The sequence below is a fragment of the Micromonospora sp. CPCC 205561 genome, from assembly GCF_036906775.1.
Taxonomy (GTDB): domain Bacteria; phylum Actinomycetota; class Actinomycetes; order Mycobacteriales; family Micromonosporaceae; genus Micromonospora.
On sequence record NZ_JBAKHV010000033.1, the window covers coordinates 1 to 57,459 of the forward strand.

General features: G+C 75.0%; 51 protein-coding genes and 1 pseudogene (1 of these 52 only partly in view). 24 read left to right on the forward strand and 28 right to left on the reverse strand.

All coding sequences use genetic code 11. The annotated features are described in order from the left end of the window. Positions 1–230 (reverse strand): annotated as a pseudogene (locus V6V16_RS17970) (S1C family serine protease); the annotation flags it as partial. A gap of 208 nt (positions 231–438) precedes the next feature. Here V6V16_RS17970 and V6V16_RS17975 point away from each other — a divergent pair. From V6V16_RS17975 to V6V16_RS17990, 4 genes are all read left to right on the forward strand, one after another. Then, on the forward strand, positions 439–1,767 hold the full coding sequence (locus V6V16_RS17975; protein ID WP_334563511.1) for a ribonuclease D: 1,329 nt from the start codon (positions 439–441) through the stop codon (positions 1,765–1,767). Positions 1,768–1,922: 155 nt separating this feature from the next. Then, positions 1,923–3,119: a thiolase family protein gene (locus tag V6V16_RS17980; protein WP_334563513.1), complete on the forward strand. Its 1,197-nt coding sequence runs from the start codon at positions 1,923–1,925 to the stop codon at positions 3,117–3,119. 114 nt (positions 3,120–3,233) lie between these two features. Then, positions 3,234–5,336 (forward strand): 3-hydroxyacyl-CoA dehydrogenase NAD-binding domain-containing protein, encoded by a 2,103-nt coding sequence (locus V6V16_RS17985; RefSeq protein WP_334563516.1) that lies wholly within the window; start codon positions 3,234–3,236, stop codon positions 5,334–5,336. A gap of 159 nt (positions 5,337–5,495) precedes the next feature. Further along, entirely contained in the window at positions 5,496–6,461 is a 966-nt protein-coding gene (locus V6V16_RS17990) for a hypothetical protein (RefSeq protein WP_334563518.1), read from the forward strand. 52 nt (positions 6,462–6,513) lie between these two features. Here the strand turns inward: V6V16_RS17990 and V6V16_RS17995 are convergent, their stop codons facing one another. From V6V16_RS17995 to V6V16_RS18010, 4 genes are all read right to left on the reverse strand, one after another. Next, on the reverse strand, positions 6,514–6,900 hold the full coding sequence (locus tag V6V16_RS17995; protein ID WP_334563520.1) for a VOC family protein: 387 nt from the start codon (positions 6,898–6,900) through the stop codon (positions 6,514–6,516). Next, positions 6,897–7,178, reverse strand: coding sequence for a hypothetical protein (locus V6V16_RS18000; RefSeq protein WP_334563522.1), 282 nt, complete (start codon positions 7,176–7,178; stop codon positions 6,897–6,899). Before V6V16_RS18000 ends, V6V16_RS17995 begins: the two co-directional genes overlap by 4 nt. A 165-nt stretch (positions 7,179–7,343) precedes the next feature. Then, entirely contained in the window at positions 7,344–8,552 is a 1,209-nt protein-coding gene (locus V6V16_RS18005; protein ID WP_334563597.1) for a sensor histidine kinase, read from the reverse strand. 383 nt (positions 8,553–8,935) lie between these two features. After that, complete coding sequence (locus V6V16_RS18010; RefSeq protein ID WP_334563524.1) at positions 8,936–9,604, reverse strand: response regulator transcription factor; 669 nt, start codon at positions 9,602–9,604, stop codon at positions 8,936–8,938. Positions 9,605–9,754: 150 nt separating this feature from the next. Between V6V16_RS18010 and V6V16_RS18015 the strand changes: the two genes are divergently transcribed. Next, entirely contained in the window at positions 9,755–10,957 is a 1,203-nt protein-coding gene (locus V6V16_RS18015) for a C39 family peptidase (RefSeq protein ID WP_334563527.1), read from the forward strand. Positions 10,958–10,997: 40 nt separating this feature from the next. Here the strand turns inward: V6V16_RS18015 and V6V16_RS18020 are convergent, their stop codons facing one another. Continuing rightward, positions 10,998–12,293 carry an outer membrane protein assembly factor BamB family protein gene (locus V6V16_RS18020; RefSeq protein ID WP_334563529.1) on the reverse strand — a complete coding sequence of 432 codons (1,296 nt, stop codon included), beginning with the start codon at positions 12,291–12,293 and terminating at the stop codon, positions 10,998–11,000. After that, a complete protein-coding gene (locus V6V16_RS18025) occupies positions 12,284–13,588 on the reverse strand; it encodes an outer membrane protein assembly factor BamB family protein (protein ID WP_334563531.1) in 1,305 nt (434 codons plus the stop codon). Before V6V16_RS18025 ends, V6V16_RS18020 begins: the two co-directional genes overlap by 10 nt. Before the next feature lie 104 nt (positions 13,589–13,692). Between V6V16_RS18025 and V6V16_RS18030 the strand changes: the two genes are divergently transcribed. Then, positions 13,693–15,546 (forward strand): hypothetical protein, encoded by a 1,854-nt coding sequence (locus V6V16_RS18030; protein WP_442934104.1) that lies wholly within the window; start codon positions 13,693–13,695, stop codon positions 15,544–15,546. Between the two features lie 76 nt (positions 15,547–15,622). On the opposite strand, the gene V6V16_RS18035 is transcribed toward V6V16_RS18030, so the two are convergent. Beyond that, entirely contained in the window at positions 15,623–17,440 is a 1,818-nt protein-coding gene (locus V6V16_RS18035; RefSeq protein ID WP_334563532.1) for a hypothetical protein, read from the reverse strand. Then, positions 17,440–19,404, reverse strand: coding sequence for a hypothetical protein (locus tag V6V16_RS18040; RefSeq protein ID WP_334563533.1), 1,965 nt, complete (start codon positions 19,402–19,404; stop codon positions 17,440–17,442). The genes V6V16_RS18035 and V6V16_RS18040 overlap by 1 nt, the downstream gene beginning before the upstream one ends. 189 nt (positions 19,405–19,593) lie before the next feature. Here V6V16_RS18040 and V6V16_RS18045 point away from each other — a divergent pair, with 189 nt between their 5' ends. Continuing rightward, the gene (locus V6V16_RS18045; RefSeq protein WP_334563535.1) at positions 19,594–20,787 is read left to right on the forward strand and encodes a hypothetical protein; all 1,194 of its coding nucleotides are present in this window, start codon (positions 19,594–19,596) and stop codon (positions 20,785–20,787) included. Between the two features lie 99 nt (positions 20,788–20,886). On the opposite strand, the gene dxs is transcribed toward V6V16_RS18045, so the two are convergent. From dxs to V6V16_RS18065, 4 genes are all read right to left on the reverse strand, one after another. Further along, positions 20,887–22,839, reverse strand: coding sequence for a 1-deoxy-D-xylulose-5-phosphate synthase (dxs, locus tag V6V16_RS18050; RefSeq protein ID WP_334563536.1), 1,953 nt, complete (start codon positions 22,837–22,839; stop codon positions 20,887–20,889). Between the two features lie 182 nt (positions 22,840–23,021). Further along, positions 23,022–24,191, reverse strand: a complete 1,170-nt coding sequence (locus V6V16_RS18055; protein WP_334563538.1) for an anhydro-N-acetylmuramic acid kinase — start codon at positions 24,189–24,191, stop codon at positions 23,022–23,024. Positions 24,192–24,200: 9 nt separating this feature from the next. Then, complete coding sequence (locus V6V16_RS18060; protein ID WP_334563540.1) at positions 24,201–25,454, reverse strand: class I SAM-dependent RNA methyltransferase; 1,254 nt, start codon at positions 25,452–25,454, stop codon at positions 24,201–24,203. After that, complete coding sequence (locus V6V16_RS18065; RefSeq protein ID WP_334563542.1) at positions 25,451–27,550, reverse strand: APC family permease; 2,100 nt, start codon at positions 27,548–27,550, stop codon at positions 25,451–25,453. The genes V6V16_RS18060 and V6V16_RS18065 overlap by 4 nt, the downstream gene beginning before the upstream one ends. A 163-nt stretch (positions 27,551–27,713) precedes the next feature. Here V6V16_RS18065 and V6V16_RS18070 point away from each other — a divergent pair, with 163 nt between their 5' ends. Both V6V16_RS18070 and V6V16_RS18075 read left to right on the forward strand, forming a co-directional pair. Continuing rightward, a complete protein-coding gene (locus tag V6V16_RS18070; protein WP_334563544.1) occupies positions 27,714–28,379 on the forward strand; it encodes a potassium channel family protein in 666 nt (221 codons plus the stop codon). Between the two features lie 2 nt (positions 28,380–28,381). Next, positions 28,382–29,071 (forward strand): potassium channel family protein, encoded by a 690-nt coding sequence (locus V6V16_RS18075; RefSeq protein WP_334563545.1) that lies wholly within the window; start codon positions 28,382–28,384, stop codon positions 29,069–29,071. A 23-nt stretch (positions 29,072–29,094) separates the two neighbouring features. On the opposite strand, the gene V6V16_RS18080 is transcribed toward V6V16_RS18075, so the two are convergent. From V6V16_RS18080 to dut, 4 genes are all read right to left on the reverse strand, one after another. Next, positions 29,095–29,778, reverse strand: coding sequence for a DUF3159 domain-containing protein (locus tag V6V16_RS18080; protein WP_334563546.1), 684 nt, complete (start codon positions 29,776–29,778; stop codon positions 29,095–29,097). Positions 29,779–29,809: 31 nt separating this feature from the next. Then, positions 29,810–30,190 carry an OB-fold nucleic acid binding domain-containing protein gene (locus tag V6V16_RS18085; protein ID WP_132233037.1) on the reverse strand — a complete coding sequence of 127 codons (381 nt, stop codon included), beginning with the start codon at positions 30,188–30,190 and terminating at the stop codon, positions 29,810–29,812. A 128-nt stretch (positions 30,191–30,318) separates the two neighbouring features. Beyond that, the gene (locus V6V16_RS18090) at positions 30,319–30,987 is read right to left on the reverse strand and encodes a DUF3710 domain-containing protein (RefSeq protein ID WP_334563549.1); all 669 of its coding nucleotides are present in this window, start codon (positions 30,985–30,987) and stop codon (positions 30,319–30,321) included. A 25-nt stretch (positions 30,988–31,012) separates the two neighbouring features. Next, a complete protein-coding gene (dut, locus tag V6V16_RS18095; RefSeq protein ID WP_334563551.1) occupies positions 31,013–31,561 on the reverse strand; it encodes a dUTP diphosphatase in 549 nt (182 codons plus the stop codon). 88 nt (positions 31,562–31,649) lie between these two features. Here dut and V6V16_RS18100 point away from each other — a divergent pair, with 88 nt between their 5' ends. Further along, entirely contained in the window at positions 31,650–32,174 is a 525-nt protein-coding gene (locus tag V6V16_RS18100) for a DUF3093 domain-containing protein (RefSeq protein ID WP_334563600.1), read from the forward strand. Between the two features lie 66 nt (positions 32,175–32,240). On the opposite strand, the gene V6V16_RS18105 is transcribed toward V6V16_RS18100, so the two are convergent. Both V6V16_RS18105 and V6V16_RS18110 read right to left on the reverse strand, forming a co-directional pair. After that, a complete protein-coding gene (locus V6V16_RS18105; protein WP_334563603.1) occupies positions 32,241–32,987 on the reverse strand; it encodes a hypothetical protein in 747 nt (248 codons plus the stop codon). 261 nt (positions 32,988–33,248) lie between these two features. Further along, entirely contained in the window at positions 33,249–33,545 is a 297-nt protein-coding gene (locus V6V16_RS18110; protein ID WP_013284790.1) for a DUF4193 domain-containing protein, read from the reverse strand. 434 nt (positions 33,546–33,979) lie between these two features. On the opposite strand from V6V16_RS18110, the gene V6V16_RS18115 reads away from it, so the two are divergent. Then, complete coding sequence (locus tag V6V16_RS18115; protein WP_334563552.1) at positions 33,980–34,498, forward strand: LytR C-terminal domain-containing protein; 519 nt, start codon at positions 33,980–33,982, stop codon at positions 34,496–34,498. Positions 34,499–34,602: 104 nt separating this feature from the next. Here V6V16_RS18115 and V6V16_RS18120 read toward each other — a convergent pair whose 3' ends face one another. Then, positions 34,603–35,418: an inositol monophosphatase family protein gene (locus V6V16_RS18120; protein WP_334563553.1), complete on the reverse strand. Its 816-nt coding sequence runs from the start codon at positions 35,416–35,418 to the stop codon at positions 34,603–34,605. 287 nt (positions 35,419–35,705) lie between these two features. Between V6V16_RS18120 and V6V16_RS18125 the strand changes: the two genes are divergently transcribed. After that, positions 35,706–37,304 (forward strand): RNA polymerase sigma factor, encoded by a 1,599-nt coding sequence (locus V6V16_RS18125; protein WP_334563554.1) that lies wholly within the window; start codon positions 35,706–35,708, stop codon positions 37,302–37,304. A 244-nt stretch (positions 37,305–37,548) separates the two neighbouring features. Beyond that, positions 37,549–37,782 carry a DUF7455 domain-containing protein gene (locus V6V16_RS18130; protein ID WP_334563555.1) on the forward strand — a complete coding sequence of 78 codons (234 nt, stop codon included), beginning with the start codon at positions 37,549–37,551 and terminating at the stop codon, positions 37,780–37,782. 276 nt (positions 37,783–38,058) lie between these two features. Here the strand turns inward: V6V16_RS18130 and V6V16_RS18135 are convergent, their stop codons facing one another. From V6V16_RS18135 to V6V16_RS18145, 3 genes are all read right to left on the reverse strand, one after another. Then, entirely contained in the window at positions 38,059–39,789 is a 1,731-nt protein-coding gene (locus V6V16_RS18135; RefSeq protein WP_334563556.1) for a DEAD/DEAH box helicase, read from the reverse strand. A 214-nt stretch (positions 39,790–40,003) separates the two neighbouring features. Next, positions 40,004–40,642, reverse strand: a complete 639-nt coding sequence (locus V6V16_RS18140) for a trimeric intracellular cation channel family protein (protein WP_334563558.1) — start codon at positions 40,640–40,642, stop codon at positions 40,004–40,006. Positions 40,643–40,682: 40 nt separating this feature from the next. Next, the gene (locus V6V16_RS18145; protein ID WP_089001394.1) at positions 40,683–40,901 is read right to left on the reverse strand and encodes a DUF3039 domain-containing protein; all 219 of its coding nucleotides are present in this window, start codon (positions 40,899–40,901) and stop codon (positions 40,683–40,685) included. Positions 40,902–40,988: 87 nt separating this feature from the next. Between V6V16_RS18145 and V6V16_RS18150 the strand changes: the two genes are divergently transcribed. Together V6V16_RS18150 and V6V16_RS18155 are read left to right on the forward strand one after the other, a co-directional pair. Next, positions 40,989–41,918: a pseudouridine-5'-phosphate glycosidase gene (locus V6V16_RS18150; RefSeq protein WP_334563561.1), complete on the forward strand. Its 930-nt coding sequence runs from the start codon at positions 40,989–40,991 to the stop codon at positions 41,916–41,918. After that, complete coding sequence (locus tag V6V16_RS18155; protein ID WP_334563562.1) at positions 41,915–42,811, forward strand: carbohydrate kinase family protein; 897 nt, start codon at positions 41,915–41,917, stop codon at positions 42,809–42,811. Before V6V16_RS18150 ends, V6V16_RS18155 begins: the two co-directional genes overlap by 4 nt. Before the next feature lie 31 nt (positions 42,812–42,842). Here the strand turns inward: V6V16_RS18155 and V6V16_RS18160 are convergent, their stop codons facing one another. Beyond that, positions 42,843–43,199, reverse strand: a complete 357-nt coding sequence (locus V6V16_RS18160) for a DUF3099 domain-containing protein (RefSeq protein WP_334563564.1) — start codon at positions 43,197–43,199, stop codon at positions 42,843–42,845. A 106-nt stretch (positions 43,200–43,305) separates the two neighbouring features. Between V6V16_RS18160 and V6V16_RS18165 the strand changes: the two genes are divergently transcribed. Continuing rightward, the gene (locus V6V16_RS18165; RefSeq protein ID WP_225851882.1) at positions 43,306–43,593 is read left to right on the forward strand and encodes a hypothetical protein; all 288 of its coding nucleotides are present in this window, start codon (positions 43,306–43,308) and stop codon (positions 43,591–43,593) included. Between the two features lie 13 nt (positions 43,594–43,606). Continuing rightward, the gene (locus V6V16_RS18170; RefSeq protein ID WP_334563565.1) at positions 43,607–43,918 is read left to right on the forward strand and encodes a hypothetical protein; all 312 of its coding nucleotides are present in this window, start codon (positions 43,607–43,609) and stop codon (positions 43,916–43,918) included. A 9-nt stretch (positions 43,919–43,927) separates the two neighbouring features. Here V6V16_RS18170 and V6V16_RS18175 read toward each other — a convergent pair whose 3' ends face one another. After that, positions 43,928–45,175 carry a low temperature requirement protein A gene (locus V6V16_RS18175; RefSeq protein ID WP_334563566.1) on the reverse strand — a complete coding sequence of 416 codons (1,248 nt, stop codon included), beginning with the start codon at positions 45,173–45,175 and terminating at the stop codon, positions 43,928–43,930. A gap of 55 nt (positions 45,176–45,230) precedes the next feature. Then, positions 45,231–45,815, reverse strand: a complete 585-nt coding sequence (locus V6V16_RS18180) for an HhH-GPD-type base excision DNA repair protein (protein WP_334563568.1) — start codon at positions 45,813–45,815, stop codon at positions 45,231–45,233. A 146-nt stretch (positions 45,816–45,961) separates the two neighbouring features. Between V6V16_RS18180 and V6V16_RS18185 the strand changes: the two genes are divergently transcribed. From V6V16_RS18185 to V6V16_RS18205, 5 genes are all read left to right on the forward strand, one after another. Next, positions 45,962–46,153: a hypothetical protein gene (locus tag V6V16_RS18185; RefSeq protein ID WP_334563570.1), complete on the forward strand. Its 192-nt coding sequence runs from the start codon at positions 45,962–45,964 to the stop codon at positions 46,151–46,153. A 133-nt stretch (positions 46,154–46,286) separates the two neighbouring features. Beyond that, the gene (locus tag V6V16_RS18190; RefSeq protein ID WP_334563571.1) at positions 46,287–47,771 is read left to right on the forward strand and encodes a DUF7782 domain-containing protein; all 1,485 of its coding nucleotides are present in this window, start codon (positions 46,287–46,289) and stop codon (positions 47,769–47,771) included. Continuing rightward, on the forward strand, positions 47,771–48,193 hold the full coding sequence (dtd, locus tag V6V16_RS18195; RefSeq protein ID WP_334563572.1) for a D-aminoacyl-tRNA deacylase: 423 nt from the start codon (positions 47,771–47,773) through the stop codon (positions 48,191–48,193). The genes V6V16_RS18190 and dtd overlap by 1 nt, the downstream gene beginning before the upstream one ends. Before the next feature lie 95 nt (positions 48,194–48,288). Beyond that, entirely contained in the window at positions 48,289–51,987 is a 3,699-nt protein-coding gene (locus V6V16_RS18200; protein WP_334563574.1) for a S8 family serine peptidase, read from the forward strand. Positions 51,988–52,124: 137 nt separating this feature from the next. After that, positions 52,125–53,108, forward strand: a complete 984-nt coding sequence (locus V6V16_RS18205; protein WP_334563576.1) for a TrmB family transcriptional regulator — start codon at positions 52,125–52,127, stop codon at positions 53,106–53,108. Between the two features lie 60 nt (positions 53,109–53,168). Here V6V16_RS18205 and V6V16_RS18210 read toward each other — a convergent pair whose 3' ends face one another. Continuing rightward, positions 53,169–53,957 carry a sporulation protein gene (locus tag V6V16_RS18210; RefSeq protein ID WP_334563605.1) on the reverse strand — a complete coding sequence of 263 codons (789 nt, stop codon included), beginning with the start codon at positions 53,955–53,957 and terminating at the stop codon, positions 53,169–53,171. 259 nt (positions 53,958–54,216) lie between these two features. On the opposite strand from V6V16_RS18210, the gene sigB reads away from it, so the two are divergent. After that, complete coding sequence (sigB, locus tag V6V16_RS18215) at positions 54,217–55,233, forward strand: RNA polymerase sigma factor SigB (RefSeq protein ID WP_442934105.1); 1,017 nt, start codon at positions 54,217–54,219, stop codon at positions 55,231–55,233. Positions 55,234–55,333: 100 nt separating this feature from the next. Continuing rightward, positions 55,334–55,741: a VOC family protein gene (locus V6V16_RS18220; RefSeq protein WP_334563578.1), complete on the forward strand. Its 408-nt coding sequence runs from the start codon at positions 55,334–55,336 to the stop codon at positions 55,739–55,741. Positions 55,742–55,852: 111 nt separating this feature from the next. Here V6V16_RS18220 and V6V16_RS18225 read toward each other — a convergent pair whose 3' ends face one another. Next, positions 55,853–57,459, reverse strand: partial view of a bifunctional acetate--CoA ligase family protein/GNAT family N-acetyltransferase gene (locus V6V16_RS18225; RefSeq protein ID WP_334563579.1) — the 3' portion only. 949 nt of this gene lie beyond the right edge of the window; 1,607 of the gene's 2,556 nt are visible here — the last part of the coding sequence; its start codon lies off the right edge, out of view; the stop codon is at positions 55,853–55,855.

Below are 57,459 nucleotides of genomic sequence, written 5' to 3' on the forward strand. Positions count from 1 at the left end.
GGCCTCCGACTTGGTGCGGCCGGGGCGGCGCCGCAGCCGCCCGACTGGGCCGGCGGCGACCAGGCGGCGCGGGGCGGCGCGGGCTGTCCGGGGGCACCCGGCGGCGGGTAGGCGGAGGCGGTCGGCTCGATCCGGGGCGGCAGCGGCCCGGGGCGAGCCGTCCCCGGCGGGAAGCCGCCGTCGCCCGGTGCCCCCGGGCCCGTGTCCGCCGACCCGTAGCCAGCAGTCATGATCGCCTTGCCCTCCCGTAGAAGCCCCGCACAGTTCCGGGCCCGATGATGCCTCACCCGCGCAACGGCTCGATGGACCGTACCTGCGCCAACGGGGTTTGTCTTCCCCTATGTCCGGGCCCCCCGCGCGGGAGCCCGGCGCCCGCCCGGCCGACACACACCGGACCGGCTGCACCCACCGCGTCGCGTCGCGCACTAGGGTTGTCAGGTGACCGACGAACCACCCCTGCACCGTCGGGCCGCCGAAAGCCGTACGGGAAACGATGCGCACCACCCGCCGTCGGCCCCGCCGGAGCCGGCGGCCGTGGGGACCGAACCGCCCGCCGACGGGCCCGTGCCGCTGACCGCCCCGCGCGAGGGCACGCCCCAGCCTGCGGCCACCCCCGCCGACCTGGACGCGGTCGTGGCCCGCTTCGCGGCCGGCACCGGCCCCGTCGCCCTGGACGCCGAGCGCGCCTCCGGCTACCGCTACAGCCAGCGCGCCTACCTGGTGCAGCTGCGCCGGGCCGGCTCCGGCACGGCGCTCATCGACCCGCTGCCCCTGCCCGACCTGAGCGCCCTCGACGAGGTGATCGGCGAGGCCGAGTGGGTGCTGCACGCGGCCAGTCAGGACCTGCCCTGCCTGGCCGAGCTGGGCCTGCGCCCGCGCCGGCTGTTCGACACCGAACTGGCCGCCCGGCTGGCCGGCTTCGAGCGGGTCGGCCTGGCCGCGCTGACCGAGCAGCTGCTCGGCTTCAGCCTGGAGAAGCACCACTCGGCGGCCGACTGGTCGAGCCGCCCGCTGCCGGAGTCCTGGCTGACGTACGCCGCGCTCGACGTGGAGATGCTGGTCGACCTGCGCGACGCGCTGGACGAGGAGCTGGCCCGGCAGGGCAAGTCCGGGTGGGCGGCCGAGGAGTTCGCCGCGCTGGTCCGCACCGGCGCCCGGCCGCCGAAGGTCCGGGCCGAGCCGTGGCGCCGCACGTCCGGCATCCACCGGGTGCGCGGGGCGCGGGCCCAGGCGCGCGTGCGTTCCCTCTGGTACGCCCGGGACCAGATCGCGGCCCGGCGGGACGCGGCCCCGGGGCGGGTGCTGCCGGACTCGGCGATCGTCGCGGCGGCGGAGCTGGACCCGAAGGACGAGCGGACCCTGCTCACCCTGCCCGGTTTCGGCGGCCGCTCGGTGCGCCGGCTGGCCCGTACCTGGCTGGCGGCGCTCGACGACGCGCGGCAGCTGCCCGACGACGCGCTGCCCGTCGCGCCCACCGTCGAGGGCCCGCCGCCGCCGCACCGCTGGGCCGAGCGGGACCCGGTGGCCGCGGCCCGCCTGGCCCGGTGCCGGGAGGCGGTGGTCCGGATCGCCGGCGCGCACCGCCTGCCGCCGGAGAACCTGATCGCGCCGGACTCCGTCCGCCGGCTGGCCTGGGCGCCCCCGCAGGAGGTCGACGACGCGGCGGTCGCGGAGACCCTGCGCGGCTTCGGCGCCCGCGACTGGCAGATCACCCTCCTCGTCCCGTCGCTCACCGAGGCCCTCACGGACCCGCCCCCCGTCCCCTGACCGGGTGGTGTGGGGTGGGCCACACGGGGTTGGGTGCCAGCGATGGTTACTGACGAGTAGCATCCGGGGGAAACGCCCGTGCCGGCGACCTTCATCCGTTCCGTGGCGCCGCTCGCCGGCGCGGGGAGCGGATCATGGTCGAAGAGGAGGCTCAAGTGCCCCGTGAAGTTCGGGATGTCGTCTTCGTCGACGGTGTCCGCACCCCGTTCGGCAAGGCGGGTGGCATGTACGCCAACACCCGCGCCGACGACCTGGTCATCCGCTGCATCCGGGAGCTGCTGCGGCGCAACCCGCAGCTGCCCCCGGAGCGGGTCGAGGAGGTCGCCATCGCGGCCACCACCCAGATCGGCGACCAGGGCCTGACCATCGGCCGGACCGCCGCGCTGCTGGCCGGCCTGCCCAAGACCGTTCCCGGCTTCGCTATCGACCGGATGTGCGCCGGCGCCATGACGGCGGTGACCACCGTCGCCAGCGGCATCGCCATGGGCGCCTACGACGTCGCGATCGCCGGCGGCGTCGAGCACATGGGCCGCCATCCGATGGGCGAGGGCGTCGACCCGAACCCGCGCATCGTCGCCGAGAAGCTCGTCGACCCGTCCGCGCTGGTCATGGGAGCCACCGCGGAGAACCTGCACGACCGCGTACCGCACATCACCAAGCAGCGCACCGACGCCTTCGCGCTCGCCTCGCAGCAGAAGACCGCCAAGGCGTACGCCAACGGCAAGCTCCAGGGCGACCTGGTGCCGGTCTCGGTGCGCGACGAGGAGAACGCCTGGGGCCTGGCCACGGTGGACGAGGCGCCCCGGGACACCTCGCTGGAGAAGCTCGGCACCCTGAAGACCCCGTTCCGCCCGCACGGCAAGGTCACCGCGGGCAACGCGGCCGGGCTGAACGACGGCGCCACCGCGAGCCTGCTCGCCTCCGAGGACGTCGCCCGCGAGCTGGGCCTGCCGGTCGCCATGCGGCTGGTGTCGTTCGGCTTCGTCGGCGTCGAGCCCGAGGTGATGGGCGTCGGCCCCATCCCGTCGACCGAGAAGGCGCTGCGCCTCGCCGGGCTGACCATCGGCGACATCGGCCTGTTCGAGCTGAACGAGGCGTTCGCCGTGCAGGTGCTCGCCTTCCTCGACCACTTCGGCCTCGCCGACGACGACCCGCGGGTCAACCCGTGGGGCGGCGCCATCGCCATCGGCCACCCGCTCGCCTCCTCCGGCGTCCGGCTGATGACCCAGCTGGCCCGGCAGTTCGCCGAGCACCCCGAGGTCCGCTACGGCCTCACCGCCATGTGCATCGGCATCGGCATGGGCGGCACCGTGATCTGGGAGAACCCCCACTGGGAGGGTGGAGACAAGTGAGCGCGAGGAACGAGCCGGGCTTGCGAGTCCCGCAGTCGCGAACGGAGAAGGCACAGTGAGCGCGAGGAACGAGCCGGGCTTGCGAGTCCCGCAGTCGCGAACGGAGAAGGCACAGTGAGCGCGCTCGCCGCACCGAACGAGGTCGTCACCAGGGCGCTGCTGCGTCAGGTGAACGTACCGGGGCTGGACCGACCGGCCGCCCTCATCACCCTGGACAACGGCTTCGACCACACCAAGCCGAACAGCTTCGGCCCGGGCGGTCTGACCAGCCTGGACGAGGCGATCACCGCCGCCCTGGCGGCGAACCCGGCGTTCGTCGCGGTGACCGGCAAGCCGTACGTCTTCTGCGTGGGCGCGGACATCACCAGCCTCCCGCAGCTCGCCGACCGCGAGCAGGCCCTCGAGATCGGGCGGCTCGGCCACCGGGTCTTCGCCCGCCTCAAGGACAGCGAGGTCCCGACCTTCGCCTTCGTCAACGGCGCGGCGATGGGCGGCGGCCTGGAGCTGGCGCTGCACTGCCACTACCGGACGCTCTCCGGCGGCGCGGCGGCGCTCGCCCTGCCCGAGGTCTTCCTCGGCCTGGTTCCGGGCTGGGGCGGCACCCAGCTGCTGCCGAACCTGATCGGCATCCCGGCGGCGACCCAGGTGATCATCCAGAACCCGCTGATGCAGAACAAGATGCTCAAGCCGAAGCAGGCCGCCGAGATGGGCATCGCGGACGTGCTGCTGGAGCCGGCGGACTTTCTGGAGCGGTCCCTGGAGTGGGCCGCCGGCGTCGTGCGGGGCGAGGTCACCGTGACCCGGCCCGAGGTCGACAAGGACATGTGGGCGGGCGTGCTCTACTTTGCCCGGCAGACCCTCGACCAGCGGCTGCACGGCGCGGTCCCGTCGGCCTACAAGGCACTGGACCTGCTGGAGACGGCGAAGGACGCCGACTTCGCCACCGGTACCGCCGCCGAGGACGAGGCCCTCGCCGACCTCGTCTTCTCCGAGGAGCTGCGCAGCGGCCTCTACGCGTTCGACCTGGCGCAGCGGCGGGCCAAGCGGCCGGCCGGGGCGCCGGACAAGGGCCTGGCCCGGCCGGTCACCAAGGTGGGCATCGTCGGTGCCGGCCTGATGGCCAGCCAGCTCGCCCTGCTCTTCGCCCGCCGTCTCCAGGTGCCGGTCGTGCTGACCGACCTGGACCAGGCCCGGGTCGACAAGGGCGTGGGCTACGTGCACACCCAGATCGAGAAGGCCGTCAGCAAGGGCCGGATGGACAAGGGCACGGCGGCCAAGCTGTACGGGCTGGTCAGCGGCGCGGCCAAGGCAGAGGCCTTCGCCGCGCCGCAGCCGGGCCAGCTCACGTCGTTCGCTGACTGTGACTTCGTCATCGAGGCGGTCTTCGAGGACCTGGCCGTCAAGAAGCAGGTCTGGGCCGAGCTGGAGAAGGTCGTCAGGCCGGAGGCGGTGCTGGCCACCAACACCTCCTCGCTGTCGATCACGGCGATGGCCGCGGAGCTGGAGCACCCCGAGCGGGTGGTCGGCTTCCACTTCTTCAACCCGGTGGCGGTGCTGCCGCTGCTGGAGATCGTCCGGGGCGAGCGGACGGACGACGCGACGCTCGCCACCGCGTTCGCGGTCGGCAAGCAGCTGAAGAAGTCCTCCGTGCTGGTCAAGGACGCCCCGGCGTTCGTGGTGAACCGGCTGCTCACCCGCTTCCTCGGCACCGTCTTCGCCGCGGTGGACGCGGGCACCCCGCTGGACGTGGCGAACGGCGCGCTGGACCCGCTGGGCCTGCCGATGCGCCCCCTCGCCCTGCTCCAGCTCGTCGGGCCGGCCGTGGCGTACCACGTGGGTGGGACCCTGCACGCCGCCTTCCCGGAGCGCTTCGGCGTCAGCGAGAACCTCAAGCGGATCGCCGACTCGGGTCAGCCGATCGTCGTCGACGACCAGGTCAACGACGAGGTGGCCAAGCTGCTCGTGGTCGGCGACCAGCCGCTCACCGCCGAGCAGGTACGGCAGAACGCGCTCGACGCGCTGGCCGAGGAGATCCGGCTGATGCTCGACGAGGGCGTCGTCGCCGAGGCGCAGGACATCGACCTGTGCATGATCCTCGGCGCGGGCTGGCCGTTCCACCTGGGCGGCATCACGCCGTACCTGGACCGGACGGGCACCTCCGAGCGGGTAACCGGGCGCCGGTTCCTGCCGCACGGGGTGGCGAGCCTGCCCGCCTGATCCACACCGCCCCCGCGTTCGCGGTGGTTGCCCCGTCCGGCTTGGATGGTGGTGGCCACCGCGATCGTCGTTGTGCCCGGTCCAGTCGGGATCGGGACTGCGGAATCGCTCCGTGGCTGGCTACGATCACCCGTTCGCACCCTCGCCTGGAGCTGATCAATGTCCTCACCGCCGGTCGATCCCTGGTCCGGGCAGCCGGAGCACGACGCGCACTACGACTTCCACCCGCCGCGCCCGCAGGGCCACCCGGTCCCGCCCGCCGACGGCTGGCGTCCGCCGCCGGCACAGCAGCCGTACGAGGGCGGCTGGCCCGGCACGCCATCCCCCGGTCCCCCGCCGGCGCAGCCTTACCCCACCCAGCCGTACGGCGGTTATCCCGTCACGCCGCAGTCCGGCTTCCCCGCCGGCCAGTACGTCGGCTACCCGCCGGCCCCCGCGGGCGGCGGCCAGCCGGCGCGGTCGCACCAGCTGCTCCTGGCCCTGGGCATCGTCGGGCTGCTGGTGCTCTGCCTCGGCGGCGGCGGCCTGGCCTACGTCGCCTACGACGGCGACCGGGGCGCCGACCCGACGCCCACCCCGACCGTGGCGCGGAGCTCGGCGTCGAGCGCCACGCCGAGCGCCGCCACGTCGTCGGAGCCCACCCCGTCGCCGGAGCCCAGCGCCAGCCCGCAGATCAGGGTCGTCACCCCGGAGACCCTCGCGGGCCGCGCGAAGAGCACCGAGCCGACCCTGCGCAAGGCGGCCGACGACATGGTCCGGGAGCTGAAGTCCTCGGTGCAGGGCGAGACCGCCGTCGCCGGCGCCTTCTACGGCAGCGCCGACCAGCGAAACATGATCATGGTGATCGCCGCCTCCACCTTCGTGCTCAACCCCGCGGGCGAGCTCGACGACGCGGTCAAGGGGATGTCGAAGGATCTCTCCGTCAAGCGGATGACCACCATCGCGCCGGGTCCCCAGGGCGGCGAGGCCAAGTGCGGCGACGGCGAGTCCGCCGGCGTGCCGCTGGGCGTCTGCGCCTGGGCCGACCACGGCAGCGTCGGCATCATCGTGATGTTCTTCTCGTCCGCGGCCGCCTCGGCGGCGGAGTTCGTCGCCATCCGCGGCCAGATCGAGCAGAAGTACTGACCGTACGGCGACGCGGGGGCCCGTCCACACCGGGTGGACGGGCCCCTTCGCGTCAGCCCGCCGTGGCGGCCCGCTCGGCGGCGGAGCGCAGCACGCAGAACTCGTTGCCCTCCGGGTCGGCGAGCACCACCCAACCCGAGCCGTCGGCGCGCCGCCGGTCGGCGACCTGGGTGGCGCCGATGCCCACCAGCCGCGCGACCTCCTCGTCCCGGGTCCGGTCCGCGGGCTCCAGGTCGAGGTGCAGGCGGTTCTTCACCGCCTTGCCCTCGGGCACCGCCAGGAAGAGCACCTCCGGGCCGCCCGGAGGCAGCAGCATGGCCTCCGGGTCGCCCGGGAAGTCGTCCGGCTGGCGGGGGCAGTCGAAGACCTGCGCCCAGAACCCGGCCAGGGCGTACGTGTCGCGGCAGTCGATGCCGATGTTGTGGATCCTCGCGCTCACTGCTGTTCCTCCCCGGTGCACGCACCCGCCCGCTCCGCCGCGCCACGCGGGACGCGGAACTCGTTGCCCTCCGGGTCGGCGGGCGACACCGGGCCGGCGCCGGCGGCGTGCCGCCGGTCCGTGACCAGGGCCGCGCCGAGGCCGAGCAGCCGCTCGGCCTCCGGGTCACCGGGGGCGTCGTCGGCGTGCCGGGCGTACCCGTGCACCGCCGACCAGAAGCCGGAGGAGGCGTAGGTGTCGTGACAGTCGAAACTGATGTTGTGGATCCGTGGATGCACGGGTTCCTCCGCTAGGGTTGGAGGCGCCCCGCGTGCGTGAGGGTCAGCCGGCGGTGCGGGGCGCGGAGGTCATTACGGTGGACATCGACGCACCCCCCTCCGGTCCTCGAGCTGACACCATGATCCTTCCACCGGAGCGGCTCCGCCCGCAACCCCGCCCGCCGGTCAGCGACGGGCGGCCGGTTCCCCGGCGGTGATCGCCGGCGCGGCCTCCGCCGCCGGCAGGGTGACCGTGACCTCCAGCCCGCCACCGGGCTGGGCGATCACCTTGACGGCGCCGCCGTGCGCGTCGCAGACCGCCCGGACGATGGAGAGCCCGAGACCCGAGCCGCGCGCGCCCGTACGCTCCCGGCCACCGCGGCGGAACGGCTCGAACAGGCCCGGCACGTCGGCCTGGTCCACCTCGAACCCGGTGTTGCCGACCACCAGCCAGGACCGGCACCCGTCCGAGCCGGTACGCACCCAGAGCCGGCCGTGCAGGTGGTTGTAGCGGATCGCGTTCTCGATCAGGTTGCCGGCCAGCCGGTCGAGCAGCCCGGGGTCGCCGACGACGGGCGCGGACTCCAGCGAGGTCTGCACCCGCAGCTTGATCCGCTCCACCTCCCGGCGTACCGCCGACAGGGCGTTCGCGGTGCCCGCGGCGAGGTCGCACTCGGTGCGGCGGCCCAGCCGGCGGCCCGCCTGCGCCTCGCTGCGGGCCAGCACCAGCAGGGCGTCGACCAGGCCGTTGGCCCGCTCCGAGGCGTCCCGGACCACGGTGGCCATCCGGCGGTACTCGGCCGCGTCCGCCTCGTCGTCGCTGAGGGTCACGTCGATCTCGGTACGCATCACCGCCAGCGGGGTGCGCAGCTCGTGCGAGGCGTTGGCGACGAAGCGCTTCTGCGCCTCGAACGCGGCGGCGATCCGGTCCAGCATCGCGTCGAAGGTCTCCGCCAGCTCCGCCACCTCGTCGTCGGCGCCCGAATAGCCGATCCGCTGGTCCAGGGTGGTCTCGCCGAGCCGGCGGGCGGTGGCGGTGACCTGGTGCAGCGGGCGCAACGCCCGGCCGGCCACCGCGTACGCGCCGGCCACCCCGACGACGCTGATCGCCAGCAGCGCCACCAGGCCCTTGGCCAGCAGCTCCCCGCTGGCGGAGTCGACCAGCTGCCGCTGCCACTGCGCCGCGTCCAACGACCGGCCGTCGGCCAGCACCACCGTGGTGCCGGGGAGCAGCTCGTCGGTCGGGCGGAGCGCGTCGCGGACCAGCAGCCAGGCCAGCAGCACCAGGATCGCGCCGGCCCCGACCAGCAGCACGCCGTTGAGCAGGGTCAGCCGCAGCCGCAGCGTGGGCCGCAGCCGGGAGCGGCGGCCCGCCGCGTCGTCCCGCGACCGCAGGGCTCGCCGGACCGGCTCACTCCTCGCGCTCACCGTGCCACCCTCATTCGCGACTGCGGGGCTCGCAAAACCCGCTCACTCCTCGCGCTCACCGTGCCACCCTCATTCGCGACTGCGGGGCTCGCAAAACCCGCTCACTCCTCGCGCTCACCGTGCCACCCTCATTCGCGACTGCGGGGCTCGCAAAACCCGCTCACTCCTCGCGCTCACCGTGCCACCCTCATTCGCGACTGCGGGGCTCGCAAAACCCGCTCACTCCTCGCGCTCACCGTGCCACCCTCATTCGCGACTGCGGGGCTCGCAAAACCGGCTCACTCCTCGCGCTCACCGTGCCACCCTCATTCGCGACTGCGGGGCTCGCAACACCGGCTCACTCCTCGCGCTCACGCCGACGGCTCCGGGGTGCGGTAGCCCGCGCCGACCACCGTCTCGATCAGCGGCGGGTCGCCGAGCTTCTTGCGCAGCGTCATCACGGTCACCCGGACGATCGTGGTGAACGGATCGGTGTTGGCGTCCCAGACCCGTTCCAGCAGCTCCTCGCTGGAGACCACCGCGCCGCGCGCCTTGAGCAGCTCGCAGAGCACGCCGAACTCCTTGTTGGTCAGGTCGACCGGCTGGCCGCCCCGGGTGGCCACCCGGCGGGCCGGGTCGAGGACCAGATCGGCGAGTTCCAGCACCGGCGGCGCCGCCGGGGTGGCGCGCCGGCCGAGCGCCTGCACGCGGGCGACGAGCTCGTCGAAGGCGAAGGGCTTGGGCAGGTAGTCGTCCGCGCCGAGCTGCAACCCCTCCACCCGGTCGGCGACGGTGCCGCTGGCGGTCAGCATCAGCACCCGGGTGAGCGTGCCGGAGGCGGCCAGCTCGGCGCAGATCTGGTCGCCGTGCACGCCGGGCAGGTCCCGGTCCAGCACCACCACGTCGTACCGGGTGACGAACGCCATCTCGTGGCCGCTGTCGCCGTCGTAGGCGACGTCCACCGCCATGCCCCGCTTGCGCAGCCCGCGCGCGATCGCGTCGGCGAGGTTGCGCTCGTCCTCGACCACCAGTACCCGCATCCCGGCCTCCTCGCGCCCCTGACCACCCACAACCTAGCGCCGGCGGCCAACCCGGGCCGCACCCGCCGTCCCGGGCCGGGCCCATTGCAGAAAACCTTCGTCGTACGCGATGCTTCCGGCACCAACCTTCACGACGGGACGGGGAGACGGATGACCCACGCGACGCCGGGCGGCCGACGCGACATCGCCTACCGGGGCTTCGGCTTTCCCGGCGACGCCGGGCTGGGGAGCATGGCCGGCCTGCGCGCGGGCGCACGGGGTCTCGAACTGGCCGACCCGGTCGACCGGCTCGACCACACCGACGCCGACGGCCGCACCCGCCGGTACGCGGCCGGCAGCTGGACCTCCCCGACCGTGCCCGTCGGCTTCGCCGTACGCGACGTGGTGCCCTCGTGGACCGGCGACACCCCCGGCGACAGCTGGCTGCGCGTGGAGCTGCGGGGCTGGCGCGACGACGCCCCGGTCACCGGGTGGTACGTCCTCGCCGAGTGGGCGGCCGCCGACCACGCGTTCCGCCGGACGACCGTGCCCGGACAGCGCGACGGCGACGCCCGGGTGGAGACGGACACCCTCGTGGTGACCGACGCCACGGTCACCGCCTGGCAGGCCCGGGTGACCCTGCTGCGGCCGGAGGACGCCGACACCACCCCGGTGCTGCGCACCGTCGGGGCGGTCGCCGCCGGCCCGCGCCCGGCGTCGACACCCGAGCCGGCCGGCGACGACTCCCCGTCGACGCCGGCCGCCCGGGGCACCGTGCTGGACGTGCCGCGCTACTCGCAGCGGCTGCACGCCGGCGCCCACCCCCAGTGGGGCGGCGGCGGGGACTCCTGGTGCAGCCCCACCTGCACCTCGATGGTGCTGGCCTTCTGGGGCGCCGCCCCGGCCCCGGAGCGGTACGCCTGGGTGGCCCCGACCGGCCCGCGTCCGGTGGTGGTGCACGCCGCGCGGCACTGCTACGACCACGCCTACGGGGCCGGCAACTGGCCGTTCAACACCGCGTACGCCGGCCTGCACGGCGTGGACGCCTTCGTCACCCGGCTGCGCTCGCTGGCCGAGGCCGAGGCGTTCGTGGCCGCCGGCATCCCGCTGATCGTCTCCGCCGCCTTCCGGGCCGGCGAGGTGCCCGGGCTGGACTACGACACCGCCGGGCACCTGATGGTCCTGGTCGGCTTCACCGAGGCCGGCGCGCCGGTGCTCAACGACCCGTACGCGCCGGACGACGACGCGGTGCGCCGGACCGTCGACCGGGGCCGGTTCGAGGCCGCCTGGCAGGGCGGCAGCGGCGGCGTGGCGTACGTGCTCCGGCCGCAAAGCGTGCCGCTGCCCCCGGCGCCGCAACAGCCGAACTGGTGACCGCGGCGGCCCGGCCGGCTCGCCGCGCCGGGCGGCGGGCTCAGCCGGGCAACCGCCAGACGCCGTAGTCGCCGCCGCGGACCCGGCACAGCAACGTCGTGCCGACGCCGCCCCGGCAGTCCCCGGAGGCGTCCCGCAGCACGTCGAGCACCCGGACCCGACCGGCGGCGACGTCCAGCTCGCCGACCACCAACCCACCCCCGGTGGCGGCCGGCCGGACGGCGAGCAGCCGCTCGCCGTCGTGCCCCGGCACCAGCTGCCACGTGCCGAGGTCGGCGACCTCCCGGCCGGTCGCCGCGTCGAGCACGGCGAGCCGCTCCCCGACGGGCCCGTGCGCCATCGCGAGCAGCCGCCCGCCGCGGTGGTCCGACACACCCAGCCACCGGTCCCCGGTCCACCGGACCGTCCCGGTGGCCGGGTCGAGGGCGCTGAAGCCGCCGGTGCGCCCGTTGACGCAGAGCACCTCGCCGCAGTCCTCGACGTGGCCCGCCAGCGGCAGGCGTGCCTCCCAGCGCGGCCGCAGCCCGTCCAGCCCGTACGCCGTCACCACGCCGGCCTCCGGCCGCAGGGCCAGCAGCAGACCGTGGGCCACCGTCGCGTACCCGAAGCCGGGCAGCTCACCGAGGCGCAGGTCCGCGGCGTGCAGCACGGCGCCGGTGCGGACGTCGCGCACCTCGACCCGCCCCCGGGCGGACGCCAGCACGACCCGGTCGACCCGCCCGCCGCGGACGCTGTACATCGCGCCCCCGCGAGACGTGGACAGCGACCAGATCGCCCGCCCGGAGGTCGGGTCCACCGACCGCACCGTGCCGGCGTCCTCCCCGCCGCTCTGCAACAGCAGCGTCCCGGCGGAGTCCCACCAGGGATAGCCCGGCTGGCGCCAGCGCTCGCGGCCGGTCCCGGCGTCGAGCGCGACCGTCCAGCCCCCGTCCTGCTCACCGGTGACCGCGAAGAGAACCACGCCCCGCCCGCTGCGGGCCTGCCAGAACCGCCCCGCCGCCGGCACCGGGGCGCGCCACACCCGGGTCGCGGGGCGGCCGGCGGCCGGCTCCCGCCCGGGCAGGGCGTAGGCGCGCACCTCGACCGTGCCGGTCTGCCCCTCGGCGGGCTCGACGACGTAGAGCCGGTCGGCGTCGAGGAACGCCTCCGCCCCCACGGCCGCCGGCACCACGAACGAGTCGCGGCGCGGCGCCGGCGCCGCGCCGCCCACCGTCGCCACGACCAGCGCGAGCGCCAGCACCACCCGCAGCGGCCGGCCGGCGGCCCGGGGCGGGCGGGGCGGCGGGGCCTCCGGGCCCGGCTCGTCGCGCAGCTCGCCGAGGTCGATCAGCGCCACGCCCCCGCCTCCCCGTCCGGGCCGTCCGGCAGCTCCCAGACGCCGAGCCCGCCGCCCTCGCGCCGGCAGACGACGAACGCCCCGTGCACGCCGCATCCCCCCGCCACGCCGCGCAGCACCGCCAGCACCCGGACGCCCTCCCCGCGCTCGTCGACCCGACCGACCAGGAGCCGCCCGTCGCGCAGCCGACGGCGCACGACCGAACCGTCGGCCGAGACCGTCACGGGGGCGCCGACCTGCCAGCGGCCCAGCTGCCGCACCGGCCGACCGGTCGCCGCGTCGAGCAGCACGTGCTCCGCCACACCGCCGGAGGCGCGCCGGGCGGCCAGCAGCCGGCCACCGAGGGAACCCAGCACCGCCCCGTTGCCGAGGCGCCACCGGTCGGCGCCGGTGCCGGGGCCGAGCAGCCGCACGGCGGGCGACCCGTCCTCGAGACAGATCAGGACGCCGCAGTCGAAGGCGTCCGGCTGGTCGGCCGGGCCGCCCGGGACGCTCCACCGGCGGCGCAGGGCGGGAATCTCGTAGCCGCTGAGGCCGCCGGCCCCGTCGGCGAGCAGCACCAGTTCCCGCGTGACCGTCAGCACGCGGGGCCGGCCGGGTACGGCCGTAGCGGCGCGCACCGCGCCCGTGTCCGGGTCGCGCAGCTCCAGCCGCCCGCCGGCGAGCACCGTCAGCAGGTGCACCCGCTCGTCCCGCCGCGACAGCCGTACGTCCTCCTCGGCCAGCGGCCGCGACCACCGGACGGCGCCGTCGGCGGGGTCCACCGCCAGCAGCACGGACGCGCCCGCCGCGTCGAAGCCCCACACCAGCAGGTTGCCGGCCGGCGTGACGCCGCCCGGTCGCCCCTCGATCCGCCAACGCGTCCCGCCGTCGCGGACGGAGAGCCCGACGACCCACGACGCCGTGCGCTCCCCGGCCAGGCCCAGGACCATCAGATCGCCGACCCGCGCGGTGTGCAGCACCTGCCCCGGGGCGGGCATCGGCACCCGCCACAGGGGACGGCCGGAGGGCAGCCGGTGGGCCGTCAGCCGCGGCACCGGATCCTCGCCGGGCACGGCGTCGGGACCCGACGGACCGGCCACCAGCAGCACGTCGCCGACGAGCAGGACGTTCGCCTCCGGGCCGACCGGAATGGTGACGCCCGGTGGCTGCGCGGGCCGGGGCGCGGCGGCGGCCGGCGCCAGCAGGCAGAGCAGGGCGACCAGGGCCGGAGCCCGACGGCGCAGCAGCCGGCCCGGGCCGGGCCCGGCTGGCGTCGCGGTGTCCCGCCGCTCACCGAGGTCGATGACCGCCACTGCCGCCCTCTCCGTCACCCCACCCCCACGACGGCCCCGGTGGACCCGCCGGGCCGCACCGGGCCGACGGATGGGACGCCGGAGCGCCTGTACGATGGCCCGTCGTGGCTGTGCCGGTGGTTGACCCCTCGCTGAACTCCGTCTCCGAGCCCGTCGCGGCCGAGCCGACACGCCCGCCCCGGCGGCGGCCGTCCCGCGCCGACGTACTGGCCATCGGAGCCTATGTCCTGCTCGGCGTTCTCGTGTGCCTGAACTACTGGGTGGACGTGCAGAACCGGGTGTCGTCGCACCTGCCCACCGACCACAGCTGGTTCGAGTGGCTCTTCTCGCACGGCGCGTACTCGGTGCGGCACCTGGAGAACCCGCTCTTCACCGAGCGGCAGAACGCCCCGGACGGGGTGAACATGATGGCCAACACCTCGCTGCTCGGGGTGACGCTGCCGCTGGCGCCGCTGACCATGCTGCTCGGCCCGCAGGTCGTGTACGCCCTCTACCTGGGCGCCGCACTGGCCGCGACCGCCGGCACGTCGTACTGGATGCTGTCGCGGCACCTGGTGCGCTCCCGCGCGGCGGCCTTCGTCGGCGGCGCCTTCCTCGGCTTCGCGCCGGGCGTCGTGCACCACGCCAACGGCCAGCCCAACTTCGTCTCGAACTTCCTGCTGCCGCTGATCGTGGTGCGGGTGCTCCGGCTCGCCGAGCCCGGCCGGTGGCGGCGCAACGGCCTCGTGCTGGGCCTGCTGGTGGCGTACCAGATCTTCATCAACGAGGAGATGCTGCTGCTCACCGCGCTGGCCTGCCTGGTCGTCGTGCTCGCGTACGCGATCATGCGGCCGGCGCGGGCGTGGGCGGTGGCCGGCACCTTCGCCGCCGCGCTCGGCGTGGGCGGCGGGTTGGCGCTGCTGCTGACCGCCTACCCGATCTGGTTCCAGTTCAACGGCCCGCAGTCCTACCGGGGGTTGCAGGGCGGGGTCTTCCACAGCTGGGGCGAGGACCTGGCCGCCTTCGTCACCTTCGCCCGGGACACCGTGGCCGGCGACGAGGCGGTGGAGAAGACCATCGGGCTGACCGAGCAGAACACCTGGTTCGGCTGGCCGCTGGTGCTGGTGGCGCTGGTGGCGCTGGTGCTGCTGGTCCGCCGCTCGTTCCCCGCCCGGATCCTCGCGGTGCTGGTGGTGGTCTTCACGGTGGCCTCGATCGGCCCGAAGGTGCGCGTCAACGGGGTGGAGACGCGGACGGACGGCCCGTGGGCCTACATCTCCGACGACCTGCCGCTGGTCGAGATGATGATGCCGACCCGGCTGGCGCTCGTGGTGGCGGCGGCGCTCGGCGTGCTGCTCGCCCTGGCCTGGGACACGGTCGCCGGCAACGGCAGGCCGCCGGTGCCGGCCCCCCGCTCCGCCGCCGACGGCACCGTGACCGCCGGGTCGCGCCGCCGCTGGCTGCGGCCGGTCGGGTACGCGGCCATCGCGCTCGCCCTGCTGCCGCTCCTCCCGCGCCCGCTGCCCGCGCAGCCCGTCGACCCGCCGCCGCGCTTCATCACCGCCGGCGGCTGGCGCCCGTACGTGCCGCCGGGGCGGACCCTGGTGCCGGTGCCGATCCCGAGCAACGTGCACGGACTGCCCACCCTGCGGTGGAGCGCGCTGACGCAGCACGCGTTCCCGATTCCCGGTGGCTACTTCATCGGGCCCAACGAGCTGGGCGAGGGCGTCTTCGGCGCGCCGAACCGGCCGACCAGCACGCTGGTCTACTCCACGATGGACCTTAACGCGGTGCCCGCGCTCACCGACGAGAACCGCCGGCAGGCGCTGGAGGACCTGCGCTTCTGGCGGGCGTCCGTGGTGGTTCTCGGCGCGCATCCCCGCGAGGCGGTCCTGCGCGAGCTGGTGACCGGGCTCATCGGGCCGCCCCAGCGCGTCGACGACGTCTGGCTCTGGGACGTCCGGCCGCTGGTCGGCTGAACCGCCGGCCCGCCGCCGGCGGGACCAGCGGTCGGGGCGGAAGCCGGCGGGGTGGGCCGAGCCGGCGGGGCGGGCGTCAGCCCACCAGCGGGCGGACGTCCCAGACGTGCGCGCCGGCCACCGTCCGGCCGGGGCCGAGGAGCGCCTCGACCGTACGCCGGACCGGCTCGCCGTGGTGCAGTCCGCCCTGGACCACCACGGCGGCGCGCCAGTGGCGCAGGTCCTCCAGCGCCTGCCGGCGGTGTTCCTCGGTGACCACCGGCACCTCGCCGGTCTCCGCCACCCGGCGCAGCAGCGTCGCGGTGGGACGGTCCGGCGCCCCCCACCGGGCGGCGGGGTCGTCGGCGGCCCGGGGGCCGATGAAGTAGCCGCCCGGGGCCGGGAAGGCCAACCCGGTGCGGGCCGACCAGAGCATCGCCGGGCTGACCCCGGCGCCCGTCACCGGCGGCACCGGCACCAGGGTCCGGCCCGGCGGGACGTACGCCCGCCAGCCGCCCTCGGCCACGAAGGTGGGCACCGGCCGGGCCGGCACCGTCCGGATCGGGGTGGGGATCAGCGGCAGCAGGGCGGCGGCCACCGCCCCACCCCAGAGCAGCCGCACCGGCACGCCGCCCGGCACCGCGCCGGCGGCGGTCACGGAGCGCGGGTCGCCCGTCGCCGGCGCGGGTCGCAGCCGGTCCAGCGAGAGGGCGAGCAGGACGCCCAGCACCGGTACGCAGACCAGCGGGAAGCGCGCCGGCACCGCGAGGTCGAGCAGCGGCACCCCGGCGACGAGCCGGTACGGCCCGGGGATGCCGGTGGGCGTGCCGTCCAGGCGGACCTGCCCGCCGAGGGAGAGCAGCGCGAAGAGCAGCCCGCAGACCGCCAGTGCGCGGACCAGCGGCCGGCGCCACAGCCAGATCACGATCACCACGGCGAGCACCAGCAGCCCGGGGCCGAAGAAGGAGTTCTCCTCGGTGGGGTTCGGCGCCAGCAGGCCGGGCAGGTGGTCGTCGCCGAGCACCGTCTGCCGCGCCGAGGCGGTGAACGACGCCGCGTCGAGCTGGTAGCCGTACGCGTGGAAGGGCATCCCCCGGTAGTGGCCCGGGCCGAAGAACTGGAACCACAGCGGGTACGCCAGCAGGGGCAGCGAGACCGCCACCCCGATCCCGATCCGGGCGAGCAGCGCGGGCCCCAGCCGGCGGGCCGCCGCCCGGTCCGCCGCCGCGTACGCGAGCGCGAACGTACCGGCCGCGAGGACCAGGAAGACCAGCACCTCCTCGCCGAGGAAGACCTGGTACGTCACCAGCAGCCCGAGCAGCACCCCGGGCCGCCGGACCCGGCGCGGGTCCGGGTGGAACACCAGCGCCAGGATCGCCGGGACCAGGAACTGCGCCGCCATGTGCAGGTGCGCCCCGGCCTGCGCGACCATGCCCGGGGCGAAGCCGCAGACCAGGCCGCCGACGGCCGCCGCCACCCGGGAGCCGGCCAGTCGGCGGCGCAGCAGGGCGTACCAGGCGGTCGCGGTGCCGGCGAGGCAGCAGACCACTGCCACCAGGAACGCCGCCTGCGAGCCGAACAGCAGGGTGACCGGGGTCAGCGGCACGCCCAGGCCGAGCACCGACGTGTTGGCCATCAGGTTCACCCCGTCCGGGGCGTTCAGCGCCGAGCTGTGCAGCGGGTTCTCCAGGCCCGTCACCGCCCGGGCCGCGCGGGCCAGCATCCACTCGAAGAGGATCTGGTCCCCCGCCTGGTGGAAGAGCCGGCCCGGGCGCCCCCACTGGCCGGTCGTCAGCAGCGCCGCGAGGCCGAGGTAGCCGGCGACGACCAGCGCGTCGGGCGCCCGTACCGGCAGCCGGCGGGGACGCCGGGCGGGGGTCGCCTCGACGGTGCCGGACGCCGTCGGGGCGGTCATCAGGCCGGCTGGTCCGTCAGCGCCCGGACGTCCCAGACCCAGACGTCCAGCTCCCGGCGGCCGGGACCGACCAGCTGCTCGACCGTACGCCGCAGCGGCTCGGCGTGGTGCTGGCCGACCGGGAGCACCAGGATGGCCGCCCGCCAGTACCGCAGCTCGTCCAGCGAGCGGCGGCGCTGCCGGTCGTCGAGCTTCGGGGTGCGGCCGGTCGAGGCGACCTCCTCCAGCAGCTGCCCCACCCCGCTGGGCCGGCCGCCGAAGCGGCCCGGGTCGCCGGTGTTGCCGTTGCGCGGCGCGAGGAAGTACCCGCCGGGGATCTTGAAGTCGAGGTTGGTCGAGGCGGCCCAGCGCATCCCGTGGGTGTGACCCATGTTCGGCACCGGGATCGGCACCAGGGTCTGCTCCGGCCCGACGTAGCCGCGCCACCGGTCGGCGGTGATGAAGTCCGGCACCGGCGGGCGGGAGGTCACCTTCAGCGGCATCGGCGCGATCGGCAGCAGCGCCAGGACCAGCCCGGCCACGGTGAGCGTGCGCAGCGTCCGCCGCTCCACCGGCAGCGCCCGGGAGCGCTCGACGGCAAGCGCCAGCAGGATGCCGATCACCACGCTGGTGATCAGGCCGAAGCGGGTCGGCACCACCGCGTCGAGCAGCGGCAGCCGGACCAGCCACTCCCACGGCCCGGTGAACAGCGTCCGGTCCCACCAGGAGACCCGCTCGCCGAGGGAGAGCACGGCGAAGAACACCCCGGTCACCGCCAGCGCCCGGACGAGCAGCTCACCCCGCAGCCAGAGCACGATGCCCACGGCGATCAGGGCGAGGCTCCAGCCGAAGAAGGCGTTCTCCTCCGAGTAGTTCGGGGCGAGGTTGACGTTCGCGCGCTCGTTGCCGCCGATCGTGGGCGAGCCGGGCGCGAAGAAGGCCGCGATGTCGTTGCCGTAGTCGCGTACCGCGTCGCTCAGCCCGTGGTACGCCATCGGGCCGGCGAACTGGACGTAGAGCGGGTACGCCAGCAGCCCTCCGGCGAGGACGGTGCAGATCGCGAGGGCCTTCGCCAGCGGTCGCCACGCGGCCCACCAGAGCGCGGGCCGCTGGGCGAGCACGGCGAGCAGGAACACCCCGCAGGCGAGCGCGGTGAAGAGCAGGATCTCCTCGTTGATGAACGCCTGCGCGGTGACCATCAGGGCGAGCAGCGCGCCGTCGCGCCACGGCCGCCGGGACCGGGTGATGACCAGCACCCGCCAGACGATGAACGGCAGCAGGAACTGGGAGATGATGTTGGGGTGCCAGTTGGCGTGCGACAGCATCGCCGGTGAGAAGCCGCAGAACCAGCCGCCGACCGCGGCCGCCAGCGGGCTGCGCACGACGTGCCGGGAGAGCACGAGGTACCAGGCCGAGGCGGTGCCGGCGAGCGCGAGCGTGACCAGCACCACGAACGTCACGGCCGGGCCGAAGAGCAGCGTCACCGGCACCATCGGGATGCCCAGCGCGAGGATGGCCGTGTTGGCCATCAGGTTGACTCCGTCGGGGTAGTTGAACTGCTCGGTGAAGAACGGGAACTCGCCGTGCAGCACGACGCGTACCGAGTGGGCGAGGAAGAACTGCACCTGGGCGGGGTCGCTGCTGTAGAGCGAGGCGACCCGGCCGGCCGGGTCCACCCAGATCTGGCTGGTCACCCACACCGCGGCGAGCAGGAATAGCCCGAGGACGGCGAGGTCCTGCCGCCGCCGGGTCCACCGCCGCGGCCGGGCCGCGCCGGCCGCCCCGTCCGTCCGGCCGGCCTTCCCGTCGGCCCTGTCGGCCCGGTCGGTGGCGAGGGTCGCGCCGGGGCTGCCGGACCCGTCGTCGGCGCCCCCCGCGTCCGGCGTACGGTCGCCGGTGCCGTCGCCCACGGGCGGCGCCACGGGTTCGGACGCGGCGACGTCGGATTCCGACCAGGATTCGGCGCGGGTCTCGGCAGGCGTCACAGTCGGCGGAGTCTACCCGAGCGGGACATTCACCCTGAAACCGCGGCGGCGTCCCTTGTGGCCGCCGCCGGGCACCGCCCGCGACCTGCGTGCGGACGGTGGTCGAGGTGCCGCGTCCGGGTGATCGGACATCTCGTACTATGGCGCTTTCCGTAAGACGACGGCTGAGGCGATCGAGGGGGCGTACAGGTGGCTCCAGTCCGCCGGCGCGGCATCACGGCCACCGCACTGCTGACCCTGCTGCTCACCGCGACCGCCTGCGGCCCGGTGGCCGACCGGCGGCCGGGCGACCTGCGGGTCGGCTACGACAGCCTGGACGGCGACCTGCGGGTCTGGCCGCCCCGCGGCACCCTGGCGGGCGACGGCGCCGTCCGGTCGGCGGTCACCGGGGCGGTGCGCGACTGGCGGTCACCGGCCGACGACCGGGTGCACCTGCCCACGTCGGGAATCCTCTGGTCGGGCGAGGTCGACGGGGCGCCGCTGGTCCTGGTGGCCGCGGACGTGCCCGGCGAGCGCGCCTCCTGGCTGCTCCAGGTGACCGCCGAGGGCGGCCGGTACGCGGTCACCCGCGCCGCCGAGTACACCGACCCGGGCTACCTCGTCTACTCCGACGTGCTGCCCGTGCACACCGCCGACGGGCGGCGCTACCTGACGTCCGGCCGGGTGCAGCGGCTGCTCGGGCCGGACGGCCGCGCGCTGCGCGACACCGACGGCCTCACCGAGCCGGTGGACGTGCCGGCCTGCCGGGCGGTCCCGGTGACCGCCACCCTGCGGGCCACCGAGGCGCTGCCCCGGGGCCGCGCCGCCGACCGGCTGCTGGACCTCGGCACCGGCACCACCGACCCGCGCTATCCCCTGGTGCGCGACGAGAGCGGTTCCGGCAAGCGGGCCCTCAAGGGCCTGGACACCTGCCGGCTCGCCGGCGAGGAAGGGCCGTTCGGCAGCGTCCCCCGGCGGATCGGCGACCGGGACGCGCCGCGCTCGGTGCCGTCGTCCTGGCCGCTGACCAAGCTGGCCGTGCGCACCCTGGGCGAGGTCGCCCTCGGCGGCGGGGAGCCGGCCGAGCTGGAGCAGCTGAGCTGGGAGACGTCCGACGGGACGATGACCGCCGTGGTCTACCGCCCCGCCGACGGGGGCACCCCGGTCGTCTCCCCCGCCGACCGCTCCAGCCCCCTGCAGACGTACGCGCTGCCGGTGCCGGGGCAGCCGCTGGCCGTGCTGAGCTGGCGGGCGACCCGCGACAGCTCGCTGTCGACACCGCCGAACACCCCGCGCCTGGTGGACCGGCCGGGGCTGGTCGTGGTGCCGATGCCGTCGCGCACCGAGACGTTCAGCCTGGCCGGGGCGGAGAAGACGCACTACCGCTCGATCGCTCCCCGCTGACCCCGCCCGCCCCTTCCCCGGCCCGGGCAGCGCGGTCGGGGGATGCGCGGCGGCGGGCGCCCCGGGGATCCGGGGCACCCGCCGTCGGCGTTCGAGCGGTCAGTTCTGCGTGGCGGCGTCGTCGACGGTGATCACCGGCTCGACCGGCTCCGCGTCCAGCCGCGAGATCCAGCCGGTCACGTCGCGGGCCACGTCCTGCGCGGTCAGGCCGAGGTCGGCGAGGATCTGCGCGCGGGTGCCGTGCGGGTGCCAGCCGGCCGGTACGCCCAGGTCACGCAGCGGCACCCGGACGTCGGCGTCCCGCATCGCCTGGCCGAGGGCGTCACCGACGCCGCCGACCCGGACGCCGTCCTCCACGGTGACCACGAGGCGGTGCCGGGCGGCCAGCTCGACCAGCTCGGCCGGGACCGGCCGGACCCAGCGGGGGTCGACCACGGTGACGCCGTAGCCCTGCTCGGCGACCCGGGTCGCCACCTCCATGCCGAGCTGGCCGAAGGAGCCGACCGCGACCAGCAGCACGTCCGTACGCGCCGACTCGGCCAGCACGTCGACGGTCCCGACCCGGCGCAGGGCCGGCAGGTCGGCGGCGACGGTGCCGGTCGGGAAGCGGACGATGGTCGGGCCGTCGTCGACGCCGACCGCCTCGCGCAGCTCCTCGCGCAGGGTGGCGGCGTCGCGGGGCGCGGCGATCCGCAGCCCCGGCACGACCCCGAAGACGGACATGTCCCAGATGCCGTAGTGGCTGGGCCCGTCGGGGCCGGTGATGCCCGCCCGGTCCAGTACGAAGGTCACCGGTAGCCGGTGCATCGCCACGTCCAGCAGTACCTGGTCGAAGGCGCGGTTGAGGAAGGTCGCGTAGACCGCCACCACGGGGTGCAGCCCGCCGAGGGCCAGGCCGGCGGCCGAGGTGGCCGCGTGCTGCTCGGCGATGCCCACGTCGTAGACCCGGTCGGGGTACTTGCGGGCCAGCTTGGCGATGCCGGTCGGCTCGGCCATCGCGGCGGTGATGCCCACCACGTCGGGCCGCTCGTCGGCGATCGCGACCAGCTCGTCGGCGAAGACGTGGGTCCACTTCACCGAGGGCGCGGCGACCAGCTTGCCGGTCTCCACGTCGAACGCGCCGCCGGGGCCGTGCAGGCAGTCGGCCTCGTCCTCCTCGGCCGGGCGGTAGCCGTAGCCCTTGCGGGTGACCGCGTGCACGATCACCGGGCCGCCGAAGTTCTTCGCCGCCCGCAGCGCCGACTCGACCGCCTCGCGGTCGTGGCCGTCGACCGGGCCGACGTACTTGATGCCGAGGTCCTCGAACATGGCCTGCGGGGCGACGGCGTCCTTGATGCCCCGCTTGACGGCGTGCAGCACCTCGTACATGGGCCGGCCGACCAGCGGCGTCGAGCCGAGCGCCTCCTTGACGGTGTCGAGCACCTTCTCGTAGCCCGGGTTCAGCCGCAGCGAGGAGAGGTGGTCGGCGAGCCCGCCGATGGTCGGCGCGTAGGACCGGCCGTTGTCGTTCACCACGATCACCAGCGGGTTGCCGGCGGTGGCGATGTTGTTCAGCGCCTCCCAGCACATGCCGCCGGTGAGCGCGCCGTCGCCCACCACCGCGACCACGCTGCGCTGCTCGCCGCGCAGCGCGTACGCCTTGGCCAGGCCGTCGGCGTAGGACAGGGCGGTGGAGGCGTGCGAGTTCTCGATCAGGTCGTGCTCGCTCTCGGCCTGGCTGGGGTAGCCGGAGAGGCCGCCGCGCTGGCGCAGCTTGTCGAAGCCGGCCTGCCGCCCGGTGACGATCTTGTGCACGTACGCCTGGTGGCCGGTGTCGAACAGGAACCGGTCGCGCGGGGAGTCGAAGACCCGGTGCATCGCCAGGGTCAGCTCGACCACGCCCAGGTTGGGCCCGACGTGCCCGCCGGTGCGCGAGACCTTGGTGATCAGGAAGTCACGGATCTCGGCGGCGAGAACGTCCAGCTCCTCGGCGGACATCCGCTTGACGTCCTGCGGACCCCGGACGGTGGCCAGCAGCCCGGTGTGGTGGACCGTGCCCTCTTCAACGCTCATGACGCAAGAGTCTATCGGCCGTGCGACACCCCGCCGCCTGGCCCGGAGGCCCACCCACCCGCCCGGGGCGCTGATCGCCTGGTCAGCCCGCCGTCCGGGCCCGGCGGCGCGCGGCGATCGAACGGCCGGCCGGCACGCCGGGCGGGCCGCCGGCGCCCGGGACACCCGGGCCGACCGGAGGGTCAACCGGCGATCCGCAGCCGGCGGGGCGCGGCGACGGCCGGGGACTGCCGGTACGCCGGCCCGGACGGGGTCCAGGAGCCCAGCACGGTGGCCCGGGTGGCGCCGGTCACCGAGGGCAGCGCGCCGGGCAGCCCGTGCCAGGAGAGCCAGCCCAGCAGCGCGAACGCGTACGCCTCCTTGGCCTGTGCGGGGACGCCCAGCTCGTCGGTGGTGCGCAGCCGCCACCGCCCCGCCCCGAGGGCGGCCAGCCGGGCGGTCAGCGTGGGGTTGCGCACCCCGCCGCCGGCCGCGACCACCTCCGCCACGCCGTGCCGGTCGCACTCCGCGGCCACCACCCGGGCCGTCAGCTCGGTCAGGGTGGCGAGCACGTCGCCGGCCGGCACCGGCTCGCCGAGGGCGGCCAGCCGCGCGTCCAGGTAGCCGGCGTGGAACAGCTCCTTGCCGGTGGACTTCGGCGGCGGCGCCGCGTAGTACGGCTCGGCCAGCAGCGCGTCGAGCAGGCCGGCGTGCACCCGGCCCGCCGCCGCGCCGGCGCCGTCGATGTCGCAGGGGCGGTCCAGCAGCCGGCGGGCCGCCGCGTCGAGCAGCGCGTTGGCGGGCCCGACGTCGTACCCGAGAACGGGCGCGCCCGGCGCCACGACCGTGAGGTTGGCGATGCCGCCCAGGTTGAGCGCGGCGCGCGGGGCCGCGCCCTCGGCCGGGTCGAGCAGCAGCGCGTCGAACGCCGGGACCAGGGGCGCGCCCTGCCCGCCGGCGGCGACGTCCGCCGAGCGCAGGTCGCTCAGCACCGGTACGCCCACCCGGGCGGCCACCCGGGCCGCCGCGCCCAGTTGCAGGGTGCCCCGGGCGCGCCCGCCGTCGACCCAGTGGAAGACCGTCTGCCCGGGCGAGACCACCGCGTCGACCGCCCCGCCCGCCAGCTCGACGCCGAGCGCCGCCGCCTCGGCGAAGACCTCGCCGAGGCGGTTGTCCAGCCGGCAGACCGCCTCGACGGTGGTGCTCCCGGGCGGCAGCAGCGCGCCGATCGCGGCGCGCAGCTCGTCGTCGTAGTCGAGGCCGCGGTGCCCCAGCGGGCGCAGCGACAGCGTCTCCTCGTCCCGGGTGAACTCGGCGGCGGCCACGTCCACCCCGTCGTAGGAGGTTCCCGACATCAGCCCGACGATCTTCATCGGGTCAGGCTAGCGGGCGGCCCCGTCGGGCGGCAGGAGCAGACCGACCAGCTCGACGTGCTGGGTCATCGGGAACAGGTCGAAGCCGCGCAGCTCCGCCAGCCGCCAGCCCAGCCCGGCGAAGGTGCGCACGTCGCGGGCGAAGGCGGCCGGGTCGCAGGCCACGTACGCCACCGCGCGGGGGCCGGCCGCGACCACGTCCCGCACCACCCGGGCACCGGCGCCCGAGCGCGGCGGGTCGAGCACCACCACGTCGACCGGGCCCGTGATCCGGCGGCGGGCCAGCGCGGTCTCCACCCGGGCCGGCACGACCTCGACCCGGGGCAGGTCGCGCAGGTTCTCCCGGGCTGCCGCGACGCCCTGCGCCGCCGACTCGACCAGGGTGACCCGGCCCGCCTCCCCGACCCGGCCAGCCAGCGCGGCGGCGAAGAGCCCCGCCCCGCCGTAGAGGTCCCAGGCGCGCTCCCCCGGGCGCGGGCCGGCCAGCTCCAGCACCGCGTCGACGAGGGTGTCGGCGGCGGCCGGGTGCACCTGCCAGAACGACGACGCCGGCAGCGTCCACTCCCGGCCGGCCGCCAGCTCGCGGACCCGCTCCGGGCCGTCCACGAGGCGGGGCACCCCGTCGGCGACGGCCGTCACCGCCACGTCCCCGCCGGTGGAGGCGACCGTCTCGACGGCGTCGGCGTCCGGCCAGCGCGTGCCGGCCGGTGCCAGCACGGGCAGCTCCCGGATCGCCGGGTGGGCGATCAGGCAGCGGTCGATCGGGACCACCTCGTGCGAGCGGTGCTTGAGCAGGCCGGCCCGGCCCGCGCCGTCGACGGCGTAGCGGACCCGGGAGCGCCAGCCGAGCGGTCCGCCGGGCAGCGCCTCGACCCGGACGCGGAGCGCGTCGAGCTCGGCGTCGGTCAGCCCGCCCAGGCGGGTGAGCTGCTCGCGCACCACCGCCGCCTTCCAGTCGAGCTGCGCGGCCGGCGCGACGTGCTGCAGGTCGCAGCCGCCGCAGCGGCCCGGCTTCGCGTACGGGCAGGGCTGCTCGACGCGCTCCGGGGCCGCCTCGATCACGCGCACCGCGTCGGCCCGGACGAACCCCTTGTGCACCTCGGTCACCTCGACGACGACCCGCTCGCCGGGCAGCGCGTGCCGGACGAAGACCACCTGGCCGCCGCCCCGGGCGACGCAGTGCCCGCCCGGGGCGACCGCCCCGACGGTCAGCTCGACCCGCTCGGCCTCCTCCAGGCCCCGGCCGTCCCCGTGCCCGCTCACCGCTCACCCCCACCACTCGGGCCGCCCGCGGCGGGCGGCGCGGACACGACCGGCGGCGCGCCCTCACCGGGCGGCGCCGGGGCCACCGGCGGCCGGGTGCCGCGGGGCGCGACCCGGGGGCCGCGCGCCGGGCTCCGGGACAGGGTGGCGTCCAGCCGGTCCAGGTCCTTGCCGGCGGTCGAGGCGAGCTGCCACGGCACGCTGGTCACCATCACCCCCGGCTCGAAGAGCAGCCGCCCCTTCAGGCGCAGCGCGCTCTGGTTGTGCAGCAGGTTCTCCCACCAGCGCCCCACCACGTACTCGGGGATGAAGACCGTGACCACGTCGCGCGGCGACTCCCGGCGGACGCCGGCCACGAAGCCCAGGATGGGCCGGGTGATCTCCCGGTACGGCGAGTCGACCACGGTCAGTGCGACGGGCAGGTCCCGCTGCTCCCACTCCGCCTGCAGCTCGCGGGTGTCCTTCTCGTCGACGTTGACCGTCACCGCGGTCAACGTGTCCGGCCGGGTGGCCCGGGCGTACGCGATCGCCCGCAGCGTCGGCTTGTGCAGCTTGCTGACCAGCACGACGGCGTGATTTCGGGCGGGCAGCACCCCGCGGTCCTCGTCGGGCGGGGTCAGCTCCGCGGCGACCCGGTCGTAGTGCCGGCGGATGGCCAGCATCAGCACGTAGATCATCGCCATCGCGGCGATGGCGATCCACGCGCCGAGCAGGAACTTCGTGACGAGCACGATGACCAGCACGGTGCCGGTCATCGCCATGCCGAAGGTGTTGATCGCCCGGGACCGGAGCATCCGCCGGCGCGCCTGCGGGTCCCGCGCGGTGCGCAGGTGCCGGTTCCAGTGCCGGATCATGCCGGCCTGGGAGAGCGTGAAGGAGACGAACACCCCGACGATGTAGAGCTGGATGAGCCGGGTGACCTCGGCCTGGAAGCCGACGATCAGCACGATCGCGGCGACGGCCAGGAAGACGATGCCGTTGGAGAAGGCCAGCCGGTCGCCGCGGGTGTGCAGCTGCCGGGGCAGGTAGCGGTCCTGGGCGAGGATCGAGCCGAGCACCGGGAAGCCGTTGAACGCGGTGTTCGCGGCCAGGAAGAGGATCAGCGCGGTGACCCCGGCCACCACGAAGAGCAGCACCGAGCCGGAGCCGAAGACCGTCTCCCCGAGCTGGGTGGTGACGGTCTTCTGCACGTACCCCTCGGGGCCGGAGATGATCTGCAACCGCGGGTCCTCGACGAACTGGAGGCCGGTGAGCCGGGACAGCCAGATGATGCCGACCAGCATCGCCACCGAGATGGTGCCGAGCAGCAGCAGGGTGGTGGCCGCGTTGCGGCTCTTCGGGGCCTTGAACGCCGGCACCCCGTTGGAGATCGCCTCCACGCCGGTCAGCGCCGCGCAGCCCGACGAGAAGGTGCGCAGCAGCAGGAAGACCAGGGCGAAGCCGGTGACGCTGTGCTCGGCCTGGATCTCCAGGCCGGCGCTGGGCGCCCGCAGGTCGTGGCCGAGCACGAAGACCCGGACCAGCCCGGTGAGCAGCATCCCGACCATCACGATGATGAAGCCGTAGGTGGGGACCGCGAAGGCGGTCCCGGACTCCCGCAGGCCGCGCAGGTTGACCGCGGTGAGCAGCACCACCGCGGTGACCGCGATCAGCACCTTGTGGGTGGCCACGAACGGCACCACCGAGCCCAGGTTGGCCACCCCGGAGGAGACCGAGACCGCGACCGTCAGCACGTAGTCGACCAGCAGCGCGCTGGCCACCGCGACCCCGGCCCGGGGGCCGAGGTTGACCGTGGCCACCTCGTAGTCGCCGCCGCCGGAGGGGTAGGCGTGCACGTTCTGCCGGTAGCTGGCCACCACGGTCAGCATCACCACGACGACCGCCAGGGCGATCCACGGCGAGAAGAGGTACGCGGAGGCGCCCGCGATGGAGAGGGTCAGCAGGATCTCGTCGGGCGCGTAGGCGACGCTGGAGAGCGCGTCGGAGGCGAAGACGGGCAGCGCGATGCGCTTGGGCAGGAGGGTGTGCTTGAGCCGGTCGGACCGGAACGGTCGACCGAGGAGCAGCCGCTTCAGCAGCGAGGTGGGTCTGGCCACAACCGCCAAGCGTACGTCCACCAGGGGGAGCGCCGCCGGGGTGGCCGATCGCGGCGGGGTCGGGCGGCGGAGTACCGTCGGTCCGCGCTCGCGCCGGGAACGTGGCAGGCTCGCAGACGACCCGCCCGCCGTCCGGGCGGACGCGCACGTTGAGGAGGACGCGGTGCACGTCGTGATCATGGGCTGCGGCCGGGTCGGCTCGACCCTCGCCCACAGCCTGGAGTCCCGGGGGCACTCCGTCGCGGTCATCGACCACGACGCCGACGCCTTCCGCCGCCTCGGCCCCGACTTCGCCGGGATCACCGTCACCGGCGCCGGCTTCGACGGCGAGGTGCTCCGGCAGGCCGGCATCGAGCGGGCGGACGCCTTCGCGGCCGTCTCCAGCGGCGACAACTCCAACATCATCTCCGCCCGGCTCGCCCGCGAGACGTTCGGCGTCTCCCGGGTCGCGGCCCGCATCTACGACCAGCGCCGGGCGCAGGTCTACGAGCGCCTCGGCATCCCCACCGTGGCCACCGTCCGGTGGACCGCCGACCGGATGCTGCGCCACCTGGTGCCCGAGGGGAACGTGGAGATCTTCCGGGACCCGACGAGCACGGTGTCGATCGTCGAGGTGCCGGTGCACAAGGACTGGGTGGGCCGGCCGATGCGCGCCCTGGAGGGGGCGACCGGGGCCCGGGTGGGATACCTGATCCGCTTCGGCATCGGCACGCTGCCGACCCCGTCCAGCGTCGTGCAGGAGGGCGACCAGATCTTCATGCTGGTCACCGACGACATCGCGGCGACGGTCACGTCGGTGGCGGCGACGCCGCCGGAAGGAGGGCTGTGAGCATGCGTATCGCCATCGCCGGCGCGGGCAACGTGGGCCGCTCGATCGCGCAGGAGCTGATCGACAACGGCCACCAGGTGATGCTCATCGAGCGTCAGCCCCGGATGCTCCGCCCCGACCGGGTGCCGGCCGCCGACTGGGTGCTGGCCGACGCGTGCGAGCTGGCCAGCCTGGAGGAGGCCGACATCGCCGGCTGCGACGTGGTGGTGGCGGCCACCGGGGACGACAAGGTCAACCTGGTGGTCTCGCTGCTGGCCAAGACGGAGTTCGCGGTGCCCCGGGTGGTGGCCCGGGTCAACCGGGCCGAGAACGAGTGGCTCTTCACCGAGCAGTGGGGCGTCGACGTCGCGGTGAGCAAGCCGCGGGTGATGGCCGCCCTGGTCGAGGAGGCGGTCACCGTCGGAGACCTGGTCCGGCTGATGACCTTCCGGCAGGGCGAGGCGAACCTGGTGGAGATCACCCTGCCGCCGACCGCCCCGTACGTCGGCGAGCCGCTGCGCGCGGTCCCGCTGCCCCGCGACTCGGCGCTGGTGGCGATCCTGCGTGGCAAGCGGGTGCTGGTGCCCACCCCGGACGACTCGCTCGAGGCCGGCGACGAGCTGATCTTCGTGTGCACCGCCGAGGTCGAGGACGCGGTCCGCGCGGTGGTGCTCGGGGCGGACAGCGTGGAGCGCACCCGAGAGCAGCGCTGAGGCAGCCGTGGGAGCTCGGCGGCTCAGCCGCCGGGCAGCGCCTCGGGCTGCGGTTCCCGGGTCACCCGCCGGACCGTCCAGACCGTGATCAGCAGCAGCAGCACGTAGGGCGGGTAGCCCAGCACCAGCCGCGCCACGCCGAGCGCCGTGTCCTGGTGGGCGAGGTAGAGCGCCGCCTGGACGCCCACCTTGGCCAGCCAGACCACGCCCCAGAGCACGGTCAGCCCGGTGAAGGTACGCACCAGGCGCGGGTCGTCGCGCCACTCCGAGCGCCCCTTGGCCACCAGCACCGACCAGATCCAGCCCACCAGGGGCTGCCGGACGGCCGCCGAGATCAGCAGGGCGATGCCGTAGCCGATGCCGTAGAGGATGCCGGGGAGGTAGAAGTCGCGCTCGTCGCCGGTGCGCCAGGCGATCGCGGCGCCGACGGCGATGCCGAAGAGCCCGTTGACCGCGTGCCGGACCGGCCGACGCTGGACCAGCCGGAGCCCGGCGATCAGCAGGGCCACCACCACCGAGGCGATCACGGCGGGCCGCAGCTCGCCGACGATGTTGGCCATCACGAAGACGACCACCGGGATGCTGGACTCCACCAGGCCCCGCCAGCCGCCGAGCTGGTCGGCCATCTGCTCGGCCAGGGTGGGCAGCCGTTCCTCGTCCCGCGGATCGCTCTCGGGTTGTGCCGCCCGGTGCTGTCCCGTCGTCATCGCACGCCTTCCGTCCGCCGCGGCCACCGGGTCACTTCGGCGGTTCCAGCTCGTAGTACGGGTTGTAGATCACCTTGCGGTCGTCCCGCACGGCCACCCGCCCGCGCGCGGTCAGGTGCCGGCCGGGCTCGATCCCGGCGATGTGCCGCCGGCCCAGCCACACCAGGGTGACCACGTCGCTGCCGTCGTAGAGGTCCGCCTCCAGCGTGGGCAGGTTGGTCCGCGGCGTGTAGACCACCGTGCGGAGCCGGCCGGCCACCGAGACCACCTGGCCCCGCGTGCACTGCCCGGCCGGCACGCCGCCGTGCTCGGCGCTCTCCCGGCGCAGCTCCTGCGCCTCGATCTCCGCCTCGCTCGCGGTGAGCCTGCGCAGCATGCGCCGCAGCGGACCCCGGCCCTCGTCGGTCGACATGACCTCCGCGTCACCCTCTCCACGCTGGGCCGACGCGACGCCGGCACCCGGGCCGGCCCCGGCGGCGCCGGAACCGTGCCGCCAGCGTACGCCGACGGGGCCGGTCCCGGCGCCTCGGTGACGGACGGTCAGGCCTCGCGGGGCGCGGGAGCGGGCCTGCCGTCGGCCGGCGCGCCGTCGGTGGCCTGGTCGGCCACCTCGCGGGGCAGCCGCAGCGGCAGCGGCTCGCGCACCGGCTTGGCCTCCTGGCCCCGGTCGACCACCAGGCCGTCGAGGCACTCCGCCAGCGGGCCGGCGGCGGCCGGGTCGGTGGCCACCTCGCCCTGGTAGACGGCGCGGACCAGCCAGCGCGGCCCGTCGATGCCGACGAAGCGCAGATCGGTCAGCCCGTCGGGCGTGCGCACCCGGGCGTGCAGCTCGGTGCCGTACTCGCCCTGGACCTCCTGGGCCGCCGCGCCGTCCTTGAACAGCGACTGGCGGATCTCCTCGCGCACCTCGTCCCAGATGCCCTCGGAGCGCGGCGCGGCGAAGACGCCGAGCTGGAGCGCGTTCGGCCCGTGCACGAGCACGACCTGCTGGATCACGCCCTCCGGGTCGGCCTGCACCCGCACCTCGACGTCACGCACCGCCGGGATGTGCAGGCTGCCCAGGTCGAGCCGCTGCACGCCCTGGGGCGCCTCGGAGATGTCGTAGGGGCCGCGGGCCGGGGCCGACTCCTCGTGCGAGTCGAGGACCTCGGTCGTCCGCTCGTCGCGGGCGTGCCGTCCGGCACCGTCCCGCTTCCGGGAGAAGATCACTGCGCCAACCCTCCGCTGTTCGTGCTCACCCTGCCACCTCTTCCGTCCGTACGCCTGCCCGGTCCCGCGGGTCCGGCTCCCCCGGCTCCCGCGGGGCCGCCGGCGCCTCCGGGGCGGGCACCAGGCCGGCGTGGCCGCCCGTGGAGCCGTGCCCGCCGGTCCCGCGTCGGGAGGCGGGCAGCTCGACCACCGGCCGGAAGTCCGCCCTCGCCACCCGCTGCACGACGAGCTGCGCGATCCGGTCGCCACGGGAGATCTTCGCCGGTCGCTCCCGATCATGGTTGATCAGGTTGACCAGGATCTCACCCCGGTAGCCGGCGTCGACCGTACCGGGCGCGTTGAGCACCGTCACGCCGAGTCTGGCCGCGAGCCCCGAACGGGGGTGGACCAGGCCCACGTACCCCTCGGGCAACGCGATCGCCACGCCGGTCGGGACCAGGACCCGGGCGCCCGGCGGCAGCTCGACGTCCGCCGCCGCCACCAGATCGGCCCCGGCGTCGCCGGGATGGGAGTACGCCGGCAGCGGCAGCTCGGGGTCGAGCCGCCGTACGGGCACGGGTACGACGTCGGTCACGCTTCCCTCTTCCGTCCGTTTCCTGGGGTGACCCTGCCATCCTGCCGGTTCCGCCGCCGTCGTGCGCCGTACCCTGGCAGGAGTGAGCCTGTCGCCGTCCTCGCCGTCCCCGGCGCCGCCCGCCGCGGCGCCCCCGCAGCACGCCGAGCGGCTCGGCCTGCCCTGGTGGCTGTGGCTGGCCGGGCTGGCCGCGGCCACGCTGCTCGCCGTGGAGGTCTGGATGGGCGCGCCCGGCGTACGCGCCTGGCTGCCGTTCGTGGTGCTGCTGCCGGCGACCGTCGCCGGCCTGGCCTGGCTCGGCCGGATCCGGATCGCGGTACGCGACGGCGAACTGCGGGTGGACGACGCCCGGCTGCCGCTGGAGTTCGTCGCCGACGTGGTCCCGCTGGACGCCGCCGGCCGGCGCGAGGTGCTCGGCGTCGGGGCAGACCCGCTGGCGTTCGTGGTGCAGCGGCCGTGGGTCCCCGGCGCCGTCCAGGTGCTCCTCGACGACCCGGCCGACCCCACCCCGTTCTGGGTGGTCAGCACCCGCCACCCGGTCGAGCTGGCCGAGGCGGTCCTCGCCGCCCGGGGCGCCGCGCGCCCGGCCGCGCCGGACGCCACCTCCCGCTGAGCCGCCCGGGGGGCGCCGCGCCCGGCGGAGGACGGTCGCGCCCGACGGGCCGCCCCGGGCGACCGCTCAGCGGGCGCCGGGCAGGGCCGGGGGCGTGCCCGGCAGGGCGGACGTCCGGCCGCGCAGGTCGCCGCGGAGCTGGTCCGCCATCGTCCGGGTGGCCCGGCGGTTCAGGTAGCTCGCCACCGCCGCCCCGGTGAGGAAGGGGCCGAGCGTGGTCAGGTTGCGGCCGAAGCGCTTGAGCAGGGTGTCCCGCAACTCCTTGCGGGCGGCCGTGCCCAGCACGGCGCTCACCCCGACGCCGGGCATCATCGGGTTGATGCCCCGCTGACCCGCCCAGGACTGCAGCAGGGCCACCGCGCGCGGCGTGCCGGCGGTGGGCAGCGGGATCCCGTACACCTCGTGCAGCTCGCCGATCAGCTTCAGCTCGACGGCCACCACGGCGACCGTCTCGACGGCCAGCAGGACCGGCGCGGAGAGCAGGGTCGGTGCGACCGTCCACTCGACGGCGGCCACTCCGCCGCCCGCGGCGCCGATGCCGCCCGTCGTCCGGGCGGCGTTGCGTACCAGCCGCTCCGCCAGCGCCTCGCCCTCCAGGCCCGGGAAGTGCCGGCGCAGGGTGGCCAGGTCGCGGACGGGCACGTGCGGGGCGACCTCGGCGACCGTGTCGACCATCCAGCGCACCGCGCTCTTCGGCTTGAACAGGTCGGCCAGCCCTCGCGCCTTGGCCTGCCCGACCAGCCGGCCGAGCAGTTGCCGTCGGCGGGCGGGCTCGACGTCGTCGGCGGTCAGCGCCGCGACGGTGGCGCCCATCTCGTCGTCCGGGCCGGCGGCGGGCACGGCGCCGGCCCGGTCCTCCCGAGGATCGGGGCCGCTCGCGGCGGCGCGGGTCAGGTCCGCGCCACGCGTACCGCCGGGCTCGCTCCGCTCGCTCATGGGTCCGACCTCCCGAATGGACCGACTCCGACGTGACGGTCACCCGTCAACGAGTGAAGCAGGTCCCCCGCCGTCCCGCACGGCGACCGGGCAGCGGCGGCCCCACGAGGGAGCCGCCGCTGACAGGAGGCATGCGGGTCAGACGCACTCGCGGCAGATCAGGTCGCCGTTCCGCTCGACCGCCAGCTGGCTGCGGTGATGCACCAGGAAGCAGCGGGCGCACCGGAACTCGTCCTGCTGCATCGGCAGCACCTTGACCGTGAGTTCCTCGTCGGCCAGGTCGGCGCCGGGCAGCTCGAAGCTCTCGGCCACCTCGGCCTCGTCAACGTCCACGGCGCCCGACTGTGAGTCGACGCGTCGGGCCTTGAGCTCTTCCAGGCTGTCCTCGCCGAGGTCGACCTCGTCGCGACGCGGGGCGTCGTAGTCGGTGGCCATCGGTTTCACTCTCCCATATCGATGTTGTCGCTTCCGGTTGTAACGCCGGACGACGCTGTTTCGGTTCCGCTGGCCGGCCACCACTTGTGTCGGTCACCCGACCCGAAGACAGCACGGACGGAGGCATCCAGAGGAACACCCCGGCGAGCGCGGAACCTTACCCCCCCGTTGGGCGAGGCATGTATACCGCCCTCGCGGCTGAGATGTACGCCCCCGCACGCGAAGTTGTTCCCAATGTGACTCAGGCGACACGAAGATAGGGGTAGTAGTACCCGCTTCCCGGTTGGCGCGCCGGCATGTCCGGCTGTTTCCACGCGACGGCCGGACAACCGTTAACCTCAGCGGCGTACTCGACGGCCGGCGGGGCGGCCCGACCACCGGCGGCCGCCACCACCCACCACTGTCCGGGGAGCACCCTGATGAGCTTTGCGCGAGTGCGAGCACTCGTTGTCGTCGGCCTGCTGGCGGTGCTGGCCCTGGTCTTCGTGGTCGTCGCCCTGATCCGCGACACCCAGGGCAGCGCCGGCCTCGCCGGAGGCTGCCCGGAGGGCTGGCCGCTGGCCGACGTGGCCCTGCGGGAGTCCAAGGACGTCAAGATCAACGTCTACAACGGCACCAGCGACCGGATCGGCCTGGCCAAGGACATCGCCGACGACTTCCGCAACCGGAAGTTCCAGGTGAAGAAGACCGGCGACGAGAAGAAGCAGATCGACGACATCGCGGTGCTGCGTTACGGCCCGAAGGGTGTCGGCTCGGCGCACCTGCTGCGGGCGTACTTCCTGAACAACGCCGAGTACGAGTACGACGCCAAGCGCACCGACGACGTCGTGGACGTGGTGCTCGGCAACGGCTTCCAGCAGCTCGCCACCACCACCGAGGTCAACCAGTCCCTGGGCGACCTCGGGGCGCCGGTGGCGCCGGCGGGCTCCTGCCCCATGCCCGAGGACGACTGACCCACCGCGCGCCCTCTCGCGCCCCCTCAGCGCACGAGAGACCCCCTCCGGCGACCGGGCCGGGCGGGTGGTCCGGGTTCACGGCGTGCCGTGGGCCCGGCCGGTCAGGGCCCGCCGGAGGCGTCCAGGTCGGCGAGGCGGTCGTGCAGCGGCGCGAAGAGGGCCGCCGGGGCGGCGATCACCAGGTCCGGACCGGCCGGCGCCCCGCCCAGCCCGGCGACCAGCAGCCCGGCCTCGGTGGCCACCAGGGCCCCGGCGGCCTGGTCCCAGGCGGCCAGCCCCTTCTCGTAGTACGCGTCCACCCGCCCCTCCGCCGCCAGGCACAGGTCCAGCGCGGCGGCGCCGAAGCGGCGGATGTCGCGGACGTGCGGGATCAACTCGGCCAGCACCCGGGCCTGGTGGGCGCGGCGCCCCGGGTCGTAGCCGAACCCCGTGGCGACCAGCGCCTGGCCCAGGTCGGTCTCGGTGGAGCAGCGCAGCCGCTCGCCGTCGCGCCAGGCGCCCCCGCCCACGGTGGCCGTCCACTCCTCGCCGGTGCTGACGTTGCGCACCACCCCGGCGACCACCCGGCCGTCGACCTCCGCGGCGAGCGACACCGCGCTGTGCGGGATCCCGTACAGGTAGTTGACGGTGCCGTCGATCGGGTCCACGATCCAGCGGACGCCGCCGGGAGCCACCGGGCCGCTCCCGCCCGCGCCGTACTCCTCGCCGAGCACGGCGTCGCCGGGGCGCAGCCCGCGCAGGGCGTCGACCACCTGCCGCTCGACCGCCCGGTCGGCCGCGGTCACCACGTCGGTGACGGTGCTCTTGGTGGCGGCCACCGACACGCCCTCGACCCGCATCCGGTGCGCGGTCGCGGCCGCGTCGCGGGCCACCCCGACCGCGATCTCCAGCAGCTCCGCCGGCGTCGAGCGATGCATCGTTCGTCCCCTTCCCGCACGGCCGGGGTGTTCCGGGGCGCGCGCGGTACCATCCTTACAAAGTCCACATCTGCGTCGAATCGGCGGTCCCCGCCGACGGTGCGCCGTGCGGCGACGGTCGATCGCCGCGGACGGCGTTACAATTCACCCCTGCCCACGCTGCGACGGACCGCCACGACCGGCCGGCCCGGGACACGGGGGTCCCTCAACCACATCGTCCGGCAACGTGCACCGCGCTGCGCCGGACGACCCGGCCGTGCTCGCTCTTCGCCTCCGGAAGGTCATTCGTGACAGAACCCCGCCAGACCGGCGCCGACGTTCGCTCGCTCACCGACACTCTGATCGCCCACGCGCAGAGCGCCGGCGGCCAGCTCACGTCGGCCCAGCTCGCGCGCACCGTCGAGTCCGCCGAGGTGACTCCGGCCCAGGCCAAGAAGATCCTGCGGGCGCTCTCCGAGGCGGGAGTGACCGTGGTGGTGGACGGCTCGGCCAGCACCCGCCGCCGCGTCGCCGCCGCCCGCTCGGCCACCCCGGCGTCCCGGGCCACCACCGCCAAGACCACCAAGAAGGCCGCCGCGCCCGCCCCGAAGCAGGCACCCGCCGCCGACGAGGCGACCGCGCCCGCCCCGCGCAAGGCCGCCCCCCGCAAGGCCGCCGGCACCACCGCCGAGGTGGCCGCCAAGGCCGCCGTGCCGGCGAAGGGGGCCAAGGCCACCCGGGCCACCAAGGCGACGGTCGCCGCTGCGGCCGGCGCCAAGCCGGCCAAGGCCGCCGGCAAGGCCGAGGGCGACATCGACCCGGAGGAGCTCGCCGCCGCGATCGAGGACGTGGTCGTCGAGGAGCCGGCGGAGCTGACCCGCGCCGCCGAGACCGACGCCGCCAACTCGGCCAGCGACAACGACTTCGAGTGGGACGACGAGGAGTCCGAGGCGCTCAAGCAGGCGCGCCGCGACGCCGAGCTGACCGCCTCCGCCGACTCGGTCCGGGCATACCTCAAGCAGATCGGCAAGGTCCCGCTGCTCAACGCCGAGCAGGAGGTGGAGCTGGCCAAGCGGATCGAGGCCGGGCTCTACGCCGCCGAGCGGCTGCGCGCGGCCGAGGAGGGCGAGGAGAAGCTCACCCGCGACATGCAGCGGGACCTGGGCTGGATCTCGCGCGACGGCGAGCGCGCCAAGAACCACCTGCTGGAGGCCAACCTCCGGCTGGTCGTCTCGCTGGCCAAGCGTTACACCGGCCGCGGCATGGCCTTCCTCGACCTGATCCAGGAGGGCAACCTCGGCCTGATCCGCGCGGTCGAGAAGTTCGACTACGCCAAGGGCTACAAGTTCTCCACGTACGCCACCTGGTGGATCCGGCAGGCGATCACCCGGGCGATGGCCGACCAGGCCCGCACCATCCGCATCCCGGTGCACATGGTCGAGGTCATCAACAAGCTCGGCCGCATCCAGCGCGAGCTGCTCCAGGACCTGGGCCGCGAGCCCACCCCGGAGGAGCTGGCCAAGGAGATGGACATCACACCGGAGAAGGTGCTGGAGATCCAGCAGTACGCCCGGGAGCCCATCTCGCTGGACCAGACCATCGGCGACGAGGGCGACAGCCAGCTCGGCGACTTCATCGAGGACTCCGAGGCCGTGGTCGCGGTCGACGCGGTCTCGTTCTCGCTCCTTCAGGACCAGCTCCAGCAGGTGCTTCAGACGCTGTCCGAGCGTGAGGCGGGCGTAGTACGCCTGCGCTTCGGCCTCACGGACGGCCAGCCGCGTACGCTGGACGAGATCGGCCAGGTCTACGGGGTGACCCGGGAGCGCATCCGGCAGATCGAGTCCAAGACGATGTCCAAGCTGCGCCACCCGTCGCGTTCGCAGGTGCTCCGGGATTACCTGGACTGAGCGCGATCGTCAACCGAACGTGTCGTTTTGATCACCAAACGCGCAACGTCGGAAGGTGATCGTTCGGTTGCACGGTTGTGATCGTTGACGTGGCACCCTTGGTGCACGGCACACTGTCCCTGCCATGTGTGACCTCGGTCCCCCGCGGGCACACAGGGAAGGCAGCGCCGGGACAGGGTGTTGCACGATAGGTGAGCAATGACCGAAGAGAGTGTTCATCGGTGACGACCAGAGGAGGAAGGCGATGACCCCGACCCTCACGCCGCCGCCCGCAACGGTGGCTCCCCCAGCCGCCGATGAACGGTGCGACCGCTGCAATGCTGCCGGCAAGCTCCGGATCACCCTGGCGGGTGGGAGTGAACTGGTGTTCTGTGGGCACCACGCGAACAAGTACGCGGAAGATCTCGTGAAGATCACCGTGCGGTACGCGACGGACCCGGAGTTCAGCTGGCGTGGCGCCGACCTGATGGCGAACTGAACGATCCACATACCTACTGACAAACCGGCCGGAGGCCCCTGATCGAGGGGCCTCCGGCCGGTTTTTCGCGTCCCTGTGCCACGCGGCCACCGCGGGGTGCCGCCCGCGCCACGGCCGCCCCGGCGCGGGCGGGAGGGGCAGGTGGCGCAACGGACGGGCCTCGCGCCCCGGGCGGTCACACACCCCCCCAGGTGCCCCCCGCGGGCCTCGCCGGAGCCGCCGGGAGGGCCGGCCCGCCACGCGACGACGCACGCGCCTCCGGGGCCTCTCTCGCCGTCAGAGGGTCTGGACGGTGGCGATGCGCTCCTCGAGCTGCTCGATGGTGGCCTGGGCGCTCGGCGGTCCGCCGCAGAGCCGGCGCAGCTCCGCATGGATCTTCCCGTGCGGCTGCCCCGTGCGGTGGTGCCGGGCGGCCACCAGCGCGTTCAGCTGGCGCCGCAGGGCGACGCGGCGCTGGGCCGCGCTCATCGGTGCCGGCGGGGCGGCCACCGCCTGAGCGGCCGGCTCGGCCGGCCCGGCGGCCCGGCGGCGCTGGGCCGCAAGCTGCTCCTGCTGCCGCTTGGTCAGCAGCAGGGAGACCTGGTCGGCGGTGAGCAGCCCGGGCAGGCCCAGATACTCCTCCTCCTCGGGGGTGCCGGCCTGCGCCGCGGTCCCGAACGAGGCGCCGTCGAAGATCACCTGGTCCAGCTCGGCGGTGGCGGAGAGCGCGGCGAAGCGCTTCTCCAGCTCGCCGCTGGCCTGGTCGTCGCGCTGGGCGCGCTCCAGCAGGTCGTCGTCGAAGCCCTCGCGGTCCTTGGGCTTGCCGAGCACGTGGTCCCGCTCGGCCTCCATCTCGCTGGCCAGCCCGAGCAGGTGCGGCACGCTGGGCAGGAAGACCGAGGCGGTCTCGCCGGGGCGGCGGGCCCGGACGAAGCGGCCGATCGCCTGGGCGAAGTAGAGGGGCGTGCTGGCGCTGGTCGCGTAGACACCGACCGCCAGCCGGGGGATGTCGACGCCCTCGGAGACCATCCGGACCGCCACCAGCCAACGCTGCTCGGACGCCGCGAACGCCGCGATCCGCGCGGACGCCCCCACGTCGTCCGAGAGCACCACCGCCGCCCGCTCGCCGGTCGCCTGCTCGATGAGCTTCGCGTACGAGCGGGCGGTCTGCTGGTCGCTGGCGATGATCAGCCCACCGGCGTCGGGCATCCCCGCGTTGCGCAGCACGGTCAACCGGGCGTCGGCCGCCCGCAGCACCTGCGGCATCCAGTCACCGGCCGGATCGAGCGCGGTACGCCACGCCTGCGCGACGAGGTCCTGGGTCATCGGCTCGCCGAGCCGGGCCGCCAGCTCCTCCCCCGCGTTGGTGCGCCAGCGGGTCTCCCCCGAGTACGCCAGGAAGAGCACCGGCCGGACGACGCCGTCGCGCAACGCCTCCGCGTAGCCGTACACGGAGTCGGCGCGGGAGCGGAGCAGGCCGTCCCCGCCCCGCTCGTAGCTGACGAACGGGATCGGGTTGTCGTCCGAGCGGAACGGGGTCCCGGTGAGCATCAGTCGCCGCTCGGCGCCCTCGAAGGCCGCCTTCACCCCGTCGCCCCAGGAACGGCTGTCCCCCGCGTGGTGGATCTCGTCGAGGACGACCAGGGTGCGCCGGGTCAGGGTGCGCCGCTTGTGCACGTGCGGCGCCATGCCCACCTGGGCGTACGTCACGACCGCACCGTGGAAGTCGGCGGCGGAGTGCAGGTCGGCGTTGCGGAACGCCGCGTCGAGCTGGATGCCGACCCGGGCCGCCGCCTGCGCCCACTGGGTCTTCAGGTGCTCGGTCGGGGCCACCACGGTGACCGCGTCGACGGTGCCGTCGGCGAGCAGCTCCGCGGCGATCCGCAGGGCGAAGGTCGTCTTTCCGGCGCCGGGGGTGGCGACCGCCGTGAAGTCGGGGTCCCGCCGGCGCAGGTACTCCACGAGTGCCTTGCGCTGCCACGCGCGCAGTGCCGGAAACGTCTCGATAGCCGGCAACCGGGCCGCCACGGGAAGCTCCTCTCCGACCGCCTGATGGCGGACCCCGGGCGAGGGCCACGGGTACCGCCGCCCATGAAAACGCCTCCGCGCTGATGGTGCCGCGAAGGCCGCCTCAGCATAACCAGCGCCGGCCGCCGGCCCCAGCCGACGCCACGCTGCTCACATTCCCCACCGCCCCCTCGTCCCCGTCCCGCCCGCTGGCGTGGCGGTGACGGCTGAGGGGCTAGGGGGTTCCGGCGCGCGGGGGGCGCGGGGTCGGCACCGGGGCCGACCAGCGGCGCCGCAGGGCGATCAGGCGGAGCAGGAAGACGAGGCCGGCCGCCCCGGTCAGCCAGGCCGCGTCCGCGCGCCCGAGGGCGTCCAGCAGCGCCACGAGGATCGAGCCGACGAGGGCGGCGACGGCGTAGATCTCCCGCCGCAGCACCACCGGGATCTCGGCGGTGAGCAGGTCCCGCCCGAGGCCGCCGCCGATCGCCGTCAGCATGCCGATCACGCAGGCTCCCACCGCCGGCACCTGGGCGTCGAGCGCCTTGACCGTGCCGGTGACGGTGAACAGCGCCAGCCCCGCCGCGTCCAGCACCAGCACGGTGGTGCGTAGCCGGGCGAACTGGGGATGCAGCCAGAAGACGGCGGCGGCGGTCACCGCGGCCGTGGCGGCGTACCGCCAGTCGGCGAAGGCCAGCGGCGGCGCCTCGTCGATCGCCAGGTCCCGGAAGATCCCACCGCCGAGCGCGGCCACGAAGCCGACGAAGACGACGCCGAAGAGGTCGAGCCGCTTGGCCACCGCCGCGGAGGCCCCGGAGGCGGCGAAGACCGCCACCCCGGTGAGGTCGGCGAGGAGCAGGGCGGTGGAGGTGGTCACCGCCGAAGGTTACGTGCGGGGCCGCGCGGGCCGCCCCGGTTCACTCGCCCCAGGAGTCGTAGATCTCCTTGCACTTGGGGCAGACCGGCGAGCCCGGCTTGGCGGCCTTGGTCACCGGGAACGTCTCCCCGCAGAGGGCGACGACGAAGGTGCCCATCACGGCACTCTCGGCGATCTTCTCCTTGCGGACGTAGTGGAACATCTCGGGGCCGGTGTCGGCGTCCTTCAGCTCCGGACGCTCGAGAACTTCTGTGCTCACTGCTGCACCTCCAACCGTCAAGTCTGGCAGGTCACGGCTGCCCGGTCCACTTCAGGTCACCCCCCTCGGAGGCCGTACGGTGGTGACGTGACTGACTTTCACATCCGCTACGGCACCGAGGTCGCCGACGCCCTGCGTGACGGACGCCCCGTCGTCGCCCTGGAGAGCACCATCGTCTCGCACGGCCTGCCCAGGCCGGACAACCTGCGGGTGGCCCGGCAGATCGAGCAGGCGGTCCGCGACGCGGGCGCGGTCCCGGCCACGATCGGCATGGTCGGCGGCCGGCTCGTGGTGGGGCTGGACGACGCGGAGCTGACCCGGCTCGCCACCGTCGACGGGGTCGCCAAGCTCTCCGTACGCGATCTCGCCCTGGCCGCCGCGACCGGCGCGGACGGCGCCACGACCGTCGCCGCGACCAGCGCGGTGGCCGCCGCCGCGGGGATCGGGGTCTTCGCCACCGGCGGGCTCGGCGGGGTGCACCGGGAGGCCGCGCAGACCTTCGACGAGTCGGCGGACCTGGTCACCCTGGCGCGGACGCCGATCGCGGTGGTCTGCGCCGGGGTCAAGTCGATCCTCGACGTGGGCGCCACCCTGGAGCGGCTGGAGACCCTCGGCGTCGGCGTGGTCGGCTTCCGGACCCGGCGCTTCCCCGGCTTCTTCATCACCGACGGCGGCTTCGACCTGGACTGGTCGCTGGACTCGGCCGAGCAGGTCGCGGACGTGCTCGCGGCCCGGGAGCAGCACCGCGTGCACCACGGCGGCCTGCTCGTGGCCAACCCGCTGCCGGCCGACGAGCAGCTCGACCCGGAACTGCACGACCGGACCCTCGCCGACGGGCTGGCGCTGCTGGAGCGCGACGGGGTGACCGGCAAGGCCGTCACGCCCTACCTGCTCGCCCACTTCCACTCGGCCACCGAGGGGGCGAGCCTGGCGGTGAACGTCCGGATCATCCTGCGCAACGCCGACCTCGCCGCGCGGATCGCCGTCGCCGCGGCCGCCCGCCGCGCCGGGGCATGACCGCGGGGCGCGTCCTCGTCGTCGGTGACCTGATCACCGACGTGGTGGCGGTGCTGACCGGCGCGCTGGCCACCGGGTCCGACACCGCGGCGGCGATCCGGTTCGGCGGGGGCGGGCAGGCCGCCAACACCGCCGCCTGGCTCGCCGCCCAGGGCACGCCGGTCACGCTGGTCGGCGCCGTCGGCGACGACGACGCCGGCCGGGACCGGGTGGCAGAGCTGGAGCGCGCGGGGGTGGACTGCGCGGTGACCACGTACCCCGGGCGGGCCACCGGCACGGTCATCGTGCTGGCCACCGCCGGCGAGCGGACGATGATCACCGAGCGGGGCGCGAACCTGCGGCTGGCCCCGCCGGACGTCGACGCGGCGCTCGCCGCCGCGCCGGACGCGCGGCACCTGCACCTGTCCGGGTACACCCTGCTGGACGCGGAGTCCCGACCGGCGGGGCTGCGCGCGCTCGCCGGCGCCCGCGAGCGCGGGCTCACCACCAGCGTCGACGCGGCCTCCGCGGCCCCGCTGCGGCGGGTCGGCGCGGCGGCCTTCCTGTCCTGGGTACGCGGGGTCGACCTGCTGCTGGTCAACGCCGACGAGGCCACGGTGCTGGCCGGCGGCATGGACCCCGCGGCGCAGGGGCGGGCGCTCTCGGCCTCGGCCCGACGGATCGTGGTCAAGCAGGGCGCCGCCGGGGCGGTCTGGGTGGACCGGGACGCCCCGGTCACCGCGGTGCCGGCCCGCCGGGTCGCGGTGGTCGACGTCACCGGGGCGGGGGACGCGTTCGCGGCCGGGCTGCTGAGCGCCTGGCTCGACGGCGCGGAGCCGGCGGTGGCGCTGGGCCGGGCCGGCGACCTGGGCGCCCTGGCGGTCTCACGGATCGGCGCCCGCCCCACCCCCTGACCCCGGCCTGCTCAGGCAGGGGCGGGGTGGGTCAGGGTTCGACGTCGATGACCTTGTAGGGGCGCTCCTCGGCGGTGAGGCTCATCGGCGGGCTCTCGTCCCGGTGCCGCGGCTGGAACCGGTAGGCCAGCCGGTGCTGCTCCTTGGGCGGCCGGTCGTTGGCCAGCAGCACCGCCAGCCACGGGATGAGCACCATGCCCAGGCCCACCATCGGCAGCCAGAGCCAGAGCAGCGGGGCCTGCGCGCCGACCAGGACGGCACCGACGATCACGCAGGCCACCCGGATGCCCATCATGAGCACGTAGCGCTTCTGGCGGCTGGTGAGCTGGTCGTCCTGACTGCGCGAGGCGTCGGTGATCAGGATCGGCTGGTACGCCTGACGCTTCACCACGGACCTCCTCGAGGGGGTTACGTCTCATCCTGCCACCCACAACGCCTGATCAGCGAAAATTGCTCCACCGGGGGCCGTATCACGTCCGTGGTACGCTCACGCGGTGGGCAGCAGGTTCAGCTTCACCGACGAGGCGTTGGCCAACCTGCGGGTCTACGACGTCACACCCGGGGAAGTCTGGGAGGCGCTGCACAGCACCCGCCGGGTGATCCGGCACCTCGGCGACGACGTGATGGTCGTCTACGCCGCCGCCCGCCGGGGGCGCCGACTGGCCGTGCTGCTCGCCGAGGCCGACGGCACCGACAACGACTGGGACATCCTCTCCGCCCGTGAGCTGAGCGACGTCGAGGCGAAGCGCTACGACGAGGCCGTGCGGAGATCTCGCCGATGAGGAGGCGGTGACGATGAACCGTAACGACGCGGTCAAACAGTTCCACAGCGGCGGTGACCGGCTCACGGAGCTGATCGACGCGAGCGGGCCGGTGGAGCTGCCCGCCCCCGACACCGACACCCCCATGGTCAGCCGCTCGGTGCGGCTGCCGCTGGAGACGTACGAGCGGGTGCGGGAAGCCGCCGACGCGCGGGGCATCGGGGTCACCACGCTCATGCGGCAGTGGATCGAGGCCGGCCTGGCCGACCTGGACGACTCGGCCACGGTCTCCCTCGCCGACGTCCGGCGGGCGCTGGCCGCCCTCTCCCGGCCGACCGCCGCCTGACCCACCCCGTCACGGCGCGGGAAACTCACCCCCACCGGTCCCGCCGGTCCCGCCGTGCCCGAGCGGCGAGGCGGCCGTCTCGGGCGGGCGGCCCCTGCTGCGCCACGCGTCGGCGGAGGCCACCCCCGCCAGCACCAGGGCGACCAGCGCCAGTGCCACCGTGGGCGGTCCCAGGGTGAGCGTCGGCGCCAGCAGGAGCAGCAGCAGCAGGCCCGCCACCCGGGACCGGGACACCCGGCCGAAGATCTCGTACTCGAAGCGGGCCCGGGCCGCCAGGAAGATCGCCGGGCCGCCGGCGACGAAGACCAGCCAGGTCGGGTCGGTCCGCCCGTGCGGGTGCGCGATCACCAGTTCGTAACCGACGGCGGTGCTCAGCACGCCGATCACGATGACCAGATGGGTGCCGCTGGCCGAGGCGCCAAGCCGCCCGGGCGACCGGGCCATCCGCAGCGCCTCGGCGAGCAGGTGGCCCGCCCGGTGGAAGTAGATCCGCCAGAGCAGCGCCGTGGTGGCGAAGGCGGCCGCGAAGGCGCCGGCCCGGTCTGCGGTGAAATCCGCGCCGCTGTACGTCAGCCCGATGACCAGGATGGTCTCCCCCAGCGAGATGAGGAAGATCTGCTGGTACCGGTCGGCCAGGTGCTCGCCGGCGATCAGCCAGCCGGAGGTGCGCGCCGGGCCCAGCCGGGGCAGCGGCCAGCCCAGCAGCAGGCCGGTGTAGTCGACGGCCACGGCGAGCGCCCAGAGCGGCAGGCGCAGCTCCTCCGGCCCGACCGCCCCGGCCAGCCACGGCACGCCCCCCGCGGCGGCCCAGGCGAGAAGTCGCAGCGGAACCGTTCGGCGCGGGTGGCGGCGCAGGGCCGTGGCGATGACCAGTGGCCGGACGAGCATCACCGCCAGGTACGCCAACACGAACGGGAGGGCCCGGTCCTCGAACGCCCGGGGCAGCGCCACGGCCATCACCATCGCGCCGAACATCGACCCGACCACCACGAACTGGATCACCGGCTGCTCCGGCTCGTACCGGCTGGTGACCCAGGTGGTGATCGACCAGAGCAGCCAGAGGGCCAGGAAGAGCACGCCGGTTCGCCCGATCTCGGCGACCAGCATCCCGACGGAGCCTCCGGTGCCGTCGATCAGGCGCAGCGAGACCCGGGTCAGCGCGAAGACGAAGACCAGGTCGAAGAAGAGCTCCAGAAAGGTGGCTCGGGGCGAGCTCTCCTCCGGCCGCAGCAACCGCCCGCCGCGTTCGTCCGTCATCGGCTGCCCGTCGTGGCCATCCTCGCTACAACGACCGCGCGGCGGTGCGGTTGCGTCAGCCCCCGCCGGCCCTCGCCTTCGCCGCCGCCTTCATCTGCTGCTTGTACTCGCGTACGCGGCGCAGCGAGTCGGCATCGGTGACGTCGGCCACCGACCGGTGGGCGTCCGGGTCGCCGTAGCCGCCGGCCGCCTCCCGCCAGCCCCGCGGCGTGACCCCGAAGCGCTTGCCGAGCAGCGCGAGGAAGATCTGCGCCTTCTGCGTGCCGAAGCCGGGCAGCTCACCGACGCGGCGCAGCAGCTCGCGGCCGTCGGCGACGTCGGACCAGAGCCGGGCGGCGTCGCCGTCGTAGCGGTCGACGAGGACCCGGCACACGTCCTGCACCCGGGCCGCCATCGCCTTGGGGAACCGGTGCAGCGCCGGCGGCCGGGCGAAGAGGGCGACCAGCGCCTCCGGGTCGTGGTCGGCCAGCTCCTCGGCGTCCAGGTCGCGCCCGAGGCGCTGCGCCAGCACGTACGGCGAGGAGAACGCCTTCTCCATCGGCACCTGCTGGTCGAGCACCATGCCGAGGAGCAGCGCCAGCGGGCTGCGCTCCAGCAGCCGGTTGGCCTCCGGGTCGATGGGCAGTGCGAGCGTGGTCATGGGGCCATCCTGCCGGCAGCGGTGCGCCCGCGGACGCACCACGCCGTCAGCCTGGTGCGGCGGGTGGTGGTGCGGTCCGGCCGAGCTACCACCCGGGTGGATCCGAGTTCCGCTACGAGGACGACCTCTCCGTTCCGGGCCACCACGTGCTCGGTCAGATCTCCGAGGACGATCCGCGGGCTCCCGAACGCACCGTGCGGACCGTCGTGGAGACGGTGGCGCGGCTGCGTCAGGCCTGGGACTCCGACGTTGCCGCCGAGACGGGCAGACGGTTCGACGCCCTCGCCGATCACTACACCCGCCGGCTGGCCACGCTCCCGGTGTGCCACACCAGATGATCGGCCGTCCCGGCCGCGTGCACCGGTTCGGCCGCTCGGGTGAGCCGCGCGATCGGAAGTGCTGGCGGGCCGCGTAGGTCGAGATCTCACGGGTGGGCGGCACCCGGCCCGGGGCACCAGGCAGGATGGCGACGTGGACGGACACGACATGTTGCTCTCCCCCGCCGGGGTCGACGCGCTGCGGACCGCGCTGACCCGGACCGGGTTCACCTCGAACGGCATCGCCAACCGGCTCGGCTCGCAGGCCACCGGCGGGGTGGCCCGCAACGACTTCCGGGCCGCGCTGCGCGCCACCGAGGACCGCGACCCGCTCGGCACCCTGATCCGGGTGTTCATCTGCGAGCAGACCGAGCCGGAGGCCGCCGTGGCCGCCGCGCTGGCGCCGCTGTCGCTGGACGAGGCGCTCGCCGGGGGCCTGGTCGAGCGGCACGGCGACGGGCTGCGGATGGGGGTGGACCTGGAGCCGTACGGAGACGACTGGTGGGTGCTCGCCGACGTGCCCGCCAGCGCCCGGCCGGGCCGCCCGCTGCACGCCGAGCACGTCCTCGGCATCGGCGGGGCGACCCAGACGCTGATCGGCGCGACCGTGCGGCGGCCCGTGGAGACGGCGCTTGACCTGGGCACCGGATCCGGTGTGCAGGCCCTGCACCTGTCCACCCACGCGCGGCGGGTCACCGTCACCGACCTCTCCGCCCGGGCGCTGCGCTTCGCCGCCACCACCGCCGCGCTCAACGGCCAGGACTGGGAGCTGCTCCGCGGCGACATGGTCACCCCCGTGGCCGGGCGGCGCTTCGACCTGGTGGTGAGCAACCCGCCGTTCGTGGTGGGCCCCGGCACCACCACGCACGTCTACCGCGACTCGGGCCGGGTCGGCGACGCGATCGGCGCCGAGCTGGCCGCCGCCGCGCCCGGCCTGCTCACCGAGGGCGGCACGATGCAGTTCCTGGCCAACTGGGTGCACGTCGCCGGGGAGGACTGGGCCGACCGGGTGACGGGTTGGTTCGCCGGCACCGGGTTGGACGCCTGGGTCGTCCAGCGCGAGGTGGCCGACCCGATGGCGTACGTCAGCCTCTGGCTGACCGACGTCGGCGAGGCCGCCGACCCGCGGCGGATGGCGGAGTGGCTGGACTGGTTCGACGCGCACAAGGTGGAGGCGGTCGGCTTCGGCATCGTCTCACTGCGCCGAGGCGGCCACGACGACCCGCTCGTCCGGGTGGAGGACCTGCGCCAGCGGGTGGAGGCGCCGTTCGGTGACCGGATCGACGCGTGGTTCGACCGCCGGGACTGGCTCCGCACGCGCGACACCGAGGAGCTGCTCGCCGCCCGTTTCCGCGCCGCCGACGGCCTCCAGCTGCGCCAGGAGGCCACCATCGGCGACGAGGGCTGGGCGGTGGACCGGCAGGTGCTGGCGATGCCGCACGGCCTGCGCTGGACGGAGGAGATCGACCCCCTCGTCCTGGCCCTGGTCGGCGGGGCCGACGGGCGGCTGCCGCTGCGCGACCAGCTCGCCCTGCTCGCCGCCGCGCACGACGTCGCTCCCGGCGAGCTGGCCGAGGCGGCCGGGCCGATCGTCGCGCACCTCGTCGAGCGCGGTTTCATCGAGCCGGTGGCCGGCTGATGCGCGCGGTGGTGCAGACCGTCGGCCGGGCCGGCGTGACGGTCGACGGCGAGGTGGTGGGCGCGATCGACGACGGGCTGCTGGTGCTGCTCGGGGTGACCCACACCGACACCGTGGAGACGGCCCGCACGATGGCCCGCAAGGTGCACGAGCTGAGGATCCTCGACGAGGAACGGTCCGCTGCGGACACCGGCGCACCGATCCTGGTGGTCAGCCAGTTCACCCTCTACGGCGACGCCCGCCGGGGCCGCCGCCCGAGCTGGACGGCGGCCGCCCCGGCCGAGGTCGCGGAGCCCCTGGTGACGGCGGTCGTGGAGGCGCTGCGCGCCCGGGGCGCGAAGGTGGAGACCGGCCGCTTCCGGGCCCACATGCTGGTCGAGAGCGTCAACGTCGGCCCCCGCACGGTGCTGCTCGAACTCTGAGCGGCGCGGGCGGCCGGTGGCGGAGTCACGCCGTGGCGCAACCCCGCCGACGTCAACTGTTCCCGAGGGCGGAACGGCGACGGTAGAACCGTCGCATGTCATCCCCCTCACAGCCCTTCACCTGGGGCCGCGCGAGACGGCGGCTCACCGCCGCCGTGGCGGCGACCGGACTGGTCGCCGCCGGCCTCGCCGCGATCCAGACGCCGGCGACGGCGGCCCGGCCGTCCCCGGACGCCCCCGCGGCCGTCCGGGACACCCACACCGTCACCCTGGTCACCGGCGACGTGGTCACGGTGACCACCTTCGCCGACGGCCGGTCCACCGCCGACGTCGACCGTCCCGACGGCGCCACCGGCGGCGTACGGGTCCGGCAGCACGGCGGCGACCTGTACGTCCTGCCCGACGAGGCCCTGCCGCTGTTGAACGGCCACAAGCTCGACAGGCGCCTGTTCAATGTGACCGACCTCGTCGAGATGGGCTACGACGACGCGCGGAGCGCGACGCTGCCACTGATCGCGTCGTACACGCCGGCGAAGGCCCGCTCGGCGAAGCCGGCGGCCCCGCGCGGCGCGAAGCTGGTCCGCGACCTGCCGGGCATCGGGGGCGCGGCGCTGAGCACCGAGAAGAAGCAGGCCCGCACCTTCTGGTCCGCCGTCGCGCCCGCCACGGCCACCGCACCGGCGCGGAACCTCGGCGGCGGGGTGGCCAGGCTCTGGCTCGACGGTCGGGTCAGGGCGGCGCTGAAGGAGAGCGTCCCCCAGGTCGGCGCGCCCGCCGCGTGGGCCGCCGGATACGACGGCAGCGGGGTGACCGTCGCGGTGCTCGACACCGGGGTCGACCCCGGCCACCCCGACCTGGCCGGCCGGATCGACGACAAGGTCAGCTTCGTGCCGGACGAGGACACCTCCGACGTCCACGGGCACGGCACCCACGTCGCCTCGACGATCGCCGGCACCGGCGCGGCCTCCGGCGGCGAGCACCGGGGCGTCGCCCCGGGCGCGGACCTGATCGTCGGCAAGGTGCTCAACAACGCCGGGCAGGGCCTGAACTCCTGGATCATCGCCGGCATGCAGTGGGCGGCCGAGTCCGGGGCGGACGTGGTCAGCATGAGCCTGGGCGACGGCTCGCTGACCGACGGCACCGACCCGATGACGACCGCCCTGGACGCGCTCTCCGCGCGGCACGGCACGCTCTTCGTCGTCGCCTCCGGCAACGCCGGCCCGCAGACCATCGGGTCGCCCGGCACCGCGGCGAGCGCGCTGACCGTCGGCGCGGTCGACAAGCAGGACGCGCTGGCGCCCTTCTCCAGCACCGGCCCGCTGGCGCGTACCGGCGCGCTCAAGCCGGACCTCACGGCGCCCGGTGTCGGGATCACCGCGGCCCGCTCGCAGCAGGCCGCCGGCGAGGGCGCGTACCAGAGCATGGACGGCACCTCGATGGCAACGCCGCACGTCTCCGGGGCCGCCGCGATCCTCGCCCAGCGGCACCCCGACTGGTCGGGGCAGCAGCTCAAGGACGCGCTGATGAGCAGCGCCAAGGGGCTCGGCGACGAATACCGCCCCTACCAGGTGGGCACCGGCCGGCTGGACGTGGCGGCGGCGGTGCGTGGCACCGTACGGGCCACCGGCTCGGCGTTCTTCGGCAACTTCGACTGGCCGCACGAGCCGACCGACGCACCGGTGACCCGGTCGGTGACCTTCACCAACTCCGGCACCGCGCCCGTGACCCTCGGCCTCGCCCTGACCGTTGGCGGCCCGTTCGCGCTGGCCGCCTCCTCGGTGACGGTGCCGGCGGGCGGCAGCGCCGACGTCGCGGTGACCGGCGACCCGCGCGGCGCCGCCCACGGCGAGCTGACCGGCTACCTGGTCGGTACCGACACCGCCACCGGGGCGGCGGTCACCCGCACCGCCCTGGGCCTGCTCAAGGAGCCCGAGCGGCACGACCTGACGATCAAGCTCGTCGGCCGGGACGGCAGGCCCGCCAGCGCGGTGGTCCTGGTGAACAGGGCCGGCGACCTCACCCCTTCGCAGTACCCCGTCGACGGCGCGCGGACGCTGCGGCTACCGCCGGGCAACTACACGGTGGAGGCGGCGCTGGACGTGCCCGGCGAGCGCTCCGACCGCCTGGGGTTCGCCCTGCTGGTGGACCCGGAGACCGTGCTCGACGGCGCCGCCGAGGTGACGCTGGACGCGCGACGGGCGCGCCTGCTCGACACCGCCACGCCGCAGCGGACCGAGGACCGGCAGCGCCGGCTCGACTACACGGTCGGCTACGACGAGGGCAACGACTTCCGGGCGGCGTACCAGCTGCCGGTGCGCTACGACGACCTGTACCTCCTGCCGACCGAGCCGGTCCGCAAGGGCTCGTTCACCATGGCGGCCCGCTGGCGCAAGGGCGAGCCGATGCTGAGCCTGCGCGTGCCCGGCCAGCCCTCGGTCGACGCCACCGTCCAGCCGGGCAGCACGGTCACCGCCGGCACGGATTCGCTCCGCCTGGTCCACGCCGGCACCGGCGCCCCCGGCGAGTACGCCCGCCTCGACGTCCGCGGCCGGGCCGTGGTGGTGACCCGCAGCGACGCGGTGAGCCCACCGGAGCGCGCCGCCGCCGCGGCCGCCGCCGGGGCGAAGCTGCTGCTGGTCGTCCACGACGGCGCCGGCATCCTCAACGAGTACGTCGGCGAGTCCCCCGTCCCGGTCGCCACCGTGCACCGCGACGCCGGGGAGCAGCTGATCCGCGCGGCCCGGGCCGGGGCGCGCAAGCTGACCGTCACCCGGGCGCCGTACGCCGGCTACGTCTACGACCTGGCCCGGGTCTGGCCCGGACAGGTGCCGGACCGGCCGCTCGTCTACCACCCCCGGCAGCGGGACCTGGGGCGGATCGACGCGCGCTACCACGCGGCCGTGGACGCCCCCGGCGCCGGATACCGGTACGACATGATCTTCAGTCCCTCGTTCGGCTTCCAGGAGAGCGAGTCGCACCCGGGCACCCGCACCGAGTGGGTCACGCCGGACGTGGTCTGGCACGAGGTGCACGACCAGGGCGGCTGGACCGACACGGCCTACCTCAACACGTACGCCAGGGGCACCACGACCCGGCTGGACTGGTTCGCGCCGGCCGTCCGGCCGGCCTTCAGCCGGGCGTTCGGCGTGCGCAACAGCCGCTACCGGGACTACCTCACCCTGAACGTGCAGGCCTGGAGCCCGTCGGACGACGTGCTGGAGCACGGCGGCAACCTGGAGTGGGGCTCGGTGCCGACCAGCCTCAAGCTCTACCAGGGCGGCAGGCTGGTGGACGAGAACGAGTGGAGCGCCGACCTCCAGTGGACCCCGGTGCCCGCCGGCACGCTGCCGTACCGCCTGGTGCTGGACGCCTCGCGGCCGGCCGAGCGGTGGCGGCTCTCCACCCGCACGCACACCGAGTGGGACTTCGTCTCCGGCTCGAACGACGCCGACACCTTCGTGCCGTTCGCGCTGCTCCAGCTCGACTACGCGCTGGAGACCGACCTGCGCGGCGACCTCAGGGCGGGCACCAGCCAGCGGATCAGCGTCAAGGCCGGGCCGCAGCCGGGCGGCACCGGCACCGGTCGGGTCACCGCGGTCACCCTGGACGTCTCGTACGACGACGGCGCCACCTGGCGGAAGGTGACGCTGAGCCGGGGCGCGGGCGGCCACTGGAACGGTTCGCTCAGGCTGCCGGAGCAGCCGGGCGGGTTCGTGTCGGTGCGCGCCAGCGCCACCACGGACGCCGGCTTCGGCATCCGGCAGGAACTCATCCGGGCGTACGGCCTGCGGTGAACTGGTTGGCGGGGCCCCGGGACGACGCCTGTCCCGGGGCCCTCCCCGACGGCGGGAACGGCCTTCCGGGCTGGTCAGGGCCGGTGGCGGTGTCCCATACTCTGCCTGCCGCGACGGGCAGGGGGAGGCAGCCACCGATGCTGGGCGCGCTGGGACTGGGACCGGAGGACGAGACGGTCTACGGCCTGCTGGTCCGGCGGGCCCAGGCCGACCGGGCCGAGCTGGTCGACGCGCTGCGGATGCCCGCCGCGACGGTCGACGCGGCGTTGTCCCGGCTCACGGCGTTCGGCCTCGTCAAGGACGGCCCGGACGGGCAGTTCTCGGTGGCGCCGCCCGCGGTCGCGCTCGGGGCGCTGATCAGCGAGCAGCGGGGTGCCCTGCGCAGCGCGGAACTCGCGCTGGTCACGCTCGCCGAGGAGTACCGCTCGTCGGCCGCGGGGCGGGCGATCGACGAGCTGATCGAGGTGGTCAGCGGCGTCGACGCCGTCCGGCACCGGTTCGCCCAGGTGCAGCACGCCGCCCGGAACGAGGTACGCACCTTCGTCACCACCCCGTTCATCGCCGTACCGCCGGGAAGCAGCGCGGTGGAGTCGACGGTGGCCGGCCAGGGGGTGCGCTTCCGGGTCGTGATCGACCGGCCGACGCTGGCCGAGCCCGGGGTGGTCGCCGAGACGCTGGAGTCGCTGCGCGGCGGCGTCCAGGTGCGGGTGGTCGACCGGTTGCCGATCAAGCTGATCCTGGCCGACGCGGAGCTGGCCCTGGTGCCGTTGACCGGCACGCCCGGCGGCGAGCCCGGTGCGGTGCTGCTGCACCGCACCGGACTGCTCGCGGCGATGGACGCGCTCTTCGAGATCGTGTGGCGGCACGCCCACCCGCTCGGCTCGGCGGCGCTGACCGACCACGCCGAGGACGACGCCGCCCACCCGGCCGAGGGCCCCACCGCGCTGGACCGGAAGATCCTGGCGCTGCTGCTGGCCGGGCTCACCGACCCGGTGGTCGCCGCCCAGCTCGACCTGTCGCTGCGGACCCTCCAGCGGCGCCTGCGTCACCTGATGGACCTCGCCGGGGTCGAGACCCGGATGCAGCTCGGCTGGCACGCCGCGCGCCACGGCTGGGCGTGACGGCGCCGCCGTCGGCCCGCCCGCCGCGCGTCCCGGCCGGCGTCACGGGTCCGCGTTGCGTCAGTGGAAGAGGCCGCGGCGCTGGAGCGACTGGCGGATCCAGCCGTCGAGCTGGGCGGCGAAGTCGGTGCGCTCGGCGGTGGCGTGGTCGACGGTGAAGCGGCCGAAGGCGTCCCGGCCCTGGGTGAGGAGCCCGCCGCGCTTGTCGAGCTCCAGCACCACCTGGATCTGCTGGGGGTCGGTGACGAAGGTGACCTCCAGCTGGTTGATCGCCCCGGCGTACTGGGGTGCCGGGTAGAACTCGATCTCCTGGTAGAAGGGGAGGCTCTGCCGCACGCCGTGGATGTGGCCCCGCTCCACGTCGGCCCGGGCGAACCGGAAGCCCAGCCGCAGGAAGGCCTCCAGCAGGCGCTGCTGGGACGGCAGCGGGTGCACCGCCACCGCGTCCAGGTCGCCCTTGTCCACGGCGCGGGCCACCTCCAGCTCCGTACGCAGGCCCATCGTCATCCCGTGCAGGTGCTGCCCGTACAGGTCGGTCAGCGGCGTCTCCCACGGCACGGCGAAGCGGAACGGGACGTCGTGGCGCCGCCCCGGCTCCAGCCGGAACGCGCCGGTGGCGGCCTGCCGGTGGAACTCCTGCGTGGTCTCGTAGTCGTTGTCGCCGCTCTCCACCTCGACCCGGGTGACCAGCCCGAGGGCAACGTAGGAGACGTCGACGGGGTGGTCGCCGCCGGCGACGTGGATGACGCCCTCCAACTGACCGCCGGGGCGGCAGTTCGGATTCGTCAGCACGGTTTCCACCGACGGGCCACCCACGCCCATCGCCTGCATGAGCCGCTTGAAGACCACGAGACCCTCCACAACCTGTCCGTACGCCGACCTCGCCGGCGGACGCCGACCCCGCTGGCCGACCGCTGGCACGGTAACCGCATCCGGCAAGGAGCGCTCGGCGACGAGCCACCCACCGTGCGCAGGCACGCAAGGGTTTTCGTGTCGGGTCCCCGATCGCCTCACTCCCGTTTCACGCCCCGCCCGCCAAGCTGTGTGTCACACCGGCACCACTGGGCCGGATCCAACGGCACAGACGTGGACACGGGGAGAATTTGAGATGGCCCTGCAGATGACGGAGCACCGGACGCGCCCGGCCGGCACCACCGAGGCCGCGAGCGCCACCGACACCCTGACCGACCTCGACGCCACCGACGAGCGCGGCGTCTCCACGGATCTGGTCCGGGCATACCTGAACGGGATCGGCCGGACGAAGCTGCTGACCGCCGCACAGGAGGTCGACCTGGCCAAGCGCATCGAGGCCGGGCTCTTCGCCGAGGAGAAGCTGGCGACCTGCACGCCCGTCTCGGCGGAGCTGCGGGCCGACCTGAAGCTGATCGTCGCGCAGGGCCGGGCCGCGAAGGACCACCTGCTGGAGGCGAACCTGCGCCTGGTCGTGAGCATCGCCAAGCGCTACACCGGCCGCGGCATGGCCTTCCTCGACCTGATCCAGGAGGGCAACCTCGGCCTGATCCGCGCGGTCGAGAAGTTCGACTACGCCAAGGGCTACAAGTTCTCCACGTACGCCACCTGGTGGATCCGGCAGGCGATCACCCGGGCGATGGCCGACCAGGCCCGCACCATCCGCATCCCGGTGCACATGGTCGAGCAGGTCAACCGCATGGTGCGGGCCCGCCGCGAGCTCTCCGTCTCGCTGGGCCGCGAACCCACCGTCGCCGAGGTCGCCCGGGCCATGGACGTCCCGGAGTTCCAGGTGATCGAGCTGATCTCGTACGACCGGGAGCCGGTGAGCCTGGACCAGGCCGTCGGCGAGGACGGCGAGAGCGCGCTCGGCGACTTCGTCGCCGCGGTCGACCCGAGCGCCGAGCCGGGTGACGCCGCCGCGCAGGGCGAACTGCGCAACGAGGTGAGCATCGTGCTGGCCACCCTCTCCCAGCGGGAGCAGGCGGTGATCCGGCTCCGGTTCGGCCTCGACGACGGCCGGCAGCGCACCCTCGACGAGGTCGGCCGGGAGTTCGGCCTGTCCCGCGAGCGGATCCGGCAGATCGAGAAGGTGACGCTGCTGAAGCTGCGCGACCCGGAGCGGGCGCAGCGCCTGGAGGCGTACGCCTGCTGATCTCCTGGTGAGCCACGCGGGGCCCCGGCGGTTCGCCGGGGCCCCGCGTACGTCCGGGCGTGGCCCTTGACCCGGGCCGCTCGGCGGGCTACGAACAGGTGTGAACTGGACCCTGGAAGTGGTGATCGTGCCGGTCTCCGACGTGGACCGCGCCAAGTCGTTCTACGCCGAGCGGCTCGGCTTCGTGGTGGACCACGACACCGTGATCAACGACGACGCGCGGATCGTGCAGCTGACCCCGCCCGGCTCCGGCTGCTCGATCGTGATCGGCAAGGGCGTGGTACCGCACATGCCGCCCGGCTCACTCAAGGGCCTCCAGCTGGTCGTGCCCGATCTGCGCCGGGCGCGGGCGGAGCTAGTCGAGCGCGGCGTCGAGGTCAGCGAGATCCAGGTGCTCGGCGAGAATCCCCGCCCGGTGCCGGAGCCGCTGGACAATGTCGGCTTCGTCCACTTCGCCGACCCCGACGGCAACGCCTGGGCCGTGCAGCAGATCTCCGACCGGGCCTGACCGGGGGCCGCCTCCCGCGAAGCCCGTCGGGGCCGCCTCCCGCGAAGCCCGTCGGGGCCGCCTCCCGCGAAGCCCGTCGGGGCCGCCTCCTCCATCGCGGGGGTCGGGGCGCTACAGCCGGCGGGGCCCGGTGTCGGGGCGGGCCACGGCGGAGCCGACCCGGACGGCGGCGTGCAGCACCGAGACGCCGTCCGGGCGGGCGAGCACCGGGTTGAGGGTCAACGCGCGGACCCGGGGCTGCTCGTCGGCGAGCCGGCCCACGCGCAGCAGCAGGTCCGCCAGCGCCGCGCGGTCCACCGGCGCCGCGCCCCGGTGCCCGCGCAGCAGCGGCGCCGCCCGCGGCTCGTCGACCAGCTCGGCGGCGTCCAGGTCGGTCAGCGGCACCGCGCGCCAGGCCCGGTCGCCGAGCAGCTCCGTGGCGACCCCGCCGAGCCCGAACCCGACCACCGGGCCGAACGCCGGGTCCTCCACCAGCTCCACCACGCAGGCCACGCCGGGCGGGACCATCGGCTGCACCAGGACCTCCGCGCCGAAGACCGCCGACATCTCCGCGTACGCGCGGTGCACCGCCGCCGCGTCGGGCAGGTCGAGGCGGACCGCGCCGAGGTCGAGCCGGTGCCGCAGGCCGGGGGCGGCGGCCTTGAGGGCCACCGGGAAACCCAGCCGGGCCGCGGCGTCGGCGGCCAGCGCGGCGGAGTCCGTCGGCACCGACTCGACCACCTCGATCCCGTACGCGGCGAGCAGCCCCGCCGGGTCGAGGGCCTCCGGGCGCAGGGCGGCGTGCGCCGCCTCCTGGTCGACCCCGGGCAGCTCCGGCGGCACCCCGGCGGGGCGGCGCAGCCAGTCGGCGTACGCGGCGACCCGGGCCAGGGCGCGGACCGCCTCCTCCACGCTCGGATAGGCGGGCACCCCGGCGGGGACCCGGCCGACCAGGAACGTCGCCACGGCCGGCTTGCCGGCGGCGGAGGCGCTCGGCAGCGCGGCCGTGAAGTCCGCCTCGGTGTCGGCGAGCTGGCCGGGCAGCGGCGGGGCGAACACCACCACCAGCGCGTCCACCTCCTCGTCGGCGCCCGCCTCGGCGAGCGCGGCGGCGAACTCGGCCGCCCCGGCGCGCGGGCCGACGTCGCGCGGATAGCCGCGGGCGACGGTGAGCCCCTGCGCGGCGCAGGCGGTGGCCGCCAGCCCGGTCAGCGCCGAGGAGTTGCCGACCACGCCGACCCGGGGGCCGGCCGGCAGCGGCTGGTGGGCCAGCAGCACGCCGACGTCGAGCAGCTCGGCGACGGTGTCCACCCGGATCACCCCGGAGTGCGCGAAGAGCGCGCCCACGGCCACCTCGTCCGGCCCGGCGGAGTCGCCCACGCCCGGTGGGCGGGCCGGCGAGGCGAGCGCCACGACGGGCTTGTCCCTGCCGATCCGGCGGGCCAGCCGGGCGAACTTGCGCGGGTTGCCGAAGGTCTCCAGGTACAACATGATCACGTCGGTGCCGGGGTCGTCCTGCCAGTACTGGAGCAGGTCGTTGCCGGAGACGTCGGCCCGGTTGCCGGCCGAGACGAAGCTGGACAGGCCCAGCCCGCGCCGGTCGGCCTCGGCGAGCAGCGCCACCCCGAACGCGCCGGACTGGCTGAAGATGCCGACCCGGCCGGGCACCGGCAGGCGCGGGGCCAGGGTGGCGTTGAGGCGTACGGCCGGGTCGGTGTTGGCCACCCCCAGGCAGTTCG

Excerpts from the sequence above, each read along its gene's own strand:
- V6V16_RS17990 (WP_334563518.1), top strand. The coding sequence starts at position 5,496 with ATGTCCTCACCGCCGGTCGATCCCTGGTCCGGGCAGCCGGAGCACGAC.
- V6V16_RS18010 (WP_334563524.1), bottom strand. The coding sequence starts at position 9,604 with ATGCGGGTACTGGTGGTCGAGGACGAGCGCAACCTCGCCGACGCGATC.
- V6V16_RS18015 (WP_334563527.1), top strand. The coding sequence starts at position 9,755 with ATGACCCACGCGACGCCGGGCGGCCGACGCGACATCGCCTACCGGGGC.
- V6V16_RS18035 (WP_334563532.1), bottom strand. The coding sequence starts at position 17,440 with ATGACCGCCCCGACGGCGTCCGGCACCGTCGAGGCGACCCCCGCCCGG.
- dxs (WP_334563536.1), bottom strand. The coding sequence starts at position 22,839 with ATGAGCGTTGAAGAGGGCACGGTCCACCACACCGGGCTGCTGGCCACC.
- V6V16_RS18055 (WP_334563538.1), bottom strand. The coding sequence starts at position 24,191 with ATGAAGATCGTCGGGCTGATGTCGGGAACCTCCTACGACGGGGTGGAC.
- V6V16_RS18075 (WP_334563545.1), top strand. The coding sequence starts at position 28,382 with ATGCGTATCGCCATCGCCGGCGCGGGCAACGTGGGCCGCTCGATCGCG.
- V6V16_RS18080 (WP_334563546.1), bottom strand. The coding sequence starts at position 29,778 with ATGACGACGGGACAGCACCGGGCGGCACAACCCGAGAGCGATCCGCGG.
- V6V16_RS18085 (WP_132233037.1), bottom strand. The coding sequence starts at position 30,190 with ATGTCGACCGACGAGGGCCGGGGTCCGCTGCGGCGCATGCTGCGCAGG.
- V6V16_RS18105 (WP_334563603.1), bottom strand. The coding sequence starts at position 32,987 with ATGGGCGCCACCGTCGCGGCGCTGACCGCCGACGACGTCGAGCCCGCC.
- V6V16_RS18110 (WP_013284790.1), bottom strand. The coding sequence starts at position 33,545 with ATGGCCACCGACTACGACGCCCCGCGTCGCGACGAGGTCGACCTCGGC.
- V6V16_RS18120 (WP_334563553.1), bottom strand. The coding sequence starts at position 35,418 with ATGCATCGCTCGACGCCGGCGGAGCTGCTGGAGATCGCGGTCGGGGTG.
- V6V16_RS18130 (WP_334563555.1), top strand. The coding sequence starts at position 37,549 with ATGACCCCGACCCTCACGCCGCCGCCCGCAACGGTGGCTCCCCCAGCC.
- V6V16_RS18155 (WP_334563562.1), top strand. The coding sequence starts at position 41,915 with ATGACCGCGGGGCGCGTCCTCGTCGTCGGTGACCTGATCACCGACGTG.
- V6V16_RS18170 (WP_334563565.1), top strand. The coding sequence starts at position 43,607 with ATGAACCGTAACGACGCGGTCAAACAGTTCCACAGCGGCGGTGACCGG.
- V6V16_RS18175 (WP_334563566.1), bottom strand. The coding sequence starts at position 45,175 with ATGACGGACGAACGCGGCGGGCGGTTGCTGCGGCCGGAGGAGAGCTCG.
- V6V16_RS18180 (WP_334563568.1), bottom strand. The coding sequence starts at position 45,815 with ATGACCACGCTCGCACTGCCCATCGACCCGGAGGCCAACCGGCTGCTG.
- dtd (WP_334563572.1), top strand. The coding sequence starts at position 47,771 with ATGCGCGCGGTGGTGCAGACCGTCGGCCGGGCCGGCGTGACGGTCGAC.
- V6V16_RS18200 (WP_334563574.1), top strand. The coding sequence starts at position 48,289 with ATGTCATCCCCCTCACAGCCCTTCACCTGGGGCCGCGCGAGACGGCGG.
- V6V16_RS18205 (WP_334563576.1), top strand. The coding sequence starts at position 52,125 with ATGCTGGGCGCGCTGGGACTGGGACCGGAGGACGAGACGGTCTACGGC.
- sigB (WP_442934105.1), top strand. The coding sequence starts at position 54,217 with ATGGCCCTGCAGATGACGGAGCACCGGACGCGCCCGGCCGGCACCACC.